The 57,671-nt window shown below is 61.4% G+C and carries 45 protein-coding genes (2 of these 45 only partly in view); 26 read left to right on the plus strand and 19 right to left on the minus strand.

Annotated elements, in window-relative coordinates; all coding sequences use genetic code 11:
- From SJY08_RS19875 to SJY08_RS19905, 7 genes are all read right to left on the minus strand, one after another.
- Nucleotides 1-230: the 5' end (the start) of a zinc-binding alcohol dehydrogenase family protein gene (locus tag SJY08_RS19875; RefSeq protein ID WP_377277776.1), read on the minus strand. Its footprint begins 787 nt before the window's first position; 230 of the gene's 1,017 nt are visible here — the first part of the coding sequence; its start codon is at nt 228-230; its stop codon lies beyond the left edge, outside the window.
- Nucleotides 231-310: 80 nt separating this feature from the next.
- Nucleotides 311-1,282, minus strand: coding sequence for an ABC transporter permease (locus tag SJY08_RS19880; protein ID WP_054150306.1), 972 nt, complete (start codon nt 1,280-1,282; stop codon nt 311-313).
- Between the two features lie 50 nt (nt 1,283-1,332).
- Nucleotides 1,333-2,886, minus strand: coding sequence for a sugar ABC transporter ATP-binding protein (locus tag SJY08_RS19885; protein ID WP_377277779.1), 1,554 nt, complete (start codon nt 2,884-2,886; stop codon nt 1,333-1,335).
- 100 nt (nt 2,887-2,986) lie between these two features.
- On the minus strand, nt 2,987-3,973 hold the full coding sequence (locus SJY08_RS19890; protein ID WP_054150308.1) for an ABC transporter substrate-binding protein: 987 nt from the start codon (nt 3,971-3,973) through the stop codon (nt 2,987-2,989).
- Nucleotides 3,974-4,164: 191 nt separating this feature from the next.
- Complete coding sequence (locus SJY08_RS19895) at nt 4,165-4,611, minus strand: RbsD/FucU family protein (RefSeq protein WP_069042828.1); 447 nt, start codon at nt 4,609-4,611, stop codon at nt 4,165-4,167.
- A 10-nt stretch (nt 4,612-4,621) separates the two neighbouring features.
- Nucleotides 4,622-5,641 carry an aldo/keto reductase gene (locus SJY08_RS19900; RefSeq protein ID WP_377277782.1) on the minus strand — a complete coding sequence of 340 codons (1,020 nt, stop codon included), beginning with the start codon at nt 5,639-5,641 and terminating at the stop codon, nt 4,622-4,624.
- Nucleotides 5,642-5,669: 28 nt separating this feature from the next.
- A complete protein-coding gene (locus SJY08_RS19905; RefSeq protein ID WP_069042829.1) occupies nt 5,670-7,175 on the minus strand; it encodes a UxaA family hydrolase in 1,506 nt (501 codons plus the stop codon).
- Nucleotides 7,176-7,425: 250 nt separating this feature from the next.
- Here SJY08_RS19905 and SJY08_RS19910 point away from each other — a divergent pair, with 250 nt between their 5' ends.
- Together SJY08_RS19910 and SJY08_RS19915 are read left to right on the plus strand one after the other, a co-directional pair.
- A complete protein-coding gene (locus SJY08_RS19910) occupies nt 7,426-8,313 on the plus strand; it encodes a GntR family transcriptional regulator (RefSeq protein WP_153763238.1) in 888 nt (295 codons plus the stop codon).
- Nucleotides 8,314-8,316: 3 nt separating this feature from the next.
- The gene (locus tag SJY08_RS19915; protein WP_377277784.1) at nt 8,317-9,405 is read left to right on the plus strand and encodes a mannitol dehydrogenase family protein; all 1,089 of its coding nucleotides are present in this window, start codon (nt 8,317-8,319) and stop codon (nt 9,403-9,405) included.
- Between the two features lie 12 nt (nt 9,406-9,417).
- On the opposite strand, the gene SJY08_RS19920 is transcribed toward SJY08_RS19915, so the two are convergent.
- Nucleotides 9,418-10,341: a helix-turn-helix domain-containing protein gene (locus tag SJY08_RS19920; protein ID WP_054150314.1), complete on the minus strand. Its 924-nt coding sequence runs from the start codon at nt 10,339-10,341 to the stop codon at nt 9,418-9,420.
- Nucleotides 10,342-10,491: 150 nt separating this feature from the next.
- Here SJY08_RS19920 and SJY08_RS19925 point away from each other — a divergent pair, with 150 nt between their 5' ends.
- The 10 genes from SJY08_RS19925 to SJY08_RS19970 all read left to right on the plus strand — a co-directional run bounded on the left by SJY08_RS19925 (nt 10,492) and on the right by SJY08_RS19970 (nt 22,830).
- Complete coding sequence (locus SJY08_RS19925) at nt 10,492-11,724, plus strand: ABC transporter substrate-binding protein (RefSeq protein WP_377277787.1); 1,233 nt, start codon at nt 10,492-10,494, stop codon at nt 11,722-11,724.
- A gap of 86 nt (nt 11,725-11,810) precedes the next feature.
- Nucleotides 11,811-12,719: a carbohydrate ABC transporter permease gene (locus SJY08_RS19930; RefSeq protein ID WP_054150316.1), complete on the plus strand. Its 909-nt coding sequence runs from the start codon at nt 11,811-11,813 to the stop codon at nt 12,717-12,719.
- Nucleotides 12,719-13,570, plus strand: coding sequence for a carbohydrate ABC transporter permease (locus SJY08_RS19935; RefSeq protein WP_054150317.1), 852 nt, complete (start codon nt 12,719-12,721; stop codon nt 13,568-13,570). Before SJY08_RS19930 ends, SJY08_RS19935 begins: the two co-directional genes overlap by 1 nt.
- A complete protein-coding gene (locus SJY08_RS19940) occupies nt 13,567-15,672 on the plus strand; it encodes an alpha-galactosidase (RefSeq protein ID WP_377277790.1) in 2,106 nt (701 codons plus the stop codon). Before SJY08_RS19935 ends, SJY08_RS19940 begins: the two co-directional genes overlap by 4 nt.
- Nucleotides 15,665-16,756 (plus strand): ABC transporter ATP-binding protein, encoded by a 1,092-nt coding sequence (locus tag SJY08_RS19945; RefSeq protein ID WP_054150319.1) that lies wholly within the window; start codon nt 15,665-15,667, stop codon nt 16,754-16,756. The genes SJY08_RS19940 and SJY08_RS19945 overlap by 8 nt, the downstream gene beginning before the upstream one ends.
- A complete protein-coding gene (locus tag SJY08_RS19950; protein WP_377277792.1) occupies nt 16,756-18,687 on the plus strand; it encodes a beta-galactosidase in 1,932 nt (643 codons plus the stop codon). Before SJY08_RS19945 ends, SJY08_RS19950 begins: the two co-directional genes overlap by 1 nt.
- A gap of 118 nt (nt 18,688-18,805) precedes the next feature.
- Complete coding sequence (locus SJY08_RS19955; RefSeq protein ID WP_377277794.1) at nt 18,806-19,663, plus strand: SDR family oxidoreductase; 858 nt, start codon at nt 18,806-18,808, stop codon at nt 19,661-19,663.
- A gap of 42 nt (nt 19,664-19,705) precedes the next feature.
- Nucleotides 19,706-20,512, plus strand: coding sequence for an alkaline phosphatase family protein (locus SJY08_RS19960; protein WP_377277796.1), 807 nt, complete (start codon nt 19,706-19,708; stop codon nt 20,510-20,512).
- 69 nt (nt 20,513-20,581) lie between these two features.
- Nucleotides 20,582-21,298, plus strand: coding sequence for an SDR family oxidoreductase (locus tag SJY08_RS19965; RefSeq protein ID WP_377277798.1), 717 nt, complete (start codon nt 20,582-20,584; stop codon nt 21,296-21,298).
- Nucleotides 21,292-22,830, plus strand: a complete 1,539-nt coding sequence (locus SJY08_RS19970) for a cryptochrome/photolyase family protein (protein WP_377277800.1) — start codon at nt 21,292-21,294, stop codon at nt 22,828-22,830. Before SJY08_RS19965 ends, SJY08_RS19970 begins: the two co-directional genes overlap by 7 nt.
- A 15-nt stretch (nt 22,831-22,845) precedes the next feature.
- On the opposite strand, the gene SJY08_RS19975 is transcribed toward SJY08_RS19970, so the two are convergent.
- Nucleotides 22,846-24,591 carry a glucan ABC transporter ATP-binding protein/ permease gene (locus tag SJY08_RS19975; RefSeq protein WP_377277802.1) on the minus strand — a complete coding sequence of 582 codons (1,746 nt, stop codon included), beginning with the start codon at nt 24,589-24,591 and terminating at the stop codon, nt 22,846-22,848.
- Nucleotides 24,592-24,871: 280 nt separating this feature from the next.
- On the opposite strand from SJY08_RS19975, the gene SJY08_RS19980 reads away from it, so the two are divergent.
- A complete protein-coding gene (locus SJY08_RS19980; RefSeq protein WP_054150325.1) occupies nt 24,872-25,609 on the plus strand; it encodes a LuxR family transcriptional regulator in 738 nt (245 codons plus the stop codon).
- A 117-nt stretch (nt 25,610-25,726) separates the two neighbouring features.
- A complete protein-coding gene (pyc, locus tag SJY08_RS19985; protein ID WP_377277805.1) occupies nt 25,727-29,188 on the plus strand; it encodes a pyruvate carboxylase in 3,462 nt (1,153 codons plus the stop codon).
- Between the two features lie 77 nt (nt 29,189-29,265).
- Here pyc and SJY08_RS19990 read toward each other — a convergent pair whose 3' ends face one another.
- Together SJY08_RS19990 and SJY08_RS19995 are read right to left on the minus strand one after the other, a co-directional pair.
- Nucleotides 29,266-37,773 (minus strand): GH36-type glycosyl hydrolase domain-containing protein, encoded by an 8,508-nt coding sequence (locus tag SJY08_RS19990; RefSeq protein ID WP_377277807.1) that lies wholly within the window; start codon nt 37,771-37,773, stop codon nt 29,266-29,268.
- Nucleotides 37,774-38,131: 358 nt separating this feature from the next.
- Nucleotides 38,132-38,767 (minus strand): TetR family transcriptional regulator C-terminal domain-containing protein, encoded by a 636-nt coding sequence (locus tag SJY08_RS19995; RefSeq protein ID WP_054150328.1) that lies wholly within the window; start codon nt 38,765-38,767, stop codon nt 38,132-38,134.
- A 137-nt stretch (nt 38,768-38,904) separates the two neighbouring features.
- Here SJY08_RS19995 and SJY08_RS20000 point away from each other — a divergent pair, with 137 nt between their 5' ends.
- Nucleotides 38,905-40,068 carry a M20 aminoacylase family protein gene (locus SJY08_RS20000; protein WP_377277810.1) on the plus strand — a complete coding sequence of 388 codons (1,164 nt, stop codon included), beginning with the start codon at nt 38,905-38,907 and terminating at the stop codon, nt 40,066-40,068.
- Here the strand turns inward: SJY08_RS20000 and SJY08_RS20005 are convergent.
- Entirely contained in the window at nt 40,050-40,928 is an 879-nt protein-coding gene (locus SJY08_RS20005; RefSeq protein WP_377277812.1) for a DMT family transporter, read from the minus strand. The genes SJY08_RS20000 and SJY08_RS20005 overlap by 19 nt on opposite strands.
- Before the next feature lie 202 nt (nt 40,929-41,130).
- On the opposite strand from SJY08_RS20005, the gene SJY08_RS20010 reads away from it, so the two are divergent.
- The 3 genes from SJY08_RS20010 (at nt 41,131) to SJY08_RS20020 (ending at nt 44,462) form a co-directional block, all read left to right on the plus strand.
- Nucleotides 41,131-42,324: an MFS transporter gene (locus SJY08_RS20010; RefSeq protein WP_069042842.1), complete on the plus strand. Its 1,194-nt coding sequence runs from the start codon at nt 41,131-41,133 to the stop codon at nt 42,322-42,324.
- Nucleotides 42,325-42,454: 130 nt separating this feature from the next.
- Entirely contained in the window at nt 42,455-43,720 is a 1,266-nt protein-coding gene (gene ispG / locus SJY08_RS20015) for a flavodoxin-dependent (E)-4-hydroxy-3-methylbut-2-enyl-diphosphate synthase (protein ID WP_377277814.1), read from the plus strand.
- Nucleotides 43,721-43,796: 76 nt separating this feature from the next.
- On the plus strand, nt 43,797-44,462 hold the full coding sequence (locus SJY08_RS20020) for an OmpA family protein (protein ID WP_377277816.1): 666 nt from the start codon (nt 43,797-43,799) through the stop codon (nt 44,460-44,462).
- Nucleotides 44,463-44,516: 54 nt separating this feature from the next.
- Here SJY08_RS20020 and SJY08_RS20025 read toward each other — a convergent pair whose 3' ends face one another.
- The 3 genes from SJY08_RS20025 to SJY08_RS20035 form a co-directional block, all read right to left on the minus strand.
- Nucleotides 44,517-45,149 carry a LysE family translocator gene (locus tag SJY08_RS20025; RefSeq protein WP_377277818.1) on the minus strand — a complete coding sequence of 211 codons (633 nt, stop codon included), beginning with the start codon at nt 45,147-45,149 and terminating at the stop codon, nt 44,517-44,519.
- A gap of 62 nt (nt 45,150-45,211) precedes the next feature.
- Nucleotides 45,212-46,267 (minus strand): histidinol-phosphate transaminase, encoded by a 1,056-nt coding sequence (gene hisC / locus SJY08_RS20030; RefSeq protein ID WP_377277820.1) that lies wholly within the window; start codon nt 46,265-46,267, stop codon nt 45,212-45,214.
- Between the two features lies 1 nt (nt 46,268).
- Nucleotides 46,269-47,183: a polyprenyl synthetase family protein gene (locus tag SJY08_RS20035; RefSeq protein ID WP_069042846.1), complete on the minus strand. Its 915-nt coding sequence runs from the start codon at nt 47,181-47,183 to the stop codon at nt 46,269-46,271.
- A 213-nt stretch (nt 47,184-47,396) separates the two neighbouring features.
- Here SJY08_RS20035 and mtgA point away from each other — a divergent pair, with 213 nt between their 5' ends.
- The 4 genes from mtgA (at nt 47,397) to SJY08_RS20055 (ending at nt 49,653) form a co-directional block, all read left to right on the plus strand.
- Nucleotides 47,397-48,062 carry a monofunctional biosynthetic peptidoglycan transglycosylase gene (gene mtgA / locus SJY08_RS20040; RefSeq protein WP_236759381.1) on the plus strand — a complete coding sequence of 222 codons (666 nt, stop codon included), beginning with the start codon at nt 47,397-47,399 and terminating at the stop codon, nt 48,060-48,062.
- Between the two features lie 72 nt (nt 48,063-48,134).
- A complete protein-coding gene (locus SJY08_RS20045) occupies nt 48,135-48,782 on the plus strand; it encodes a glutathione S-transferase family protein (protein ID WP_377277822.1) in 648 nt (215 codons plus the stop codon).
- Between the two features lie 156 nt (nt 48,783-48,938).
- On the plus strand, nt 48,939-49,124 hold the full coding sequence (gene rpmF / locus SJY08_RS20050; RefSeq protein WP_006724402.1) for a 50S ribosomal protein L32: 186 nt from the start codon (nt 48,939-48,941) through the stop codon (nt 49,122-49,124).
- A 133-nt stretch (nt 49,125-49,257) separates the two neighbouring features.
- The gene (locus tag SJY08_RS20055; protein ID WP_054150337.1) at nt 49,258-49,653 is read left to right on the plus strand and encodes a hypothetical protein; all 396 of its coding nucleotides are present in this window, start codon (nt 49,258-49,260) and stop codon (nt 49,651-49,653) included.
- Between the two features lie 39 nt (nt 49,654-49,692).
- Here the strand turns inward: SJY08_RS20055 and phaR are convergent, their stop codons facing one another.
- Nucleotides 49,693-50,271 (minus strand): polyhydroxyalkanoate synthesis repressor PhaR, encoded by a 579-nt coding sequence (gene phaR / locus SJY08_RS20060; RefSeq protein ID WP_377277826.1) that lies wholly within the window; start codon nt 50,269-50,271, stop codon nt 49,693-49,695.
- A gap of 224 nt (nt 50,272-50,495) precedes the next feature.
- Here phaR and SJY08_RS20065 point away from each other — a divergent pair, with 224 nt between their 5' ends.
- From SJY08_RS20065 to SJY08_RS20075, 3 genes are all read left to right on the plus strand, one after another.
- The gene (locus SJY08_RS20065) at nt 50,496-51,677 is read left to right on the plus strand and encodes an acetyl-CoA C-acetyltransferase (RefSeq protein WP_377277828.1); all 1,182 of its coding nucleotides are present in this window, start codon (nt 50,496-50,498) and stop codon (nt 51,675-51,677) included.
- Between the two features lie 148 nt (nt 51,678-51,825).
- Nucleotides 51,826-52,551: a beta-ketoacyl-ACP reductase gene (locus SJY08_RS20070; protein WP_054150340.1), complete on the plus strand. Its 726-nt coding sequence runs from the start codon at nt 51,826-51,828 to the stop codon at nt 52,549-52,551.
- 65 nt (nt 52,552-52,616) lie between these two features.
- Nucleotides 52,617-52,970, plus strand: a complete 354-nt coding sequence (locus SJY08_RS20075) for a hypothetical protein (protein WP_377277830.1) — start codon at nt 52,617-52,619, stop codon at nt 52,968-52,970.
- A 210-nt stretch (nt 52,971-53,180) separates the two neighbouring features.
- Here SJY08_RS20075 and SJY08_RS20080 read toward each other — a convergent pair whose 3' ends face one another.
- The 3 genes from SJY08_RS20080 to SJY08_RS20090 are packed head-to-tail and all read right to left on the minus strand — an operon-like array spanning nt 53,181 to nt 54,638.
- On the minus strand, nt 53,181-53,435 hold the full coding sequence (locus SJY08_RS20080) for a glycine zipper domain-containing protein (RefSeq protein WP_054150342.1): 255 nt from the start codon (nt 53,433-53,435) through the stop codon (nt 53,181-53,183).
- Nucleotides 53,436-53,476: 41 nt separating this feature from the next.
- Nucleotides 53,477-53,629, minus strand: a complete 153-nt coding sequence (locus tag SJY08_RS20085; RefSeq protein ID WP_076396891.1) for a DUF3309 family protein — start codon at nt 53,627-53,629, stop codon at nt 53,477-53,479.
- Nucleotides 53,562-54,638, minus strand: coding sequence for an alpha/beta fold hydrolase (locus SJY08_RS20090; RefSeq protein WP_377277832.1), 1,077 nt, complete (start codon nt 54,636-54,638; stop codon nt 53,562-53,564). The genes SJY08_RS20085 and SJY08_RS20090 overlap by 68 nt, the downstream gene beginning before the upstream one ends.
- 354 nt (nt 54,639-54,992) lie before the next feature.
- On the opposite strand from SJY08_RS20090, the gene SJY08_RS20095 reads away from it, so the two are divergent.
- Nucleotides 54,993-57,671: the 5' portion of a helicase-related protein gene (locus SJY08_RS20095; protein ID WP_377278692.1), read on the plus strand. 360 nt of this gene lie beyond the right edge of the window; the window shows 2,679 of its 3,039 coding nt (coding positions 1-2,679); it begins with the start codon at nt 54,993-54,995; its stop codon lies off the right edge, out of view.

Genomic DNA, 57,671 nt, shown 5'->3' on the forward strand with positions numbered 1-57,671 from the left:
GTCGGCAGATCGACCCCCTCTCCAGCCTCCACGACGGTTGCCGAGATCTCGTGGCCCATGACGCGAGGGTATTCGAGGAACGGGTGCTTGCCTTCAAAGATGTGGTAGTCGGTCCCGCAGATGCCGACATGGCTGATGGCAATGCGGGCTTCGCCTGCTTTAGGACGTGGCGCCGGATCGTGATCGACGATTTCGAGACGGCCCGGTTCGACACATAATGCGGCCTTCATGCTTGTTCCTCTTGGCTGCCCGGCAAGGTTTGACGAAAAAAAGGGGATGCCATTCGCGGCACCCCCACCTTGGGAAATTCTCAGCGGCTGCCGCGGCGGCGCAGCTGGTCGAAATAGACGATCAGGATGATCAGGGCGCCGGTGATGATGCGCTGCCAGAAGGAGTTCACGTTCATCAGGTTGGCGCCGTTGTTGATCGTCGCCAGAATGAAGGCGCCGAGCAGCGGGCCCTGGACTGAGCCGACGGCGCCGAAGAGGCTGGTGCCGCCGATGACCGAGGAGGCGATTGCCTGCAGTTCCCAGCCTTCGGCCTGCGTGGCGTTGCCGATCCCGATGCGCGAGGCAAGCAGGATGCCGACGAAGGCAGCGCAGGTCGAGGACAGGATGTAGGCCATGTAGATCGTGCGGTTGACGTTGACGCCAGACAGGCGGGCCGCCTCGCTGTTGGAGCCGACCGCGAAAAGATAGCGGCCCCAGCGGCTCAGGTGCAGGAAGATATAGGCCGGCACGGCGACGACTATGACCATCCAGAACAGGCTCGGTACCCCGAGAAAGTCGGCACGGGCGAAGTTGGTGAACGCCTCGTTCGAGATCGAGATCGTCGAGCCGTTGGTGATCAATAGGCCGATACCGCGCAGCGAGGTGAGGGTTGCGAGCGTGATGATGAAGGCGGGAAGACCCATGCGTACGATGCCGAAGGCGTGGAAGCTTCCGATCGCCACACCCATCAGGAGGGTGAGGATGATCGCCAGCCAGACCGGCAGGCCGGCGGCCAGCAGCCAGGCGAGGATGACGCTGGCAAAACCGACGACTGCGCCGACCGAAAGGTCGATGCCGGCGGTGATGATGACGAAGGTCTGACCGACGGCGAGGATTGCTGTCATCGAGCCCTGACGCAGCAGGTTGCTGATGTTGTTCGGCGTCCAGAAGCTGTTGGTGGCAAAGCCAAGGAGCAGCCAGAGGAAGAGCAAGAGGCCGAGCAGCGTGAGGCTGAAGAGGATGCTCATGCCCCTCTTCGGTGCGACCTTGGTCTCGGTGGTGTCGGTGCTCATCTTTGTCCTCCCAGTCGTCTTTTCATATCGGTGTTTTCGGGGATCTCGTCTCAGACGCCGATCGCCTCGGTCAGCACGTCTTCATGCGATGCGGTTCGATAGTCATGGCTCGCCACCAGTTTCCCCTGACGAAAGACATGCAGTCGGTCGGCCAGTTCGTAGACCTCGGGCAGATAGGACGAGATCAGGATGATGCCTGCACCCTGCTTCAGGAGTTCTGCGAAGAGGCGATAGATCTCCGCCTTGGTGCCGACGTCGACGCCGACGGTCGGCTCATCAAAGATGAAGAGGCGCGCGCCATGGCTCAGCCACTTGCCGATTACGATCTTCTGCTGGTTACCGCCGGACATGGCAGAGGCCAGCACGGCACGGGTCGGCGTCTTGATCTTCAGATCGTTGATCTGCTTGTCGGCGTTTCCGGCTTCGAGCTTCGGGCTGATGGTGAGGCCTCTGCTCAAGCGTCCGAAAACCGGCAGGTTGATGTTGAGGCCGATCGGCAGGTTGAGGCAAAGGCCCTGGTCGCGGCGGCTTTCGGGGGCGAGCGCAATGCCGAGATCCATCGCCTTGCGTTCGGTGTCGATGATCACCTTCTTGCCGTCCCAGAAGACTTCGCCTGCTGTCAGTTTGTGACGGCCGTAGAGGCCGAGCGCAAATTCGCTCCGACCGGCACCGATCAGGCCATAGAGGCCGACGATTTCGCCCGAGCGGACCGAGAGCGAGACATCCGAGAAGCCCGGGCCTGAGAGCCCCTTCGCTTCGAGGATGGTGGCGCCGATCGGCAGCTTTTCCTTGTGGTAGATCTGCTCGATCGAACGGTTGATCATCAGTGAGATAAGTTCGGCGTCGTTGGTCTCGCCGATCAGGCGGGTGCCGACATGGGTGCCGTCGCGCAGGACCGAGACGCGGTCGGCGAGCTCGAAGACCTCTTCCATGCGGTGGCTGATATAGACGATGGTCACGCCTTCCGATTGCAGGCGGCGGATGAGGCGGAAGAGCTGGGCGGATTCCTGACGGGTCAGGTAGGCCGTCGGCTCATCGAAGATCAGGAAGCGGATGCCGCGCATCGCGGCGCGGGCGGTGGCGACCAGCTGCTGCTGGCCGATCGTCAGGTTGCCGAGGATTTCGCCGGCGGGCAGGTTGAAGCCGAGGTCGTCGAGCACGTTCTGCGCGGCTGTTGTCATGGCGCGCTGGCGCATGATGCCGCCCGAGGACATCTCGTCACCGAGGAACATGTTGGCCGCGACTGTCAGATGCGCGCAAAGGACGACTTCCTGGTGCACCGCATTGATGCCGCGCTGGATTGCCTCGTTCGGGGTAGCGAGCGCCACGGGCTTTCCGCACCAGCGGATCTCGCCCGAAGTGCGCGGAATGACGCCGGTCAGGAGCTTGATGAGGGTAGATTTGCCGGCGCCGTTTTCGCCGACGATGGCGTAAATCTCTCCGGCGAGGAAACTCACGGTCGCGGGCTTAAGGGCCTCGACGGCACCATACTTCTTCTGCAGGCCGATGAGCTCGAGGATCGGCGTTCCCGGCGGGATGCGATCGGTCTCCAGCAGTTCCGGCGCGTCATCGTGCCGGTGGCTCACATCGTGCAGCGAAGTCATATCATTCCTCCCGTAAATCAGTGGAAGCGGCCGACGCCTCCCGCGTCTGCTGTTTCCGGTTCGGCACGCGCGACGAGCGCCGCGCGTGCCGAAGTCTCGATCAGTTGACCTTCGGGTTCAGAAGGGCGTCGATCTTCGGGTCGGCCATATTGGCCTGGGTGACGAGGTTGGCACCGGTATCGACGAAGGTTTCGACCTTCTCGCCCTTGGAGACGGCGAGTGCCGTCTTCACGCCGTCATAGCCCATGCGATAGGGATCCTGGACGACGAGGCCGGCGAGCACGCCTTCTTTCAGGAAGCCGACGGTCTTTTCATCCGAGTCGAAGCCGATGACCTTGATCTTGTCGCCGAGCTTGTTTTCGGCGATCGCCTGGCCGACGCCCTGCGCCATGATCAGGTTCGAGGCGAAGACGCCAACGATGTTCGGGTTGGCGGTGATCAGGTCGGTCATCATGTTGAGGCCGGTCGTGGCCTGACCATCAGCAAACCGGTCAACCACCACGGTGATGCCCGGATACTTGGTCTTCATCTGGTCGAGGAAGCCTTCACGGCGCTGGTCGAGCGAACCGACGCCCGGCAGGCTGGTGATGATGGCGACTTCGCCTTCTTCCTTGCCGGTCGCGGCCTTGATGGCGGCTGCCAGGCCGTCAGCTGCAATGCGGCCACCCTGGACGTTGTCGGTGGTCAAGAACGATGTGAAGGCCTGGGAATCCGCACCAGAGTCGATGCCGATGATCGGAACCGCCTTGGCGGCTTCATCGATCGGCTTGCCGAGGGCCTTGAACTCGGTCGGCGAGATGACGACTGCGGCCGGGCTTCCAGCGACCGCGTTTTCCAGGATGCTAATCTGACCGTTGATGTCGGATTCCGACTGAGCGCCGAGTTCAGGCACGTTGACGCCGAGGTCCTTGCCGGCCTGACGGGCGCCGGCGAGCACGATCTGCCAGTAGAAGGACGTGGTGTCCTTGACGATGATCGGAATGGTCACGTCCTGTGCAAAGGAAGCGGCCGGCATCATTGAGGTCATCATTGCAGCGCCTGCAATACCCATCAGGGCGCGGCGAGTCATGCTCTTCAGAATGGTCATTTGGGTTCTCCTCTCAACGCGTCCTGTTCCTCCGGTGAGATCGATCCGCAGAACGCAACCAGATCGATCTTTTATCGATAAAAAACATTTTATCGAGCACGCTACTCCAGCATTCTGGAGAATGCAAGCGGGCAAAAATGAGCTCCTCCAAACTCGATTTTGCCTTGAAATCCAGGGCTTCCGGGGTCTCCTCAGACCCGATGAACCTCTTCCGGATATACGACACCCTTCTTCAGGATGACGTTGCCGTAGATCCGCAATTCCGTCGTCGCGACGATGTACGCTGCTGTCTGTGCGCGCTGATAGAAGGCGAAGCGCTCAAGGCTTTCCAGCTGGACGTCGCCGGCCAGTCTCGTGATCACCGACTGGAATTCGGCGCAGATTTCCGGAACCGCATGCGGATCGCCGACGACCTGCATGCGCCAGGCCGAATCGTCCACGAACTGATCGAGCGGCATATGGGCGAGGATCGCTTCGAGGATCTCGACGGCACCGACGCCGTCTGCCCGGATCACCGGTGGACCCATGGTCGAGGCCGGGAAATTGCCATCGGCGATGACGATCTCGTCGCCATGACCCATAGTCGCAATGGCGTGCAGCAGGTCAGGTCCCAGCAGAGGATGGATGCCCTTCAGCATAGTGCGCTCCCTATTCCCGCACCGGCGCGTCGCCGAGCGGCGGTGCGACCAGCGTATGCGCTTCAAAGGGAGCAAAGGCGGAAGCCGGCAGTTCCTCTGATGTCAGCGCCATGTTGCGATGAAGGCTTTCCGGCTTTGCCGTGCCGATGATGACAGAGGCAACGGCCGGATGGTGCAGCGGGAACTGCATTGCAAACTGGGCGAGCGGCTTGCCGGCCTGTTTCGCCAGGTCTTCCATCGCGCGCACCTTGCCAAGTACCCCATCCGTCGCGGGGGTGTAGTCGAAATGCGCGCCCGGAACGGCGCCTGTCGCCAGAATGCCCGAATTGAACACGCCGCCGGCGGTGATCGAGGTGCCACGCTTTTCGCAGAGCGGCAGCAGTTCCTCGACGGCGGAGCGATCGAGCAGCGAATAGCGCCCGGCCATCAGGATGACGTCGATATCGATGTCCGCCATCATCTCCAGGCAGGCGGGTACCTCGTTGACGCCGAGACCGAAGGCCTTGATGGCGCCAGAGGATTTGAGTTCGTCGAGCGCCTTGTAACCGCCATCACGGAGCTGCTTCACATAGCGATCGTTGGCCTCGCGGCCATGTGTGTAAACGCCGATATCGTGGACATAGAGAATGTCGATGCGGTTGAGGCCGAGGCGGGCATAGCTGAAATCGACCGAACGCATGATGCCGTCATAGCTGTAGTCGTAGACCAGCTTGAAGGGGAGCGGATCGACGAAGCCGACATTCGGGATCTGATCCTTTGGTACTGGTGCTAGCAGACGTCCAACCTTGGTCGAGAGCACATAGCTGTCTTCCGGCTTGTCGCGCAGGAAGTCGCCGACATAACGCTCGGCCTGGCCAAAGCCGTAATGCGGCGCCGTATCGAAATAGCGGATGCCGTGATCCCAGGCCGCCTGCAGCGTGGCGATGCCGACATCACGCGGGCAGGGGCGGTAGAGGCCACCAAGCGGGGCCGTGCCGAAGGAGTATTCGGTCACTTCGAGGGCGGTCTTGCCGATGCGTCTCGTCTTCATGCTGATATCCGGATCCCAGTTGTCGAGGTCAGAGCGTGGCACCGAGGTGCCACGGCACGAATTCGTTGTCGCCGTAGCCGAAGAGCTCGCTCTTGGTCTTCTGGCCCGAGGCGGTCTCGATGATCAGGTCGAAGATGTCGCGACCCAGACCCGAGACGCTGGCGTCTCCCGTGGCAATCACCCCGCAGTCGATATCCATGTCCTCTTCCATCGACTTGTAGAGTGCGGTGTTGCTCGTCAGCTTGATGGAGGGCACGGGCCGTGAGCCGAAGCAGGAGCCGCGGCCCGTCGTGAAGGCAATGACGTTGGCGCCGCCTGCCACCTGGCCGGTCGCCGAGACAGGATCGTAGCCGGGCGTGTCCATGAAAACGAGGCCGTGCTCGGTGACGCGTTCCGCGTAATTGTAAACGGCGGTCAGCGGCGAGCGTCCGCCCTTGGCGACCGCACCGAGCGACTTTTCGAGAATGGTGGTGAGGCCGCCCTTCTTGTTGCCGGGCGAGGGATTGTTGTCGAGGGAGGCGCCGTGCTGGGCGACATAAGCCTCCCACCAGGAGATCAGCCCGTCGAGCTTGACTGCGACCTCTTCGTTCACGGCGCGGCTGCGCAGCAGGTGTTCGGCGCCATAAATCTCCGAGGTTTCGGAGAGGATCGCCGTGCCGCCGGCGCCGGCCAGAATGTCGACAGCGACGCCGAGTGCCGGATTTGCGGTAATGCCGGAAAGGCCATCCGAGCCGCCGCATTGCAGGCCGACGATGATCTCGCTGACGGAGATCGGTTCGCGGCGCATTATGCCGACTTCAGCTGCGATCTCTTTCAGAATCGAAAGGGCGTTCTCGACCGCGCGGCGCGAGCCGCCAGCGTCCTGGATGTTGAAGTGACGCTTGGAGGCGCCGGCGCCGCTCTGGCCATAGAGGGTGAGCTGGTTCACCTCGCAGCCGAGACCAACCATCAGCACGCCGCCGAAATTCACATGCCTCGTGTAGCCGGCTATTGTTCTGTGCAGCGTGCGCATGCCGTCGCCGGTCGAGCTCATGCCGCAGCCCTGATCATGGACGATCGGCACGAAGCCGTCGATGCCCTCGTAATGCGGCAGGATAGTGCGGTTCGCGGCATCCGCGATCGCCCGACAGACGGTGGTGGAACAGTTCACGCTGGCGATGATGCCGATATAGTTGCGGGTGGCAGCGCGTCCGTCGGCGCGGCGATAGCCCATGAAGGTGCGGCCCTTGTCGGCAGCCGTCGCCGTTTCGGGCTGGGCGAGGCCGCTGACCGAGAGGCGATCTTCATCGAAGGCGAGATTGTGGGAATGGACGTGGTCGCCGGCTGCAATGTCCGTGGTCGCGCGGCCGATCGCCTGGGCATATTTGACGACAGGCTCGCCTTTGTGGATGGCACGGACCGCCACCTTGTGGCCAGGATCAATTTTCGCCGCTGCCGGCGCGCCGCCCGGCAGGACATGCCCGGCGTCGATTGCAACAGTGGTCACGGCAACATTGTCGTCCTGCGACAGCAGGATACAGGCTGGTTTCGACACCCGATGTTTCTCCCATGCGTCCGGCGATACCGGATCCTGTGTTTTGTCTTTTATCGGCAATAGACAGTTTCTCGTCAATGGGTATGATATCGATAAAGAACAATTTGCTCCAGCTCGGAGCGGGAGGAACACAAACCCTTGTCGAAGGAGAGGAAGGCCGCCGCAATCGGTGGTTTTCATTGCGCGGGTTCGCATCTTGCGCCAAGAGGCAAAAGACCGAAGCGCCAGATAACATCAACCAGGCAGATCCATGGCCAAGCAGAACACCGTCTTCAAGGATGCTTACAACCGCACGCTGAAGCTGATCGAGGAAACGGATACGTTGCCCTCGGAGCCGGAGCTCGGCGGTCTGTTAAGCGTCAGCCGGACCACAGTGCGGGCCGTTCTGACGCGTCTCGGCGAGGTCGGGCTGGTGGCCTGGGACAAGCGGTCGAAGACGGTGTTGCGGCGGCCGGTCGAGAACGACTATTTCCCCGACGAGGAAACCAACTCGCTCTCGGAGATCATCGAGCGAAGCTTCATGCGCCGGATCCTGGCAGGGGGCGCACAGCCGGGCATGCAGATCAACGAGCTGGAACTGGCCCGCGAGATCGGCATTGGAACGACCAGCGTGCGGGAATTTCTAATCCGCTTCAGCCGGTTCGGGCTGATCGAGAAACGACCGAACAGCCATTGGGTGCTAAAGGGCTTTACCCGTGAGTTTGCGCTCGAACTCACCGAAGTCCGCGAGATGTTCGAACTGCGCTCTGCGGCTGCTTTCGTCCATCTGGCGGCGGATCATCCGGCCTGGGCGGAGTTGAAGGCCGTCGAGGCACAGCATCATGCGTTGTTGGCCGATATCGACAACCGCTACATGGAGTTTTCGGAGCTGGACGAGCGTTTCCACCTGCTCGTCCAGAAGGCCTCGAGCAACCGCTTCATCATCGATTTCTACGACATCATCGCGATCGTCTTCCACTACCACTACCAGTGGAACAAGACGAATGCGCGGGCGCGCAACCAGCGAGCGCTGGAAGAGCATCTCGACTACATCAGCGCGCTCTTTTCCCGCGATCCGGCGGCGATCCAGAAGGCCTGCCGGCAGCACCTGAAATCGGCGCGCGAAACATTGCTGCAATCCATCCAGGAGCCTGCCTGAGCCATGACGACGCCCATCCTGCAATTCGGCACGAGCCGATTTCTCCAGGCGCATGCCGATCTCTTCGTCAGCGAAGCCATGGAGGCGGATAAGGCGCTTGGGCCGATCACCGTGGTGCAGACGTCGGGTGATCCCACCCGAGCCGGACGGATCGGGGCGCTGTCTGCGCCGGATGGCTTTCCGGTGATCATCCGGGGGCTGGAGGAGGGGCAGCCTGTCGAGCGAGAGCTCAGGGTACGATCCGTGACGCGGTCGCTCTCGACGTCCAGTGACTGGGCCGAGGTGAGGCGTGTGTTCATGGAGGAGGCGAGGGTCGTGCTGAGCAATACCGGAGACAAGGGGTACGCCCTCGTCGAGGGGGACAGTGTCGACGGGGTTCCGCGCTCCTTTCCGATGAAGCTACTGGCGCTCCTTCACGCGCGCTTTCGCGGCGGCGCGATGCCGTTGACGATATTGCCCTGCGAGTTGATCTCGCGAAATGGCGAGGTGCTGCGGGACCTGATCGTCGATCTTGCGAGCCGCCATGTTCCCGACGCGACCTTCGTGTCCTGGCTTTCGGAGCGGGTCATCTGGGGCAACACGCTGGTCGATCGCATCGTGTCCGAACCGATCGAGCCGGCGGGGGCGATCGCGGAGCCGTATGCGATCTGGGCGATCGAACGCCAGGCAGGGCTGACGCTGCCCTGCGAGCATCCCTGCATCAGGCTCGTTGACGACCTGACGCCTTATGAGCGGCTGAAGCTGCATATCCTCAACCTTGGCCATACTGTGTTGGCCGATCGCTGGCTGAAGGACGGTCGCCCCGGCGGGGAATGCGTGAAAGATATGCTTGCCGACGCCGCGATCCGGTCGGAACTCGAGTTGATCTACCGGGAAGAGGTTGTCCCTGGTTTTCGCCGGCATGGTCTTGGCGACGAGGCCGATGCCTATGTCGCGACCACGCTCGAGCGTTTTCTCAATCCCTATCTGGACCACAGATTGTGCGATATCGCTGGCAACCACGCAGAAAAGATCGTCCGCCGCATCATCGGTTTCAAGGACTGGTGCCCTGACGTCGCCATGCCGAAGCTTTCGGCGATTGCCGCTCGATAACGGGATGGCTGCTCAGGTCGGCGGCGCCCCTTTCGAGCGCATGCGACGACGGAAGGCGGTCGGCTTTTCGACAAAACGCTGGCTGAAGGCCTCGTAGAAGCGAGAGACCGATCCGAAGCCGCTTTCGAAGGCGACGTCGGTGATCGAGAGGTCGGTCGAGATCAGCAGGGACTGTGCGGTGTCGAGGCGGTGGCGCACGATCGCCTGGTTGATCGTGTGGCCCACGGCGCGCTTGAAGATCGACATTGCGTAGTTCGGGTGAAGGCCCACCGCATTGCCCACGTCATCTGCGGAGATGTTTTCGAGCGCATGTTCGGCGATGAAGCGCAGCATGCGCTCGATGTGTTCGACGCGCTCGCTGTCATTGGCGCTGAAGCTGGCAATCGCCGAGCCTTCTTCGCGCAGATCCCGCCAGCCGTCGCGCTCGATCCTGAGAACGCGTGCCGTCAATTCGTTTCGCACGATTTCGGTCAGGTTCTCGTCGCCGGCCAGAAGTTCCTCGCGCCAGCGCTGAAAGATATCACGGTCCCAGGAACGGATCTCGAGCGCTTCAATCATCGCGCCGCGAAACACGGCATCGCGGAAACGGCTCAGATTGGCGAGGCCGAGGAAGACGGACATCGGCACGTAAAGGCAGACGAAGCGTGTGCCTTCCTGTCTGTCGATCACTTGATGCGGGATCATGCCCCAGAAGAGGCAAAGGCGACCCTCGTCCACCGTCAATTCACGGCCATCGAACCAGTAGGTCATGTGGCCCGATAGAACGAAGTTGAGCTCGATCTGGCTGTGCATGTGCGGGCCTGCCATCCGCTGGACCGTCAGATTTTCGCCAGCACAAAACCGGTGATCGCCGAAGATGACGAGCGGGTGTCGCGGGTCATGATCCGGATGGACCGGGACGGACTCGTCCTCCAGAAGCGGCTTCACATGTTCCAAATCTTAGGATCCCGGAAAAGTTCGGTGAAAACTCGGTAGATTATTACGGGTTTGAATCGGATGATCAAGCAGAGCTGAGAAATCCGCTCCGGTGGGATCCGGGGCTAGAGCTCCGGAAATGCCAAGCATAACGGTCATAGGGAGGAAAACATGACCTTTTTCAAAAGCCTGAGCGCGATCGCTCTGGGTGCAGTCCTGCTGTCGTCCACCGCGTTTGCCGGTGAAATCACCCTCAACTCGAACCATTCCGACCCGGCGCCGAAAAAGGCGATCGAGGATCTGATCGCGGATTTCCAGGCGGCCAATCCCGACATCACGGTCAAGTGGAACAATTTCGACCACGAGGGCTACAAGTCCGCGATCCGCAACTTCCTGACCGCCGACGCGCCTGACGTCGTTTCCTGGTTCGCCGGCAACCGCATGGAGCCCTTCGTCAAGGCGGGTCTCTTCGAAGACGTGACCGACGTATGGGAAGCCAATGGCCTCAACGACCAGCTGAAGTCCGCTGCACCTTCGATGACCATCGACGGCAAGAAGTGGGGCGTTCCCTATACCTATTACCAGTGGGGTATCTATTACCGTAAGGATATCTTCGCCGAGCAGGGTATCGAGCCGCCGAAGACCTGGGCCGAGTTCCTGGCGGCCAGCGAAAAGCTGAAGTCGGCCGGCATCACCCCGATCACCATCGGCACCAAGGCACTCTGGCCGACGGGCGGCTGGTTCGACTATCTGAACCTGCGCGTCAATGGCTACGAATTCCACATGGAGCTGACCTCGGGCAAGGTTCCCTACACCGACCCGCGTGTGAAGGCCGTGTTCGAAAAGTGGGGCGAACTGGTCAAGGCCGGCTACTTCAATGAAAACCATGCCGCGATCGACTGGCAGGATGCAATCCCGCAGATGGTCCAGGGCAAGGCTGCAATGTATCTGATGGGCAACTTCGCCGTTGCCACGATGAAGGACGGTGGTCTGACCGAAGACCAGATCGGCTTCATGCAGTTCCCGGAAATTACGGCTGGAATTCCGATGTCGGAAGAGGCGCCGACCGACACCTTCCACATCCCGTCGGGTGCGAAGAACAAGGAAGATGCGAAGAAGTTCCTCGCCTTCGTTGCTTCGCCGGCTGCGCAGTCGAAGATGAATGCCACGCTTGGCCAGCTGCCGGTGAACAACCAGTCGGAAAAGCCGGCTGATCCGTTCCTGCAGGCCGGTTTCGAGATGCTGTCCAACGCCTATGCGCTGGCGCAGTTCTACGATCGTGACGCCGATGCCGAAATGGCAAAGGCCGGCATGGAAGGCTTCCAGGAATTCATGGTCAAGCCTGAGCGTCTGGACGCCATACTGGAGCGCCTCGAAAAGGTTCGCGCCCGCGTCTACAAGTAAGCCATAGAGCTCCCTGCGCCGGGTGCTGTGGGTCTCCCTGGGCCCATGGCATCCGGTTGCCGTTCCCATTCCTCAGAGGTGCCGCCATGAGCAACACCGTTTCCCCGGCTTCCGGTTTCTGGAAGCGCAATCAGCAGACGCTCGCGCCGCTTCTTTTCCTCGCGCCCGGCATGCTGATGTTCGTGATCTATGTTCTGGTCCCGATCTTTCAGTCGATCTGGATCAGCTTCCACGACTGGGACGGCCTGGGCGCAATGACATGGATCGGCGTGGGCAATTACGTCGAATTGCTCGATGATGATTCCTTCTACGTCTCGCTCGAAAACAATCTCATCTGGCTGGTTCTCTATCTTCTTGCGATCCCGGCGGGTCTGGCGGTCGCGCTGTTCCTCAACCAGACGGTCACCGGCATTCGGCTCTACAAGTCGCTCTTCTTCTTCCCCTTCGTGATCAGCCAGGTGGTTGTCGGCCTGATGTTCACCTGGTTCTACGCGCCCGACTTCGGTCTGTTCTCCAAGCTCTTGGAAATGGTCACCGGCGAACAATTCGCCGTGCTCGCCGACGAGCGCTTCGTGACCTATGGTATCATCGTCGCCGGTCTCTGGCCGCAGACGGCCTACTGCATGATCCTCTACCTGACGGGTCTCAACAACATCAATCCAGAGCAGGTCGAAGCTGCCCGCATGGATGGCGCCAAGGGCCTGAAACTGCTGTGGTACGTCATCCTGCCGCAACTCGCACCGGCAACCTTCATCGCCATGGTTGTGACCGTCATCGGCTCGCTGCGCTCCTTCGACCTCGTCTCCATCATGACCGCTGGCGGTCCCTACGGATCGAGCCAGGTGCTGTCCTACTTCATGTATGAGCAGGCTCTGTCCGAATACGGCTTCCGCATGGGTTACGGGGCTTCGATCGCGGTCGTGCTGTTCCTTATCATGATGGTCTTCATCTCGCTCTTCATCGTCCGCATGCTCGCCCAGGAAAGGAACGCCTGATGTTCCCCACTCCGATCCAGAAGGCCTCGCCCTTCGCGCAGACGGCCTATAAGATCCTGCTGCCGGTGGCGCTCGTCCTCTGGCTGTTGCCCTTGATCGGCGTTGCGATCACCTCGGTTCGTCCGGCCGGCGACTTGGCTGCCGGCAACTACTTTGGCATTCCTTCCGGCTTTGCCGGTTTCGAGAACTATTCGGCCGTCTTCAACAACTCGCCGATCGGCTACTACATCCTGAATTCGTTCAAGGTGACGATCCCGACGGTGATCGGCGCGGTGGCGCTCTCCTGCCTCACCGGCTTTGCGCTGGCGGTCTATAAGTTCAAGGGCAATCTCGTCCTGTTCTTCATGTTCGTCGCCGGCAACTTCATCCCGTTCCAGATCCTGATGGTTCCGGTCCGCGACATGACGCTCAGGGCCGGTCTCTACGACACGACCATGGGTCTCGTGCTCTTCCATGTCGCCTTCCAGACCGGCTTCTGCACGCTGTTCATGCGCAATTTCATCAAGGGCTTGCCCTTTGCGCTGATCGAATCGGCGCGGGTCGAGGGTGTCTCCGAATGGCGGATTTTCCGCTACATCGTGCTGCCACTGATGCGTCCGGCGATCGCTGCCTTGTCCGTTCTGATCTTCACCTTCGTCTGGAACGACTACTTCTGGGCAACCGTGCTCGTGCAGGGCCAGCATGCCATGCCGGTGACAGCAGGTCTCTATTCGCTGAACGGCCAGTGGGTTGCCGCCTGGCATCTCGTCTCTGCCGGTTCGATCGTGGCAGCGCTGCCGCCGGTCGCCATGTTCTTCCTCATGCAGCGCCACTTCATCGCCGGCCTCACACTCGGAGCGACCAAGGGATGAGTGAAATCGTCATCATCGATTCAGGCCAGCTGGCGCTGAGCCTCCGCCTGCCGGCGCTTGGCATGCCGGAGATCCTGTCCTTCGGCTCGGAACCTGTCGAAGCCGATCCCTTGTTCGACATCGAGCGCTCCAGCCGGGTCAATGGCATGGATGTGGCGGTGCCCTCGAACGTGCTCCTGCCGACGGGCGGCATGGGCTTCTTCGGCTGGCCGGCGATTGCAGGTCACCGCGGCGGGCGTGATTTCGTGGCCCAATTCGGCCAGTGGGAATTCTTCCGCGACGGGCATCACACCATCCTCGCAGGCATCGACTCTGTAGCGAAGCTCGCACTGTCGATCACCCTGACAGCCCATCCTTCCGGCCTCATTTCGATGGCGACGAAGCTGACCAATCGCGGCGAGACGGACTATCAGCTCGACCGCTGCATGGCCGGCACCTTCCTGGCGCCTGCGGGTGATGTGCAGGTGATGAGCTTCACCGGCATCTGGGGGCGCGAGTTCCAGACGCGGCGGGAGCTTCTCGGTAATGGCGCCTGGATCCAGGAAAACCGTCGCGGTCGCACCTCGCATGATCGCTTCCCGATGCTGTTCATCGAAAGCGAGGCCCAAATCTTCGGCGTGACACTCGGTTTCAGTGGCAACCACCAGATGGTGATCGACCGGACTGATGACGGACGGCGCCTCGTGCATCTCGGTGAGCTGTTCGAGTCGGGCGAAATCATCCTCGGACCGGGCGAGAGCTATGAAAGCCCGATTGCCTATGCAGGCGCCGACACGGAAGACTTCCATGCCTTCGTGCGCGAAGAACTTACCACCTGGCCAGGCGGTAAGATGACTCCGCGCCCGGTGACGCTGAACACCTGGGAAGGCAACTACTTCGACCACCGGATGGACAGCCTGAAGGCGCAAGCGACCGCGGCAGCCGAACTTGGCATCGAGCGATTCGTGCTCGACGACGGCTGGTTCGGCAAGCGCGACAACGACACCACGAGCCTCGGCGACTGGGATATAGATGCGCGCAAATATCCCGATGGCCTGAAGCCGCTGGTCGATCATGTCACCGGGCTCGGCATGCAGTTCGGCATCTGGTTCGAGCCTGAGATGGTGAACCCGGTTTCGGAGCTCTACAAGGCGCATCCCGACTGGGCGCTGACGATCGAGGGCCGTCCGGTCCTCGAATCGCGCACCCAGCTGGTGCTGGATCTGACGCGTCCCGAAGTCTCCGACTATCTCTTCGGCAAGATCGACGCGGTGCTGTCCAACCATGCCGTCTCCTACATCAAGTGGGACATGAACCGAGATCTGACGCATGCGGCCGGTCGCGACGGCAAGGCGAAGACTGCCGCCCAGACGCGTGCCGTCTATGCGCTGATGGACCGCATCCGTGCCGCTCATCCCAATGTCGAAATCGAAAGCTGCGCTTCCGGTGGCGGACGTATCGATTACGGCGCCTTGAAGCGCACCCATCGCGTCTGGACGTCCGATTGCACGGATGCGCTGGAACGGCTGGAAATCCAGCGCGGCGCTTCGGTCTTCGTGCCGCCGGAAATTCTCGGCAGCCATATCTCGGCCTCGCCGAACCATCAGACAGGTCGTCGCCACACGCTTGCCTTCCGGGCGCTCGTGGCCATCGCCTATCATCTCGGGGTGGAGCTCAACCCGCTCGAACTCACCGATGAGGAGCGCGACGAACTCAAGGTCTATATCGAGACCTACAAGCGGCTGCGCGATCTCTTCCATGCACCGGGCGCCAGCTTCCGCATGGAGCCGCTCGACGGTCGCTATGTCTGGGGTGCCGCTTCCGCCGAGAAGATCGTGCTCATCGTTGCCCAGGGTCCGCAGATGGTGGGCGAACAGCCAGCACCTCTGCGTCTGCCCGATGAGGTCACCCAGTTCGGTGGCCAGTGGCGGATCAAGACCGTGCTGCCGGCAGAACCGCAATTCATCCGTATCTCCGAGGGCCAGAAAGCGCTGCTTTCCGGTGCCGTCACCTTCGCGCTTTCCAGTGCCGGACTTGCCGGCCTGCCGCTGCCGATGCTGACGCCCGAAAGCGCGCTTCTCCTCGAACTCGAACCGATCAAGGGAGGCAAGACCCATGGCTGATGTAAGCCTGCGTGGCGTCAAGAAACAGTTCGGCGCGCTCAGCGTCATCAAGGGTGTGGATCTCGACGTCAAGGACGGTGAGTTCTGCGTCTTCGTCGGCCCCTCCGGCTGCGGCAAGTCCACGCTTCTGCGCATGATTGCGGGCCTGGAAGACATTACCGCAGGTGCTCTGTCGATCGCTGGCCAGGACATGACCAGCATCGGCCCGTCCGAGCGCGGTGTTGCCATGGTTTTCCAGTCCTATGCGCTTTACCCGCACATGACGGTCGAGGAAAACATTGGTTTCGGCCTGAAGATGACAGGACATCCGAAGACCGAAATCGCGGAACGCACCGCCGTTGCCGCGAAGATGCTGCAGCTCGAGCCGCTTTTGCAGCGCAAGCCTGGCCAGCTTTCGGGCGGTCAGCGCCAGCGCGTGGCGATCGGCCGCGCCATCGTCCGCAATCCGGAAGTCTTCCTGTTCGACGAACCGCTGTCGAACCTCGATGCGGCGCTGCGCGTCCAGATGCGCACGGAGCTTTCCAAGCTGCATCAGGACCTCAAGGCGACGATGATCTACGTGACGCATGACCAGGTCGAGGCCATGACCATGGCCGACAAGATCGTCGTGCTCTCGGCCGGCCAGATCGAGCAGGTTGGTTCGCCGCTCGAGCTTTACCATCGCCCGAACAATCTCTTCGTTGCCGGCTTCATCGGCTCGCCGAAGATGAATTTCCTCAAGGTTCAGGCTTCGACCGCCGATGGTGCTGCCGTGGTGCGTCTGCCTGGCGCCGACATCTCGATCCCGACGCATGGTGCGAGCGTTCCGGCCGGAGAGCTGACCTTCGGCCTGCGTCCCGAGCATATCGACGCGACCGGCAAGGGCGATGTCGTGATCGAAGCGACCGTTAAGCTCGCCGAATATCTGGGTTCGGAGACGCTGTTCTTCGTCACACTCGCCGATGGTTCGGAGCTTTCAGTGAAGGCCGACGGCCTGGCCAGCGAGAAGCCCGGCCAGACGCTGCGCCTCGGCATCAATGCCAAGGCCTGCCATCTGTTCGACAAGGACGGCAAGGCCGTCATCAATGGGGATCTGACACGATAATGCTGGGCGTCTGCTACTATCCGGAACACTGGGACGAAAGCCGGTGGCGAACCGACGCGCGCCGGATGCGCGAACTCGGCATTTCCTTCGTGCGTATCGGTGAATTCGCCTGGTCTCGTCTTGAGCCCTCGCGCGGCAATTTCACCTTCGAATGGCTCGACCGGGCGATCGATGTGCTGCATGAAGCGGGCCTCAAGGTCGTTCTCGGCACGCCGACCGCGACCCCGCCCAAGTGGCTTGTGGACGAATGCCCTGACATCATCCCCTATGACGAACAGGGCCGCCCGCGCGGTTTCGGGTCGCGTCGCCATTACACCTTCTCGTCGGAGACCTGGTGGAAGGAAAGCGCCCGGATCGTCGAGATCGTCGCCAAGCGCTACGGGACCCATCCCGGCATCGTCGGCTGGCAGACCGATAACGAATATGGCTGTCACGATACGACGGTTTCCTGGGGTCCTGAAGATCTGAAGAGCTTCAAGCGCTGGCTGCGCCTGCGCTACCAGTCGACCGATCAGCTCAACGAAGCCTGGGGTTCGGTCTTCTGGTCGATGGAGCTGACCAGTTTCGACGACGTCGCCCTGCCGAACCTGACGGTGACCGAGCCGAACCCGGCGACGCGTCTCGATTTCTGGCGCTTCCATTCGGACCAGGTCGCGGCTTACGACAAGATGCAGTGCGAGATCATCCGCAAGCATTCGCCGGATCGCTGGATCACGCATAACTTCATGGGTTTCGTTTCCGATTTCGACCACTTCAAGGTCGGCGACAATCTCGATCTTGCCTCCTGGGACAGTTATCCGATCGGCTTCGTCGAGAAGTTCCCCTTTACCGAAGAAGAGCGCAATCGCTGGGCCGAAACCTCGCATCCCGATATCGCGCCCTATCACCACGATCTCTACCGCGCCGTCGGCAAAGGGCGCTTCTGGGTGATGGAGCAGCAGCCGGGGCCGGTGAACTGGGCGCCGTGGAACCCCGTGCCGAAGCCCGGCATGGTGCGTCTGTGGACCTGGGAGGCGCTCGCGCATGGCGCTGATGTCGTCAGCTATTTCCGTTGGCGCCAGGCACCGTTTGCGCAGGAACAGATGCATGCGGGCCTGAACCTGCCTGGCCTCGACGAATGGTCGCCGGGCGGCCGCGAAGCCATGCAGGTCTCGGAGGAGCTGGCCGCCCTCGGCGCGCTTCCCGAGACCAGCCAGGCACCCGTCGCGCTCGTCTTCGACTATCAGAGCTACTGGTCGACGATGATCCAGCCGCAGGGCAAGGATTTCCGCTACGAGGAACTCTGCTTCCGCTGGTATGAGGCCCTTCGCCATCTCGGTCTCAACGTCGATTTCGTCCGTCCGGGTGCCTCGCTTGAGGGCTATCCGCTGGTCGTGGTGCCCTGCATGACGGAAGTGACCGAAGCGGCACGGGCCGAGCTCGAAAAGGCTGGGGGTGTCGTCGTGATCGGCGCCCGCACGGGTTCGCGCGACCGCAATTTCCGCATTCCGGAAAACCTGCCGCCGGGTCCGCTCGGGAGCCTGACGGGCAATCGCGTCACTCAGGTTTCCTCCATGCGGCCGGGGCTCTCGGATGGCGTTTCCGGTGCGGTTACGGGTCATGCGATCCGTTGGCGCGAATATGTGGAGACCTCGACCTCGGTGCTGGCGACCTTCGACAATGGCGATCCGGCTCTCACCGAGAAGGGCAATGTGCTCTATCTCGCCTGCTGGGCTGATGCCGGCCTGCTGGCCGAGGTGCTGGAACTGGCAAGCAAGAAGGCCGGTGTTGCGACGCTGCGCGTGCCGGACTTCATCCGTATCCGTCGCCGTGGTGATCTGGTCTTTGCCTTTAACTACGGAACGGAAGACTGGACGCTGCCTGCAGGTGCCGAGCCGGTGCTCGGCGAGCGCGTGCTGAAACCGCAGGCGGTCGCCGCCTGGCGGTCTTGATCTCAGAGTTCTAAAGGGCCGGCATCATGTCGGCCCTTCGTTTTCGACAAGGCCATTCTCCGGAACCCATCTACGGATCGCCGGTTTGAACCCTCGAACCTATACGAGGAGACAGACGATGGCTGATTATCCGACACCCCCATTTTCGCAAAAGAAAGTCCCTATGCCGGGCCGTACCTCGGATATGGACCCGAGGCCGGACCACGGCGAGGAAAGCTACAAGGGGTCGGGCAAGCTCGAAGGGCTGAAGGCGATCATCACCGGCGGCGACAGCGGCATCGGTCGGGCGGTGGCAATCGCCTATGCGCGCGAAGGCGCCGATGTGCTGATCTCCTATATCGAGGAGGACGAGGACGCACAGGATACCGCCCGTTGGGTGGAAAAGGCGGGGCGCAAGGCCGTGCTGGTCCGAGGGGATATCCAAAACGCTGATCATTGCAGAGAGATTGTCGACACAGCGGTTCGTGAACTCGGCGGCGTCGATATTCTTGTCAACAATGCCGCCCATCAGGCCAGCTTCGATGACATCACGGAGATCCCGGACGAGGAGTGGGAACTCACCTTTCGGGTCAACATCCATGCGATGTTCTACCTGACCAAGGCGGCCGTGCCGCATATGAAAAATGGCGGTTCGATCATCAACACGGCGTCGATCAACTCGGATAGCCCCAGCCCGCACCTTCTCGCCTATGCGACCACTAAGGGCGCGATCCAGAATTTTACGGCCGGTCTTGCGCAGATGCTGGCGGAAAAGAACATCCGGGCCAATGCCGTGGCACCCGGCCCGATCTGGACGCCGCTCATCCCCTCGACCATGCCGGAAGAGAAGTTCAAGAACTTCGGCAAACAGGTGCCGATGAAGCGGCCTGGGCAACCGGCGGAATTGCAAACGGCCTATGTGATGCTGGCAGACCCGCTGTCGAGTTACGTGTCCGGCGCGACGATCGCTGTCACAGGTGGGAAGCCTATAATCTAAGTCGGCCTTGCCTTTGGCGCGCGGCGTGGCAAGTTGCGCGCCATGAACAAAGTGATCCTGATCGTTCTCGACGGGCTGCGTTACGATGCGGCCCGTACCTGTCTCGGCTACATGGAAGGTCTCGTGGCTGTGGGCCGCGCCGATGTGCGCAAGCTGACCTGCGAGCTGCCGGCCATGTCACGTCCCCTCTATGAGACGCTGATGACTGGGCGGAAGCCCGTGGACCACGGTGTCGTCAGCAATGGCGTCGTGCGCCGCTCGATAGGGGATAATCTCTTCGCGCGAGTTCGCGCACAGGGTGGAGTGACGGCTGCGGCGGCCTATCACTGGGTGTCGGAGCTCTATGTCTCCTGCCCGTTCGACCGGTATCGCGATCGCATTCTGGTCGATGGCACTGGAGATATTACACACGGCCTGTTCTACTGGGACGACGCTTATCCAGACAGCCATCTCTTCGCCGATGCCGAATGGCTGATCCGCGCCAAGGCACCGGACTTTCTCCTGCTCCATCCGATGAATGTCGACGATGCCGGCCACAAGCATGGGGGTGACAGCGTCGGGTACCGAAATGCAGCGCGCCTGCAGGGGGATTTGCTTGCACGGCATCTGCCTGATTGGGTTGAGGCCGGTTACTCGGTGATCGTCACCGCCGATCACGGCATGGGTGACGACGGCAATCATGCAGGTCCGACCCCAGAGGAGACCGAAGTGCCCTTCTACACGGTCGGATTCCGGATTGGTCCCGATGCCCCGATAAAGCAGACCGAGATTGCCGGCCTTGTCTGCCGGCTTATGGACATCGATCCTGGCGCGATGCCGTCTTTCGACGGCGCCATCGAACGCCCCTGAGACAATCTGTGCCTGATCCGGTCTGGCTGCCTGCCGTATTGGGTAGCACAGACCTGCAGGAGTTTTCAGATGACCGACTTTTCCGGAATGACGTCCCTCAATCCCGGCTACCGCGCGCTCGTGCTTGGGGCAAGTGGCGGTATCGGTGGCGCCTTTGCCGCTGCGATCAAGGCCGATCCGAATTGTGGCAGTGTGATCGAACTGTCGCGCAGCGTTGACGGGTTCGACATCACGGATGATGCGGCCGTCGGCGCTGCGGCCGCGCGGCTTTCGGAAGCGGGCTTCAAGTTCGACCTGATTCTCTGCGCAACGGGTGCGCTCGTGATCAACGGCAATGGTCCGGAGAAGACGATCAAGGCGATCCAGGGTGACGTCATGGCTGCGCAATTCGCGCTCAACGCGATCGGCCCGGCCCTGGCGCTCAAACACTTCGCGCCGCTTCTCTCCAATGAAGGCAAGAGCGTTTTTGCGACGCTTTCGGCACGGGTCGGCTCGATCGGCGACAACAAGCTTGGCGGCTGGATCTCCTACCGCTCCGCAAAATCGGCGCTGAACCAGATCACCCGGACCTCGGCGATTGAAATCGCTCGTCTTCGACCGAAGAGCGTTGTGGTGGCGCTGCATCCGGGTTCCGTCGATACCGGCTTTTCCGGCGGTTTCTCCAAGACGCATGACAAGATCCTGCCGGCAGACAGTGTCGCCATGATGCTCTCGGTCCTTGATGGGCTGGAGCCGGCACAGACCGGTGGCTTCTTCGCCTATGACGGCCAGCCGATCGAATGGTGAAAGCATCGCGCATCCATCTCGTTCTCGGCGATCAGCTCAGTCACTCGCTGTCAGCGCTTGCCGATGCCGATCCTGAAACCTCGCTCGTGTTGATGGCGGAAGTCATGAGCGAGGCGACTTATGTGAAGCATCACAAGAAGAAGATTGCCTTTCTGTTTTCCGCCATGCGGCACTTTGCCGAGGAGTTGAGAGAAAAGGGTCTCGCCGTCCGTTATGTCACTCTGGACGATCCTCAGAACACGCAGAGCCTGAAAGGCGAACTTGCCCGCACTCTTGCCGACACCGGCGCAGCCTCCGTCGTCGTGACGGAATGCGGGGAGTGGCGTCTGGCGGACGAGATGCGCGGATGGGAAGCCGCCCTCGGCGTGCCGGTCGAGATCCGTCAGGATGACCGCTTCCTTTGTTCGATCGAGAATTTTCGGGAATGGCGCAAAGGCCGCAAGCAGCTGCGCATGGAGTATTTCTATCGCGACATGCGCAGGCGTCACCGGGTGCTGCTGGAGGGCGAGGAGCCTGTCGGCGGCAAGTGGAATTTCGATGCCGAGAACCGCAAGCCACCGGCGGAGGGGTTGAAGGGACCAAAGCGGATCAGCCACCGAAAGGATACGATCACGAAGTCCGTTCTGGACTTGGTCGAAGAGCGCTTCACCGGCCACATGGGCTCGCTCGCCAGCTTTCATTTTGCATTGACTGCTGCCCAGGCGGAGATGGAGCTTCAGCAGTTCATCGACGAGATCCTGCCCACTTTCGGCGACTATCAGGACGCGATGGTGAAGGGCGAGCCTTATCTCTACCACTCGCTGATCTCATCCTACGTCAATGCCGGCCTTCTCATGCCGATTGACGTCATCCGGCGAGCGGAAGCGGCGTGGTTCGAGGGGCGGGCGCCGCTCAATGCCGTCGAGGGCTTTATCCGGCAGATCCTCGGTTGGCGCGAATATGTGCGCGGTATCTACTGGACCGAGATGCCCGACTATGCCGGCCTCAATCATCTTGTTGCGTCGCGTCCCCTGCCGCAGATGTACTGGACGGCGAAGACCGACATGGCCTGCATGCGGGGTGCGGTCGGCGACACGATCGAACACGCCTATTCGCATCATATCCAGCGGCTGATGGTGACTGGCAACTTTGCCATGCTGGCCGGGATCGATCCGGTGCAAGTCTGCGACTGGTATCTTGCCGTCTATTCCGATGCCTATGAGTGGGTTGAACTGCCGAACACACTCGGCATGGCGCTTTATGGCGATGGCGGGATCATGGCGAGCAAGCCCTATGCGGCGAGCGGCAAATACATCGACCGGATGAGCAATTTCTGCGGCGGCTGTCGCTACGATCCAAAGCTGACGACGGGATCGAAGGCCTGTCCGTTCAATGCGCTTTACTGGGATTTCCTCGACCGCAACACAGAGAAGCTCGCGCGCAATCCGCGGCTTTCCAACATGTATGCGACCTGGCGGCGCATGGATCCCTTCAAGCAGGACGCCATCCGCAAGCACGCCACTGAGGTGCTGGACAGACTCGATAGCCTCTGAACGGCTTCGAGAGCCTCAGATTGCCGGGCTTGGCTCTTCCTTCAGAAGGCCACTGGTGCGCAGGAGTGAGGTGAAGCGGCCACCGAGCGCGCTCAGCTGGTCGTAATTGCCCATCTCGATCACCTGGCCATGGTCGAGGAAGACGACAAGGTCGGCTTCGCGAATGGTCGAGAGGCGGTGGGCGATGATGAAGGTGGTGCGGTTCTTTCTGAGCCGGTCGATTGCCTGTTTGACGCGGGCTTCCGTTTCGACGTCAAGCGCGCTGGTGGCTTCGTCGAGCACGAGGATCGGCGCGTTCTTGAGGATCGCACGAGCGATGGCAATGCGCTGGCGTTCGCCGCCGGACAGGCGGTTGCCGCGCTCGCCGACATGCGTGTCGTAGCCGATCATGCGGCTTTCAATGAAGTCTGTAGCGGCGGCTGCTTCGGCCGCCTGGATGATTTCCTCCTCGGTCGCGTCCTCGCGACCAAGGCGGATATTCTCCTTGATCGAACGGTTCAGCAGGCCTGCATCCTGGAAAACAGTCGCGATCGAGTGGCGCAGCGACTTCCTGGTCACCTTGGCGATGTCCTGGCCGTCGATCAGGATCTGACCCGACTGGGGATCATAGACGCGCTGCAGGAGGTTTATGAGCGTGGTCTTGCCGGCGCCCGTTGGACCGACGATGGCAACCGTCTGGCCTGCGCGGGCATGGAAGGAAATATCGCGCACGCCCTGGGTGGTGGAGGCGAAATCGAAGGAAACGTTGCGGAACTCCACATCGCCGTGAACCGGCTCGAGGTCGGCCGAACCTGCGCGCTCCTCGCGTTCCTGCACGGCGTCCTCAAGCTTGTAAAAGTCTTCGAGTTTAGATCGCGCTTCGAAGATCTGGTTCACGAAGGCGATCATCTGATCGAGACGGGAGATCAAGAGGGTGGCAAAGCCTGTGAAGGCGATGATGTCGCCGACCGTCAATTCGCCTCGCTGAACCAGCAGTGTGCCGATTACGAGGATGACGAGCATGGAGAGTGTCGAAGCGATGCGGTTCAGGGCGCCTGCCAGCGCCCACCAGTCGAGGACCGGATACTGAGCGGAGAGCAGCTTGGTCGTGTATTCTTTCAGCGCGCGCGTCTCCGCCTCGATGCGGTTGTAGCTGTGCAGGACCGAGACGTTGCTGATCGAGTCGCTCACATGGGAAAAGACCGTGTGATAGTGGCTCTCCACCGAGGCCTGGCCTTCCTTGGTCCTGTTCATCACTGTCTTGCCGATGATGACATAGAGGACAGCGAGGATGATCAGGACCGATGTGAGCCGCACGTCCATCGAAAAGGCGGTCGGGATCAACAAGGCCAATGCAACGGCTGTCGCCAGGTGGGTTCGCATGAATTCCAGCCATAGCCCGAACAGCGTCTCACCCGCGCGCAACAGCGTATGCAGGGCATTCGAGGTGCCGCGCGTGTGGTGCCAGCTGAGCGGCATGGAAATGATCTTGCCGAATGATTCGGTCAGCAGATCCGCGCGGCGGCCATGGGCCAGTCGATCGGCCTGGCGCGCGACAAGCACATAGGCGACCGTGTTGAATACGCCGAAGCAGCCCCAGGCGATCAGGATTCCCGTGGCGTCCCGCTTTTCCGAGATCGCATCAATGATGCGACCGAAAAGAATGGGCTCGAGGATCGTAATGACAGCGAGAACGACGTTCGCAGCGACGACGAGTGAAACTCGTAACTTGTAACTTGCAAGGTATTTCAGGGCCTGGAAATAAACTTGTAGCAGGGACAACTGGGTTCACCTTTGCCTGATGTCGCGAAACTCGCCGAATTTTCCGCTCGCGCAGTCCGCCAGCCAGAAAGGATGCCTAATGCGACAGCCATGCCGCCGCAAGATCCCACCCATGCCAGACAGCGCTTCGTGGTCGGGCGAAGCTAGAATTCCGCACGCCGCCATAGGTTTCCAATAACCCATTTTGACGGTAAACGTTCAAATTGCTTCGCGTGGCCGAAAAAGCCGTCGCTCGTGGCTTTTTAATGGTAATTTTAGTAGCGCATTTTGGAGAGACTTTGTGAATATCAACCAATTGCTGCATTTCCTTGTCATCGTCGATGAATGCCGATCGGCAGCCGAGGTTGTTTCGGAGCTGGAGAAACTGGTTCGAGGCTATGGCTTCGAGTATTACGGGGTTGTTCGCCAGCCGAAGCCGGACGAGAACCCGATGAACCTCGTCCTGACCGGCCACTGGCCCGAGGGTTGGCCGCAGCTCTATATCGCTAAGAAATACGTTCTGATCGATCCGACGATCCGCTATCTCGGACAGGCCCATGCCGGGTTCCGCTGGCGCGACGCGCTGCACGCTTTCCGTGCCGATCCGCATCGCAAGCGGATGGAGCGCATGCTTGGAGACAGCCTGCGTTTCGGCCTGGCAGATGGCTACATCTTCCCCGTTCATGGGCGAACAGGTCTGTTGGGCAATATGACGGTCGGGGGACGTCCGGTCGATCTTTCGCCAACTGAGATCGCGCTTTTCGATGCGGTGGCGAAGAAGGCCTACTGGCGTCTGCTCGAGTTCAAGCATGCGAACGAGACAGAGGCTGCCAAGCCGATTGATACGCGGATGACGCGCCGCGAAATGGAAGTGTTGAACTATCTGGCAGATGGGTTGACGTCCAACGAGATCAGCAAGATCCTGAAGATCTCCAACCATACGGTCGACTGGTACATGAACGGTATTCAGGACAAACTGAATGCGAAAAATCGCCAGCATGTCGTGGCTTTGTCGTTCCGTCTCGGCCTGGTGACCTGAGAAGGGACGGAATCTTCTCGAGGTCGGCCAAGGCAAATTGAACTTCCTAAAACAACGCGCTATGACTTTTCTTCGCAGGTGCACAATGCCCTGGCATATCGTTTTGGGGAGATCGAATTGCCAATATCCAAGATCCTTGTCGCCAACCGTTCGGAAATCGCGATCCGCGTCTTTCGCGCCGCCAACGAGCTCGGTCTGAAAACGGTCGCCATCTGGGCCGAGGAAGACAAACTCGCGCTGCACCGCTTCAAGGCGGATGAAAGTTACCAGGTTGGCCGCGGTCCGCATCTGGAGAGGGATCTTGGCCCGATCGAAAGCTATCTGTCGATCGATGAGATCATCCGCGTTGCCAAGCTGTCGGGCGCCGATGCCATTCACCCGGGCTACGGCCTCCTGTCGGAAAGTCCCGAGTTCGTGGACGCCTGCAACGATGCCGGTCTGATTTTCATCGGCCCGAAAAGCGATACGATGCGCCAGCTCGGCAACAAGGTTGCCGCCCGCAATCTCGCCATCAGCGTCGGCGTGCCGGTCGTACCCGCCACCAATCCGTTGCCGGACGACGAGGCCGAGATCCATCGGCTTGCCGCGGAGATCGGTTATCCCGTCATGCTCAAGGCCTCCTGGGGCGGTGGCGGTCGTGGCATGCGCGCCATTCGCGATCCGAAGGACCTGCTGCGTGAGGTAACGGAAGGCAAGCGCGAGGCCATGGCCGCGTTCGGCAAGGACGAGGTCTATCTCGAGAAGCTCGTCGAGCGTGCGCGCCACGTCGAGAGCCAGGTGCTCGGCGACACGCATGGCAATGTCGTGCATCTCTTCGAACGTGACTGCTCGATCCAGCGCCGCAACCAGAAGGTCGTCGAGCGAGCGCCAGCGCCCTATCTCAACGAAGCGCAGCGCCAGGAGCTGGCCGACTACTCGCTGCGTATCGCCAAGGCGACCAATTATATCGGCGCCGGCACCGTCGAGTATCTGATGGATGCCGATACCGGAAAATTCTACTTCATCGAGGTCAACCCGCGCATCCAGGTCGAGCACACCGTCACAGAAGTCGTGACCGGCATCGATATCGTCAAGGCACAGATCCACATCCTCGATGGCCACGCGATCGGGACGCCTGAATTGGGCGTGCCCAAGCAGGCTGACATCCGCCTGAACGGCCACGCGCTGCAGTGCCGCATCACCACCGAGGATCCGGAACAGAACTTCATTCCCGACTATGGCCGCATCACCGCCTATCGTTCGGCTGCCGGTTTCGGCATTCGTCTCGATGGTGGTACTGCCTATTCGGGTGCGATCATCACCCGCTACTATGATCCGCTGCTGGTCAAGGTAACGGCGTCGGGCAGCACGCCGCAGGAAGCGATCAGCCGCATGGACCGCGCGCTGCGCGAGTTCCGCATCCGTGGTGTTGCCACCAACTTGACCTTCCTCGAAGCGATCATCGGTCACCCGAGCTTCCGTGATAACTCCTATACGACCCGCTTCATCGACACGACGCCGGAGCTCTTCCAGCAGGTCAAGCGCCAGGACCGTGCGACGAAGCTTCTCACCTATCTCGCTGATGTGACTGTCAACGGCCATCCGGAAGTAAAGGGTCGTCCCAAGCCGCCGGCCGATGCCGCCGAGCCGGTCGTTCCCTATATCGACGCCGATATCAAGCCGGGCACAAAGCAGTTGCTCGACGAGCTCGGACCGAAGAAATTCGGCGACTGGATGCGCAACGAAAAGCGCATCCTGATGACCGACACGACCATGCGTGACGGCCACCAGTCGCTGCTGGCGACGCGTGTCCGCACACATGATATCGCGAGGATCGCGGATACCTATGCGCGGGCGCTGCCGAACCTGTTCTCGCTCGAGTGCTGGGGTGGCGCGACCTTCGACGTCTCGATGCGCTTCCTGACCGAAGATCCGTGGGAGCGTCTCGCTCTCGTGCGTGAAGGCGCGCCGAACCTGCTCCTGCAGATGCTGCTGCGCGGCGCGAACGGCGTCGGCTACAAGAACTATCCCGACAACGTGGTGAAGTATTTCGTCCGCCAGGCGGCCCAGGGTGGGATCGACCTCTTCCGCGTCTTCGACTGCCTGAACTGGGTCGACAACATGCGGGTGTCGATGGATGCCGTCATCGAAGAGAACAAGCTCTGCGAGGCGGTGATCTGCTACACCGGCGATCTCCTCAACTCGGCCCGTCCGAAGTATGACCTCAAGTACTATACCGCGCTTGCCGCGGAGCTGGAAAAGGCCGGGGCGCATATCATCGCGGTCAAGGACATGGCGGGCCTGTTGAAGCCTGCCGCCGCCAAGGTGCTGTTCAAGGCCCTGCGTGAAGAGACGGGTCTGCCGATCCATTTCCACACCCATGACACCTCCGGCATTGCGGCTGCGACTGTGCTCGCCGCTGTTGAGGCCGGCGTCGATGCGGTCGATGCCGCCATGGACGCCTTCTCGGGCAATACCTCGCAGCCGTGCCTTGGCTCGATCGTCGAGGCCCTGCGCGGCTCCGAACGCGATCCAGGTCTCGATCCGCACTGGATCCGTCGTCTGTCCTTCTACTGGGAAGCCGTGCGCACGCAGTATGCGGCCTTCGAGAGCGACCTCAAGGGGCCGGCTTCGGAAGTCTATCTGCACGAAATGCCGGGTGGCCAGTTCACCAACCTCAAGGAACAGGCCCGTTCGCTCGGTCTTGAGACCCGCTGGCATGAAGTCGCCCAGGCCTATGCCGACGCCAACCAGATGTTCGGCGACATCGTCAAGGTAACGCCGTCGTCCAAGGTCGTCGGTGACATGGCGCTGATGATGGTGAGCCAGGATCTTTCTGTGGCCGAGGTCGAAAACCCCGCCAAGGACATCGCTTTCCCTGATTCGGTTGTCTCGATGCTGAAGGGCGATCTCGGTCAGCCTCCAGGCGGTTGGCCGGAAGCGCTGCAGAAGAAGGTGCTGAAGGGCGAGGAGCCCTATACGGCCGTGCCGGGCTCGCTTCTGCCGCCGGCTGATCTGGACGCCGAGCGCAAGGTGATCGAGGAGAAGCTTGGTCGTGAGGTCAGCGACTTCGAATTTGCCTCGTATCTTATGTATCCGAAGGTCTTCACCGATTACGCGCTTGCGGCCGACATGTATGGTCCGGTCTCGGTCATTCCGACGCCGCAGTATTTCTATGGCCTGCCTGCCGGCGAGGAACTGTTCCTCGACCTCGAAAAGGGCAAGACGCTTGTCATCGTCAATCAGGCGCTTGGCCATACCGACGACAAGGGTATGGTGACCGTGTTCTTCGAACTGAACGGGCAGCCACGCCGTATCAAGGTGCCGGATCGGGCCCATGGAGCTTCAGGCAGCGCCGTCCGCCGCAAGGCGGAAACCGGTAATGCCGCGCAGCTCGGTGCGCCGATGCCGGGCGTCATTTCGCAGGTTTCCGTCTCTGCCGGCCAGACGGTCAAGTCTGGCGACGTCTTGCTTTCGATCGAAGCGATGAAGATGGAAACGGCGCTGCATGCCGACCGCGACGGGACGATTGCGGAAGTGCTGGTGCGGATTGGTGACCAGATCGACGCCAAGGATTTGCTGATCGTGTACTCGGCCTGACGGCCGGCACCATTGCGAAACAGCAAAGAGGCCCCGCCAGCGCTGGCGGGGCCTCTTTCGTTTGCTGCATTGGCTGCCTATTCGGCTGCCTTGATCTTCGGCTTGCGCGCCGGTTTCTTGGCCGGCGGCGGTGCAGGCGGTAGATCCTCACTGGTTGCCTGCAGCTTGCCATCGAGGGTCACATCGTAGCCTTCTGCGGTCCGTGTGACGGCGACAGCGACCTTTCGACCATCAACGTCGACCTTGGCCTTGAAGCCTTCCCAATGTTCGGGCAGGGCAGGGTTCACGACAAGCTCGCCGTCCTTGCGACGGATGCCGAGGAAGCCTTCGACCGCGAAACGATAGAGCCAGCCTGCAGATCCCGTGTACCAGGTCCAACCACCGCGTCCGGCATAGCCGTCGCCGCCATAGATATCGGCCGCAACGACGTAAGGCTCGACGCGATAACGCTCTGCCTCGTCTGCCGTTTTCGCGTGATTGATCGGGTTCAACATTTCGAAGACGCGCCAGGCATCGGCGAGACGACCGGCTTGGACCAGGGACAGGCCGAGCCAGATCGCCGCATGGGTATACTGGCCGCCGTTTTCACGCACGCCAGGCGGATAGGCGCCAATGTAGCCCGGATCGATTTCGGGTTTTTCGAAAGCCGGCGTGAAGAGGCGGACGATGCCATTCTCTGCGTCTACAAGCTTCGAGACGGCGGAATCGAGTGCCTTTCCGGTATGGGCGGGATCTCCCATTCCGGACAGAACGCTCCAGGACTGGGCGATGGAGTCGATCTGGCACTGGCGTGAGTCATTCGAACCGAGCGGCGAGCCGTCGTCGAAATAGCCACGACGATAATGCTCTCCGTCCCAGCCTGCCGTTTCCAGGGCAGCCTTGAGCTTTGCCACATGCTCGCTCCAGCGGGCACTGCGGTCTCGATCGCCACGCTTGTCCGCCTGCAGCCTGAAACGTTCCAATGTGGCGGCAAGCAACCAGCCAAGCCAGACACTTTCGCCATGGCCTTCGATTCCGACGCGGTTCATGCCGTCGTTCCAATCGCCACCGAGGATCAAGGGCAGGCCGTGTTCGCCGGTGCGGGCAATGGCGAGGTCGAGCGCGCGAGCCGCGTGCTCATAGAGATCTGCCGTTTCAGCGGCGGTATTGGGCAGGAAGAAGCTGTCATGCTGACCCTGCGTAAGCTGCGGTCCGTCGAGGAACGGGATCTGTTCCGACAGGATCGCCTGGTCACCTGTCGCCGAGACATACTGGTCGACTGCATAGGCGAGCCAGACGACGTCGTCGGAGATCATGGTGCGGACACCCGCGCCTGTCTGCGGCAGCCACCAATGTTGAACGTCCCCTTCTACGAACTGACGCGCAGCGGCATTCAGGATCTGGCGGCGGGCGAGCTTAGGTTCGACGGTCAGGAATGCCAGCGTGTCCTGCAACTGGTCACGGAAGCCGTAAGCGCCGCTTGCCTGGTAGAAGCCGGCCCGCCCGAAAATCCGGCAGGCAAGCGCTTGGTAGGGCAGCCAGCGATTGACGAGGTTGTCGAATGCCTTGTCGCCGGTTTCCACGGAGAGCTTGCCGGTGAAGCCTGTCCAGAAGTCGCGGTTGGCCTTGAGGACCGTCTCGAACCCTGAGCCGCGAACCGTCTTCACAACATCGACTGCGTCTTCCGCTGTCTCGGTTTCACCGAGCAGGAAGGTCATGTCGCGCGACTGACCGGGAGCAAGCTCGACATCGAAGGCAATTGCCGCACAAGGGTCGCTTTCGCTCTCGATCGAGCCCGTAAGTCCCGAGGCACGGGCGACGGCCTGTGGCAGCTTGATCGTGCCGTTGCGACCGATGAATTCGCGCCGGCTGGCCGTATAGCCATCCGGCTGTTCCGGTCCAGCCAGGAAGGCGAAGCGGCCCGGATAGTTGATGTCATACGGATTGGAGGCAAGCAGTGCCCCGGTCTCCTCATCGAAGCTCGACAGAATGAAGGGGGCGGTGCGGGCCGGATTGTTGCCGAGGACCCATTCTGCGTAGCCATAGATGCGGAACTTGCGTGGCTCCGGGCTCGCGTTCTTCAGCCGGATCTTCGTGAGCTTCACCGGGCGCTCGCGATCCACAGTCTGGGTCAGTTCGATCTCGAGATCGCCATGCTGGCTGACGAAGGTTGAGTAACCCATGCCATGGCGTGTCTCGAAGGTGGCCGCAGGATCGGTGTTCAGCGCGCTGACGGTCGCATAGGCGCGTCCGCTGCCAAGATCGGTGACGTAGAAGGCCTCGCCCGGACGGTTTACCACGGGATCGTTGGTCCAGGGCGTTACCTGGTAGTCGCGCGAGTTCTGGCTCCAGGTGAAGCCGGCCCCTTCTGCCGAGACGTGGAAGCCGAAGTTCTCGTTTGCGATGACGTTGATCCACGGCTGCGGCGTTGCCGCAGATCCGTCGAGACGCACGACATACTCCGAACCGTCTTTCGAGAAACCGCCGAAGCCGTTCCAGAAGTCGAGGTCGGAACCGTCGGTCACGCGGCCCGTTTTGGCGGGAGTCGACTGTACGGGCGGCAAGCCTGCCCATTCGAGCTCACCATCGATCGTGCGCGGAGTGGCGAAGAGCGAGACGGCGCGGTTCACCTGGTCGACGATCTTGCCGTTGCGGGTGTGGAGTACAACGCGGGCGGCTGCCAGGACTGCAAGTGTCGAGCCCTCGTCCTGCAGGTCGTCGCGGACCGTGAACACATGCTGGCGACCGCCGGGCAGGCGGTGGCGCAGATTGTCCGCCATCTGGTCGAGCGCATGCTGCATGTCCTGCGCATAGGAGGTCGCGCGCTCGTTAATAATCGCGAGATCGGCCACGACGCCGCGGCGACGCAGATATTCCAGTGCACTCATCGCCTCGCGGGCGATGTCCATGTCCATGTCGTCGTTGATGCGCAGCGCAAAGATCGGGAAGTCGCCCGAAATCGCCATGGGCCACAGCGCCGACTGCGACCTCAGCCCCTTGCGGACCGTTTCGGGATCCGCACGCAGGTGATTGTCGGGATAGGTCAGGTAACGGCCCAGATGCTGGAAGGCAGCCGCCTGCTGTGAGGTGATGCCGATGTGGCGAAGCTCGACCTGGGCACGCGTCCAGGCATGGATGAGCTCGTGGCTGAAGGCATCCGGATGACGGTAGCGTTCGATCGCCTGATCGATTTCCTCGCGGTTCGGGGCGGCCATGGTCCAGAAGATCACCTGGACCTTCTTGCCAGCCGGCACGCGCACCACGCGGCGGAGGCTGAGGATCGGATCGAGCGTAAATCCTTCCGAGCCGGAGAGGTTGGCGCCGGGGTCAAAGGCGGCTGCCTCGCCGAGGCTGCGGCCACGGCCGAGGAACTTGCGGCGGTCGGTTTCGAATTCCGTCGGGCGACCCTGGCCCGCACTGTCGACCACCAGATGGGCAACGCAGATATCCGGATCGGACGGGCTGCGCTTGTTGCGCTCGGCGCGGATCACGTCCCGGCGACGACCGAATTCGGTCTTGACGAACATGCGCGAGAAGAGCGGATGGGCGTTGTCGCTATCCTCGTAGGCCAGCACCGGCTCGGTGTAGGACGTGACCTCGATGTAGCGGTCTTCCGTGCCGGTGTTCAGGATCGTTAGTCTGCGGCCTTCGGCATCATGCTCGGTGCCGACGATGCATTCGACCGAGGTCGAGATGTCGCCGACGGTCTTGAAGAATTCCGCCTTGTCGTCGCCGAAGATGACCTTGGTCTTTTCGTCTTCTGCGCGGCGCGGCGCCGATGTCGCCGACCACCACTCATTGGTGGCGGTATCGCGCAGGAAGAGGAACGTGCCCCAGCGGTCTTCGGTCGTGTCGGGTTTCCAGCGGGTGACGGACTGACCGTTCCAGCGCGAGAATCCGGAGCCGGTGGCCGTCATCATCACAGAATAGTGGCCATTCGAAAGGAAGACGACTTCGCGGTCCTTGGTCGCGGGATCCTCGATCGTGCGGACTTCGGCGCGCAGAAGGTCCGCCTGGCCCTTGCCCGGGGTCTGTGGCTCGTATTTCGCGCTCATGACCGGGATTTCTCGGGGCGTCTTCTCCTGCAGGAGAAGTTCTGCCGCTTCGATCACCGGATCGGCGTGGAAGAGCGCGCGCAGGCGGCCGTTGAAGGCGACATTGGCGATGGCTGCGATCGACATGCCATGATGGTGGGCATAGTAGTTGTAGACGACAGCGCATTTCTTGCCGTCCGGCAGGCGCGTCGGGGTGAAGTCGACGGCGTCGTGGAAACCGTAAGCCCCCAGCGCGCCGAGCTTGCGCAGGCGTTTGAGGTTCTCAAGCGCTGCCTCGGGGTAATACTGGCTTGCGAGGATCGAGGCATAAGGCGCCACAACGGCGTTTTGGCCGAGGCCGCGTTTCAGGCCGAGTGTCGGCACACCGAAGTTGGTGTACTGATAGTTCATCTCGTGGTCGCGGGCATTGAAGGCTGCTTCCGAAATGCCCCAGGGGATGTTCAGCCGGCGGCCGTGGTTCATCTGTTCGATGACCACGAGATTGTTCGTCTGGTTGAGAATGCCACCCTGTCGCTCCTGCATGACGAGCGGCGGCATCAGATACTCGAACATCGAGCCCGACCAGGAGATCAGCGCAGCGCGGGCACCGATCGGCACGACCTGGCGACCGAGGCGGTACCAGTGTTCCGTCGGCAGATCACCCTTGGCAATCGCAAACAGGCTGGTCAGACGGCATTCCGAAGCGAGCAGGTCGTAGCAGGCCTCGTCCAGTTCGCGGGCGTCGACGCGATAGCCGATCGACAGCAGGCGACGCTCCGGACGGAAGAGGAAGGTGAAGTCCATCGAAAAGGCGAGGTTGCGGGCGCGCTCGGAGAGCTGGCTCAGGCGCTGGCGCAGCGGATCGATGTTCGAGAGGTCGAATGCGGTGTCGGCAATGTGGGCTTCGCAAACCGACACCAGCGATTCCGTCCAGCGAACGACTTCCGCACTCGCCTCCGAGCGAATTTCGTGGTGGAGATTTGCCGCCAGTTTTTGTGCGTCACGCGCGAGCACTGCAAGATTGATGATGCGGATCGAGGCGAATTCATGCTCGCGCTTGACGGCGGCAAGCGCCGTGTTGAAGCCGATGATGCGTTCCTCAAGACGACGACGGAGCGGACGCACCGTCTTTCGGTCATCCGGCAGCTCGCCGAGGACTTCGAGCAGGATGCCGCCGACATCGCCGATGCCGTCGAAATTGCCCTGAAGGTGTGCGGACGGCGCCTCCGCCCATTCACGGCAGGCCGAGGAGATCGCGATCAGATGGCCGGCGAGATTGCCGCTGTCGACCGCCGAAATATACTTCGGGCCAAGCGTGTTGAGCGTGTCCGTGTAGTACCAGTTGTAGAGATGGCCACGATACTTTTCCATCCGTTCGACGGTGGAGATCGTCTGCTCCATGCGCTCGATCGTCTGTTCGAAGCTCAGCCAGCCGAAATGGCGAGCGGAGACGACGGAGAGCAGATAGACGCCGATATTGGTCGGCGAGGTGCGATGGGCGATCAGCGGTTCCGGCGTTTCCTGGAAATTGTCCGGGGGCAGATAGTTGTCGCCGGCGGTCGTGAAGGTCTCGTAGTAGCGCCAGGTGCGGCGAGCGATCTTGCGCAGTTCGTACGAGACGTTTTCTGGAACCTCGAGGCTGTCTTCCGTTTCGGCAGACTGGCTGACATACCAGGCGAGCAGAGGCGACAGGACCCAGAGGAAGGCGAACGGAAGGCCGATCAGATAGCCATAGCCGCCGGGTATGGCCGCGACGCCGACCGAGAGGATGGCGAGGATCGGCGCATGGCGCATGTTCTCGTAATATGAGGCGATCGAGCCCTGGGCTGCCGACTGGACGCTGGCGGCCGTGCGCCATTCGAGCAGCAGCTTGCGGCTCACCAGCATGCGGTAAAGCGAGCGGGCGATGGCATCGGCCATCATGCAGGCATTGTCGGCGATGAAGACGATGCGGAGCGCGACCTGGGCGTTGATCGAGCGGACTTCCGACCACAGCGTCTGGAAATGCGCGGCCGGCACGATATCGGTCTGACGCGGGACGATGCCCGACAAAAGCGATAGGGTCGGGGCGACGAAGAGGCTGAAGATCAGAAGCAGCTGCCAGATGGTGGCGCCCACCGGCTCCATGGTGGCCCAGCCGAGAACCGAGGCGGCATACCAGGCAATCGGGGTCAGCGAGCGGCGCAGGTTGTCGACCATCTTCCAGCGGCCGAGGCTGGTGATGCCGCGGCTGGTATCGCCGATATAGGGGATGAGCTGCCAATCGCCGCGGGCCCAGCGATGCTGGCGCGAGATCTCGACCTCGTATCGGGTCGGAAAGTCTTCGACCAGCTCGACGTCGGTGACAAGCGCGCAGCGGGCGAAGGAACCTTCGAGCAAGTCGTGGCTGAGCACGCTGTTCTCGTCGATGCGGCCCTTGATCGCCGTCTCGAAGGCGTCGACGTCGTAAAGGCCCTTGCCAGTGAAGGTGCCTTCGGCGGTGATGTCCTGATAGACGTCGGAGACCGTGAAGACATAAGGGTCGAGGCCGCGGTTCATCGAGAAGATGCGCTGGAAGACCGAGGCATCCTTGCCAGTGGTCAGAGAGGGCGTGACGCGCGGCTGCAGGACGCCGTAGCCGCTGATCACGCGGCCGGTCTTCTCGTCATGCACCGGACGATTGATCGGATGGTGCATCTTGCCGACGAGCTTGGTGACGGCGTCGCGCATCAGGCGGGTGTCGGCATCGAGCGTCATCACGTAACGCACGTTTTCCGGCACCATATTGGCGCCCGGGAGATAGGAGGTGTCGCGATCGCCGCGCAGCAGCAGGTTCAGCTCGTGCAGCTTGCCACGCTTGCGCTCCCAGCCCATCCAGCAGCCTTCGGCCTCGTTGTAAAGGCGACGACGATGCAAGAGGTAGAAGCGGTTCCTGCCGCCGAAATCGTAGCGACCATTGAGCTGGGCGAGTTCGCGTTTGGCGTAATCGAGGACCTCCAGATCGGCAGGGGTCTCTTCCGTCTGGCTGTCCTTCCAGTCGCTCAAGAGCGCGAAATAAATCTCGCCATGCGGGTTGGTCAGGTAGTGGACTTCGAGATTGCGGATGAGTTCGTCGACGTCGTCACGCTTGGTGATCATGCAGGGCACGACGACGAGGGTGCGTGCTTCCTCGGGAATGCCCTGCTTGAACTCGTAGCCGGTCAGGCGGAACGGTTTGACGAAGAAGGTGACAAGCGTGTTGAACAGTCCCGTCGCGCCTTCGGAAACCGGCAGCGAGACCAGGACCAGCAGGACCATGATGAGCGAGGTCGGCAGGCCGGCCTGATTAAGGAAGTAACCGATAACCGCTAGGGCTGCGACGGTGAGCGCAATGACGGGGATTGCGATGGAGAGCCAGTTCAGGCGCTTTATGCCGTCGGTCAGGATCCGGGAGAGAGGCTGGCTGTAGCCGATGGCGTTTTCCAGCTCGGTCCGTCTGTTGCCGACGAGATAGCTTCCAACATCGAGCTGTCCATCGGGTCCCGCCGATTGTGTCGCCAGATCGATCGCCGTCTGGGCAATCTCGATCTCGCTCTGGTCGCAGCGACGCGCCAGCCTTTCGATCGTGTTGCGATAGGCGTTGCGCGAGCCGAAATCGAGTTCGCGGTAATCGGTGTGCTGGCCGAGGACCCGGTCGACATGGCTGACCTCTTCGACCCAGACCGACCATTCCTTGTCGTCGATCTCGCGCAGGCCCCGCACGATGTTGCCCATCGTAACGTTGCCGGAGGAGAGACGGTTGTGTTCGGCGTCCATCGCCTCCTGGGCGGTGCGGCCGGCCGCTTCCAGTCGGCTTTCCAGCCATTCGACGGCAAAGCTCGTGTTCTGCGAGCCATTGCGCAGGCGGTACAGGAACTGTGTCGCGAAGGTGTTGTCGTCAGCCAGCTGCTCGATCTGGCTGAGATAGGTCGCGGCTGCCACAGGATCGTTGAGACGGATGATCTCGTCGGCGACCTCGTTGGCCCGGCGACGCATCCGGCGGGAGCGATCGACGCGGGTTGCGATGCGTCGGAGATTTTCGATGAGCACGAAGCGCGCGATCGACGGCATTGCCCAGAGTTCACCGATCTCCAGCGTCCGGTGCTGCTGGTAGCCCTCGACAAGGGCCGTCATGCTTTCCTGGCTGACGGTCGAGTGGGTATGCGCGACGTAGAGCCATGCCATCGCCATGGTCCGCGGGATTTCGCGGCTTCCCACCTTCATCGTCGGCAGCTGGCGATAGAACTTCTTCGGGAAGTCGCGGCGAACTTCCTGGATCGCTTCTTCGATGATGTAGTGGTTGTCGAGCAGCCACTCGGCCGCAGGCGTGATCGTGGCCCCGGCTTCGACGTCAGCCGCCGTCGCGCGATAGACGCGCAGGATCTCGCGCTCGTTTTCCTTGTGCCTAGCGAAGAAGTCGAAGTCCAGCAGGCCGGGTAGTTCATCGACGCCGTTCAGCGCCAGAGAAGCGGCGCTTTCCCGCAATTCCTCGATCGTAAAATAGGCAGATCGTATGGAATCGTTATGGTCGATCTGCTTGGTTTCGAGGTCGCGCGATGGGACATGCAGCGTCATGAAAAATAGGTTCTCGGTTCGATGGTTCAATAGAAAGCCGTTGTGGTCCGACCGTCCGGTCTTCGCCGCCGCGCCTCATTGCACAAAATTGGGTTGTTGACCAACAATCGAGGCAGAAAGAGGCCGTAATACGACGGCTAACAGAGGCGGTTGAACTCTCTTTGCGACTTTCGCATCCTGGCAGGTGAGTTGGCGTTTTTATGCCTTATTTCAAGCGGCTGGCCAAGGGGCTTGATCGCAGCCGCCGAGCATCGATCAAGCAGGTCGAAACTTCGCAGGTCAGCGATCTGTCGGTGCGGTTACCAGATCGCGAACGCGACGCGTACCGGATGCTTGTTTGCGATGCGGGTCTCATCGCTCAGTCCGCACCTCTCAAGGACAATCCGCCCAGCAGAGCCTCGACGGCATCCAGTGCGATCTGCGGCAAACGTCCCTCGTCGAAGAGGTCACTTGCGAGCGAATTCTCAAGCCACAAACCGTCGATGAGGCCGTTGATCGCGACCGCGAGATGCCGGACTTCGGAGAAGGGCGGGTTGTGTCGTCGCGCCGCCAAGACGGCTCCGACAAGGTCTTCGAGTATGCCGATGAAGACCAGATAGTTTTCTCGATGGATGCGGGCGAGTTCCTCGTCCGATCGCACCCGACCGATGAACGCTGCCCAGAGGGACAGTGCTTTCGGATCGGCAATCGGTGGGCTGACATTGGCAACGATGAAGTCGTGCAGGCGCCGCTGCGGGTTCGCCCCGGCTTCCGCCATGGCATCGACGGCGGAGCCGGTCATTCCTGCCAGCATTTCGCGATAGGCCGCCTGGACCATTTCGTCCTTGCCGGAGAAATAATGACGGATCAAACCGCCGGTCACGCCGGCTCTGGCGGCGATGTCGCGGACGGTCGCGCCTTCCAGGCCATGTTCCGAAACGCTGTCCAAGGTCGCCGCGATCAGATCCTTCCGGCGCTCGGCTTCACCGGCACGCTGGAACGTGCGTCGTGTCATGGTGGTCTCTCCGGCACGGATAGGGCAGCAGATTTTCGTCAGCGATGGACGTCTTTTTATACGGTTGAACAACTGGCCGGCAAGTGCCACAGTCTGCGCTTTCATGCTCATGCCCAGACGACCGAAAGGTAATTTCCATGACGATCCACGCGCCCAATGTGATGGCTGAAGTGCTTGCGACGCGGCATCATCTGCATCGGTTTCCGGAGATCGGCCTGTCGGAGTTCAAGACGTCGGATTATGTCGCCGAACAACTGACCGCTTTCGGCTATGAGGTGACGCGCGGGCTTGCCAAGACCGGTATTGTCGCCACCCTCAGAAACGGGTCGAGCGAGCGAAGCATCGGCATTCGAGCCGACTTCGACGCTCTGCCGATCCTCGAAGAGACCGGTCTTCCCTATGCCAGCGAGATACCGGGCGTGATGCATGCCTGTGGCCATGATGGTCATACCGCAATGCTGCTCGGTGCGGCGAAGATCCTCGCCGAACGGCGGAATTTCGATGGTGTCATTCACCTGATTTTCCAGCCAGCCGAAGAGAATTTCGGCGGAGCCCGGATCATGATCGAGGATGGCCTCTTCGATCGCTTCCCCTGCGATGCAGTTTTCGCGCTGCATAACGATCCGGAGATCCCGTTCGGCCATATCGCGCTCCGGGAAGGGCCGATCATGGCTGCCGTCGACGAGTGCAAGATCACCGTCAACGGCCGTGGTGGTCACGGGGCCGAACCGCAATCGACGGCCGATCCCATTGTGTGTGGCGCGTCCATCGTCATGGCGCTGCAGACGATCGTGTCGCGCAACATTCACCCGCTCGATCCGACCGTCATCACCGTCGGCGGATTCCATGCGGGTGCGGCGAGCAATGTCATTCCGGAGCGGGCGGAGATGGTGCTTTCGATCCGCTCCTTCGATCCCAAGGTCCGCGACCAGCTCGAGCAGCGCATTCGGGCGGTGGCCGAAGGTCAGGCGGCGAGTTACGGCATGGGCGTGACCATCGACTATGAGCGGGGATACGACCCGACCATCAACCACAAGGCCGAAACGGATTTCGTCCGCGATCTCGCGGTGGGCTTTGCTGGACAGGACAAGGTCTATGACCTGCCGCGCCCGATGATGGGGAGCGAGGATTTCGCCTACATGCTCGCCAAGCGCCCGGGCAGCTACTTCTTCCTCGGCACGCAACGGACACCCAACGATCCGCCGCTGCACCACCCACGCTATGACTTCAACGACGATATCCTGCCCGTCGGGACCACTCTCTGGGTGGAGCTTGCAGAGCGCTATCTCTCGAGGTCCTGAGCGGGCATTTTGCGCCGCTGGGCAAAGAGAATGATGAGGCCCGCGCCGGCGATCAATACGGCGCCGGCCCAGACATTCGGTCCCGGGATGTCTCCCCATATCGCGTAGCCGAGCGCGAAGGCCCAGACGAGCGCCGTATATTCCAGTGGCGCAATCACCGAGATCGGCGCGCGGCGCAGCGCCTCGAAAAAGCTCATCTGACCAAGACCGCCGATGAAGCCGACGGCCAGCAACAGGATCTGCGTCGGACCGCTTGGCGTGGTCCAGGAGAGGATGGCCATGGGTGTCGTCAGGGCCAGGAAGAAGACATTCGTCATCGTCATCTGAACCATGCTGCTGGCGCTCTTGCTGGTGGTTCTGAGCAGCGTCGTGGCGATCGCCCAGCAGACGGCGGCGATGAGGGCGAGGTAGACGGGCCAGCCGGTCGCAAGGCCTGTCGGATTGCTGGCGACGACCACACCGACGAAGCCGGTGATGACGGCAATCCAGCTGCTCATGGGAACCCGTTCGCCCAGAATGGGGATGGCGAGCAGGATCGCTGCGATCGGTGCGGCGAAGTAGAGTGTCGTGAGATCGGCGAGCGGCAGATGCTTGGCCGCGTTGAAATAACAGAGCCAGGCGGCGAGCAGGAAAAGACTGCGCAGCATCATCGGGCGAAGCGCCGGCGACGTCACCGTCTCCCGCGTGAGTGAGCGGCCACCGAGGATGTAACAGCCAAGCAGGATCGCAATGCTGCGGCAAAACAGGATCTGCCAGACGGTTGTCGTTTCCACGAGCAACTTGATCATGGCGTCGTGCATGGCAAAGAAGAGATAGGCGAGACTGGAGAGCAGGATGCCAGCGCCAACGGCGGTTTTCACGGAAGCGTCTTTCGGGGTCGGGCGGCGCAAGCAGATGGCCGCAATGACTATCTGTGTCAGACGCCGGCTCGTCCCTGTCAATCCCCGTTCAGAACTCCCGACAATGTTGTCATGCGAAACAAAAATTTACAGTCGGGACGCGCGGGACATGTTGTCGTTTAAATCGATTTAATTACAGTGCGCCCGACTATGGGAGCAGGACATGAATGACATAGCCCACACCATCACTTCCCCGGCCGAACCAGCGCCGATCGTCACCAGGGAGAGGGCCGCTGTCGCCCTGCTCTTCTTCCTGAATGGCCTCGTCATCGGAGCCTGGGCACCGAAAATTCCGTTCTTCTCAGAGGCGCTCGGATTGTCGGAGTTGATGCTGGGCGTGATGATCTTCGTCTTCGGCGTGGGTTCGCTGGTGCTGATGCCGATCGCCGGCATGCAGATTGCCCGTTACGGCTCGCGGCGCGTCGTGGAAGTGACCACGCTCTTGTTCATCCCGACCATCGTGCTCGTCACGCTGGTCGACAATATCTGGACGGGAGCCATCGCCATCTTCCTGTTCGGTGGCCTGACCGGGGCGATGGACGTGGCGATGAATGCCAATGCGGTCGAGGTCGAGCGCAACATGCGCCGTTCGATCATGTCCTCCTGTCACGCCTTCTGGAGCCTTGGTGGGCTCTGCGGTGCGGCGACCGGCGGTTTTCTGATTGCCGCGCTCGGTGTCACTGGTCACGTGCTGCTTCTGGCCGCCGTCTGCGTCGTTCTCTTTCTTGTCGCCCGCCCGATGATCCTCTCGGACGCGCCGCATCCAAGTGACGAGCCGGCCAAGGCCAAGCTGCCGATGACGCCGCTGCCCTGGCTGATCGGCACGATCGCGCTGTTCTGCATGATCCCTGAGGGCACCGTGCTTGACTGGAGCGCGCTCTACCTGCGCAACGAGCTGAATGCCTCGACCGAGATGTCGGGCTTCGCCTTCGCGGCCTTCTCCCTCACCATGGCGGTCTGCCGCTTTGCGGGCGATTTCATCCGTGACCGCTTCGGTGCCGTGAATACACTGCGCTTCTGCGGTGTGGCTGCGATCATCGGGCTTGTCATGGCGGGCCAGTCTTCCAGCGTGACCTTTGCGCTGATCGGCTTTGCCATCACCGGAATCGGGATCTCGAACATGGTGCCGATCGCGTTTTCGGCGGGCGGCAACATTCCGGGGCTTGCACCCGGTGTTGGCCTCTCGGTCGTCACCACCATGGGCTATTCCGGCATCCTCTTTGCGCCATCGCTGATCGGGTTTGTGGCCGAGCACACGTCGCTGTCGAGTGTCTACACAGCGATCCCAGCGCTGCTGATCGTGGTTCTGGCTCTCTCCAGGCTCGCGCGTCATGCGGACCGGGCGACAGGTCACTGAAAGATGTGGGGACGTCGCTTTGGACAGACTTGCGCACGCGGGCATGTGAACGCGTAAAGGCGTCTTTCAGTTGACAAGCGATCGGCTTTGATCCACCTCCATGGCGATTGAGGCTTGCAGAGAAACAGCCATGAACGCACCCCTGATCCCGCCCGCCGATGCCTTTGACCCCAAGCCGCGCCGTTCGTCGGTCGCGGTGGAAGTGGGTGGCGTCATCATCGGTGGTGGAGCTCCTGTCGTCGTTCAGTCGATGACCAATACCGATACCGCAGATGTCGATGCGACCGTTGCCCAGGTTGCTGCCCTCTACAAGGCAGGCTCCGAGGTCGTCCGCATCACCGTCGACCGTGACGAGAGTGCCGCTGCCGTTCCAAAAATCCGCGAGCGCCTGCTCCGCCTCGGTATGGACGTGCCGCTGATCGGCGATTTTCATTACATCGGCCACAAGCTGCTCGCCGATCACCCGGCCTGCGCCGAGGCGCTCGCCAAGTATCGCATCAATCCCGGCAATGTCGGCTTCAAGGACAAGAAGGACAAGCAGTTCGCCGAGATCGTCGAGATGGCGATCCGCTACGACAAACCTGTCCGCATTGGGGTCAACTGGGGTTCGCTCGATCAGGAGCTCTTGACCCGGCTTATGGACGAGAACGCGGCCAATGGTTCGCCGCTTTCGGCGCGTCAGGTGACGCGTGAGGCGATCGTGCAATCCGCGCTCCTGTCGGCCGAGCTTGCCGAAGAGATTGGCTTGCCCCGTAACCGCATCATTCTCTCGGCCAAGGTCAGCCAGGTGCAGGACCTGATCGCCGTCTATTCGATGCTCGCCGAGCGCTCGAACCATGCTCTGCATTTGGGGCTTACCGAGGCCGGCATGGGCTCGAAGGGCATCGTCGCCTCGTCCGCGGCCATGGGCTACGTGCTGCAGCATGGTATCGGTGATACGGTTCGCGTGTCGCTCACCCCGGAACCGAATGGTGATCGGACCCGTGAAGTCCAGGTTGCCCAGGAACTGCTGCAAGTCATGGGCTTCCGCCAGTTCGTGCCTGTTGTCGCGGCCTGTCCGGGTTGCGGTCGCACGACATCGACGGTCTTCCAGGAACTCGCCCAGAAGATCCAGGACGACCTGCGCAAGAACATGCCGGTCTGGCGTGAAAAGTATCCGGGTGTCGAGGGCCTGAACGTTGCGGTCATGGGCTGCATCGTCAATGGTCCTGGCGAAAGCAAGCATGCCGATATCGGCATCTCGCTTCCGGGCACCGGGGAAAACCCGGCGGCTCCCGTGTTCATCGACGGCGAGAAGGCGATGACTCTGCGCGGCCGGAACATCGCAGCCGATTTCGAGGCGCTGGTGGCAGACTATATCGAGAAGCGTTACGGCCAGAAGTCGGCGGCTGAGTGAGCTTGCTGGCCAACTTTTTGTTGCCGCAATTTCACGGTTGACGGATTATCAGCCGAATCCTGGAGGGACACCGAGCATGATCAAGAAGTTCGCCATTCTCGCGCTGAGCGCGACCTATCTGAGTGCCTGCACCACGACCGACCCCTATACGGGGCAGCAGAAGGTGTCCAACACGGCGGGCGGCGCGGCGCTGGGCGCTGCCGTTGGCGCGCTTGGTGGCCTCGCTGTCGGCGGTTCGCCGGAAGGCCGCCGCAACGCAGCCCTCATCGGTGCCGGTATCGGTGCGCTGGCGGGCGGCGCGATCGGCAATTACATGGACCAGCAGGAAGCCGAACTGCGCGCCCAGCTGCAGGGAACCGGGATCTCGGTCACCCGCGTCGGCGATCGCATCATCCTGAACATGCCGTCGAACATCACGTTCAACACCGATCAGGATGCGGTCATGCCGCAGTTCTACCCGACCCTGAACTCGGTTGCGATCGTGCTGCGCAAGTTCGACCGGACGCTGATCGATATCAACGGTCACACCGATTCGACCGGCAGCCAGGCCTATAACCAGGGGCTGTCCGAGCGCCGCGCCATGTCGGTTGCCGGCTATCTCAACAGCCAGGGCGTCGACCCGCGTCGTGTTTCGGCTGTCGGCTTCGGCCCGAACCAGCCGATTGCATCCAACGCGACACCGGACGGCCGTGCGCAGAACCGTCGCGTGGAAATCCAGATCTCGCCGCTGACCCAGGGCTGATCGGCGATCTGAACACATGCAAGGCGCCGCAACCCATGCGGCGCCTTTTTCGTTTCAGCGGAAGGTCAGCATTTTCACGCCTGCGGTCGCGAACAGGACCGCGAGCGTTCCATCGATGTAACGCCGGGCCGCGCGGTAGATGCGCAGTGCCCCGGGCGTCGAGAACAGCAATGCGTAGCCCATGAAGACAATGAAGCCGGTCACAAGGCAGCCGCAGACGATGATAGCAACGGCAACCGGTGTGGCGCTCGCCGGCAGGCCGAGGGAGATGATGGCAAGCCAGGCAAAGATCGCCTTGGGGTTCGTCAGGTGGATCGCATAGCCCATCAGAAAAGTGCGTTTCAGTCTCGAAGCGGCTTTGGTCAGGGAAAGCGGGTCAATGCTGCTCGCGGCGGAGCGGAATGCGCGCCAGGCGAGATAGAGCAGATAGAGCCCTCCGAGGATACGCATCAGGATCAGCGCCTGCGCATATTGCGACAGGACCGCGGCCAGCCCTAGGGAGGCGGCAATCGCCCAGGTCATCGATCCGCAAAAGATGCCCGCCGCAATCGTCAGGCCGTGCCTCCGTCCCTGGCCAAGCGAGGCGGAAGCGATCGCCATGGTGGCCGGGCCGGGGCTCAAGACCGCCACGAGGTAGACGAGATAGGCGGTCACGACCTGAGGCCAGTGTTGCAGGATTTCAGTCACAGGCACGCTCCGGTTCTCACTAAAGTTGCAGGAGCGTAGCGCTTTCCGACGCGGACGACACGTCAGATGATTTGATCGATCGCGTCCATAAACTGATGGCATTCCTCTGTCGTGCCGATGGTCACGCGGAGGAAGTCCGAAATGCGCGGCTTGTTGAAGTGGCGAACGAGGACCGCTCGCTCACGCAGACCCTTCTGCAGAACGGCACCCTGATGCGCCGGATGGCGGGCGAAGACGAAGTTCGTCGATGACGGCAGGACCTCGAAGCCACGGGTCTCTAGCGCCTTTGTCACCATGTTGCGGTTGGCGATGATCTTGCTGCGTGCCTCATCGAACCAGGCATCGTCCTCGATCGCGGCCTTGGCGGCGGCCTGGGCCAGCATGTCGACGGGATAGGAGTTGAAGCTGTCCTTCATGCGCTCCAGCGCTTCGATCAGCGGCCGCTGGCCGAGCGCAAAGCCGACCCGCAGGCCTGCGAGCGAGCGGGATTTCGAGAAGGTCTGGACAACGAGCAGGTTGTCGTAGCGCGGAATCAGCGAAGCTGCCGTCTCTGCGCCGAAATCGACATAGGCCTCGTCGATCACCACCACCTGATCCGGGTGCGAGGCGACCAGCTTTTCGATCTCAGACAGCGGGAGAGCGATGCCGGTCGGTGCGTTCGGATTGGCAAGAATGATTGCACCGCAAGGACGGTCGTAATCGCCGATACGCACGCGCAGGCCCTCGTCCAGCGGGATCTCCTCGACCTTGACCTCGAAGAGACGGGCATAGGTCTTGTAGAAGCTGTAGGTGATGTCGGGATGGAGGAGCGGCGCGTCGTGCTTCAGCAGACCTGCGAAGGTGAAGGCCAGCACTTCGTCCGAGCCGTTGCCGACGAAGACCTCGTCCATGGTCAGGTCGAAGCGCTTCGCAATGGCCTCGCGCAGGGCCGTGGACGCCGGATCGGGATAAAGGCGCAGACGCTCACCGGACGTGGCTGCGATCGCGTCCAGCACCTTTTGCGAGGGCCCGTAGGGGCTCTCATTGGTGTTGAGCTTGACCAGACCCGGGATCTTCGGCTGTTCGCCGGCGACATAGGGTTCCAGTGCGTGGACGGCGGACGACCAGAAACGGCTCATGCTATTTCTTCCTGTAGGCGATGAAATGGGCGGCTTCCTTGAGCGGCTCGGCCTGTTCGCCGTAGGGCTCAAGGAGTGCGTTGGCTTCTGCGACCAGCCGGTCGAGTTCGGCGCGGGCCCAGTCGGTGCCCTTGAGGCCGACCAGCGTCGCCTTGCCCTTGGCCGCGTCCTTGCCGGTTGCCTTGCCAAGGGTGGCGGCATCCGAGGTAATGTCGAGCAGATCGTCGGCCAGCTGGAAGGCGCGGCCGATGATTTCGCCAAAGCGGCGCAGGCGATCGCGGTCTTCCGCCAGGCGACCGGCGATGATGGCGCCTGCCTCACAGGCAAACCGCAGTAGCGCGCCCGTCTTCATGGCCTGCAGCGTCACGATGCCTGCTTCGTCGGGCTGATCCGTCTCGGCAGCGAGATCAAGCATCTGGCCACCAGCCATGCCGCCGATTCCGGCTGCGCGTGAGAGCTCGAGGACAAGGGCGAGTTTGGCTGTGTCGGGCAGGGGTGTTTCCGGTGAAGCGATGATGTCGAAGGCGTAGGTCAGCAGACCATCGCCGGCGAGGATCGCGGTTGCTTCGTCATACTGTCTGTGAACCGTCGGCTTGCCGCGGCGCAGGTCGTCGTCGTCCATGGCGGGCAGATCGTCATGGACGAGCGAATAGCTATGCAGGCATTCGAGCGCACAGCCGACCTGAAGGGCTGCCTCTTCGCTTCCGCCGAAAAGGCGTGCCGCCTGCATCACCAGATAAGGCCGAAGGCGCTTGCCGCCGTTCAGGGCGCCGTAATGCATGGCCTCGATCAGCCGCCGGGGGCGAGCGACTTCCGCCGGACGCGGCGTCGCGTCCAGCAGGATGTCCAGCCTCGCCTCGACGAGTGTGGCGTGGGCGTTCAGGCTTTTTTCAAAGGCATCGGCGCTCTTGGTCATTCCGGCTATTTGGCACGCTACCCCTGGTCAGGCAACGGGAAATTGAGCCGGGGAAAGAGGCGGAAGCGCGCACCCAGACTGGTCATTTGCCAAGAGGGCGGCTATGAGGGGCCATCATCGATCACGGACCCCACTTCATTGACACTGGAAGTCGAGGCATTGGAGCAAGACGAGAAGTTTGCGCCCGAGAAGAAGCGGCGGCGTCGGCCCCGGATCGTCCGGGCCGTGCTCATTGCACTCTTCATCTTCCTCGCCGCGCCTTACCTTCTCATTCTGCTCTATCGTCTGGAGTTTGTCCGGCCGGTCTCGACGCTGATGCTGGCGGATCTCGCCACCTTGCAAGGCTACGATCGTCGCTGGGTGGAGTTCGAGGATATCTCGCCGAATGTCGTGCGGGCCGTCATGATGTCGGAGGACGGCCAGTACTGCAATCACGGCGGGGTGGACTGGACCCAGCTGCAGTCCGTGATCGACGACGCAATGGCGGGTGAGGCGACGCGCGGCGCCAGCACGATCCCGATGCAGACAGCGAAGAACCTGTTCCTGTGGAACGGTCGCTCTTTCATTCGCAAAGGCCTCGAACTGCCCCTGGCGCTGGCGCTGGATGCTGCCTGGCCGAAGGAGCGGACGATGGAGATTTATCTCAATGTCGCCGAATGGGGTCCGGGTATCTACGGCATCGAAGCGGCTGCGCAGCATCACTTCAAGACGTCGGCCGCGAAGCTCAGTCGCCAGCAGGCGGCCCTTCTCGCCGTCTCCCTCCCAAATCCGATCGATCGTGTCGCGAGCAAGCCGGGGCCGGGTCTGAGGCGTCTGGCCGGGGTCGTCGATCGTCGTGCGCGCGCCTCGGGTGATTACATCACCTGTCTTTATGGCTGAGATCAGAAGCTTTCGTTGGTCGGAACCACTCCGACGCGTCTAGGATCGGTTCTCGACAACGCGGAGCGCGCCATGGACGACCTGATCCTCTATATCGCCAACAAGAACTATTCCTCCTGGTCTTTTCGGCCCTGGATCGCGATGACGGCCGCCGGCATACCGTTTCGCGAAGAACTGATCCTCTTCGGACCGGGTGCCACGCATCCTCAGTTCCGTGAGCTTTCGCCGACGGGCAAGGTGCCTGTGCTGCATCACGGCTCTGTCCGGGTCTGGGAATCGCTCGCCATCATCGAATATGTCGCCGAGCTCTATCCCGATGCCGGGCTCTGGCCTGCGGATCGCGAGAGCCGGTCGCTCGCGCGATCCATCTCGATGGAAATGCTATCCGGGTTCCGAGCCTTGCGCAGCGCTTGCCCGATGAACCTGCGGCGGCCCGTGAGGGCGATCCCGTCGCCCGAGGGGGTGGCGGCCGATGTCGCCCGCATCGAGGCGATCTGGCGGGAGATGCGGAAACGGTCGGGCGGGCTCTTCCTGTTCGGCGCCTTTTCCGCGGCGGATGCCATGTTCGCGCCTGTCGGGAATCGCTTTGCAGCCTACGATCTGGTAGGAGATGCAGACACGGCCGCCTATATGGATGCCATGCGAGCGCATCCGGCCTGGCGTAGCTGGGAGACGGCGGCACTTGCTGAACCCTGGATCGTGCCCGAAGACGAGGCCTGAGCGGGCCTCGGTTAGATTCGAAAAAAGTGGCCCGGGGTCTGGTCAAACCGACTTCGGGCATGTATAAGCCCGCCAAATTCCGAGTTCGAGACGTGTTCTGTCCGGTCTCATCGAGGCCGAATAAACCCGTCTTGCCCGTCACGTGGAGTAACGAAAATGGCTGTACCAAAAAGAAAAACAAGCCCGTCCAAGCGCGGTATGCGCCGCTCTGCTGACGCGCTGAAGGCATCGACTTATGTCGAAGACAAGAACTCCGGCGAACTGCGCCGCCCGCACCATATCGATCTGAAGACCGGTATGTATCGCGGCCGTCAGGTTCTGACGCCGAAGGAAAGCGCATAATTCCTGCGCTTTGACTGACTAGTTTGAAGGGCCGGCGCTTGCGCCGGCCTTTTCATTTGTCATTTGGCATAGTTAAATTGCGCCGCGCCCGCCGCGGAGCCGGACGGGATCGCAGTGCAAGGAAGGATTCCGCATGCTGATTGCCGTGCCGCTGATGATCGTTCCCTTCATCTTCTACAACGCCGTGATGCTCGGAAGCGGGATTGCCGCCTTCTCGACAGTGATCATGACCGTGCCGATGCTGTCGGGTGCCGTCTGGACGATGACGCTCGGCGATCTTGTCATCCTGTCGGCGCTGATCGCCCTGTTTTTCGAGGTGTTGAAAGCGACGCTGAGTACCCGGGGGTCGCTGATGAACCACATGTTTTCCATGGTGGTCTTTATCGGCTTTCTCGTCGAATTCCTGCTCGTGCGCGACGCAGCAACGCAGCTGTTCTTCAGCCTGATGGTCATCGCCTTCATCGATGTCGTTGCAGGCTTCACGATCTCCAATCGGGCCGCCGGACGGGACGTCTCGATCGGGCTCTGATCCCCAATATGAAAAAGGCCCCTTCCGGGGCCTCGCTCTTCAAAGATTGTCGAGTTTGTTCTGCAGGGAGCGCAACTGCTCCTTCAACTCGTCGATATCCTTGGCTTCCGCCTTCTTGGTTTCCTTGGCTGGCTGCTGGCCACCGAGGAAGGGCGAGAACATCTGCATGGCCTGCTGGAACATATCGGTGTTGCGTTTGACCTGCTCCTCCATCAGCTGGATCGGCATCTGCAGGTTCTTGGACAGTGGATGGTCACCGAAGGCCTTGGTCATCTGCTCGCGCATCTGGGTCTGCTGTTCGGTGAAGGCTTTCATCGAATGCTCGAGGAAGCTCGGGACGACCATCTGCATCTGATCGCCATAGTAGCTGATGAGCTGGCGCAGGAAGGAGATCGGCAGCAAGGTATTGCCGGTCTTGGATTCCTGTTCGAAGATGATCTGGGTCAGGACGGAATGCGTGATGTCGTCACCGGACTTGGCATCCTGCACAATGAAATCCTCGCCCTTCTTGACCATCTTGGCGAGGTCCTCAAGGGTGACGTAGGTGCTGGTCCCGGTATTGTAGAGGCGTCGATTGGCGTACTTCTTGATAACGATTTCGCCATCGGCTTTGGCCATTTCTGTCTCCTAACCCGTCGTTTTTCGATTGTTTTTGCTCTTCCCGAAGTCAAGTGTAAGCGCAAATTCAGTCCGGTGACAATCTCTTTGTGCGATGCAGGATCGGCATTTGACGAAAGACAGGAAAGCGCAACCAAAGAACGAGAATGTCGGGCTTATCTTGTTTGACACCGGCGGCAGTCTTTGTCAGTTTCTCCTCAATCACAAAACCCGAGGAGACCTCCATGAGCACCCCGTCCATCGTTATCGCGAGCGCTGCCAGAACCCCGGTCGGATCTTTCAACGGGGCGTTGTCATCCGTCGCAGCGCATGATCTCGGCGCCATCGCCATCAAGGCCGTGCTGGAGCGCGCCGGCGTGGAGGCGGGTGAAGTCGACGAAGTCATTCTCGGGCAGATCCTTACCGCAGGGCAGGGCCAGAACCCGGCTCGCCAGGCAGCGATGAAGGCCGGTATTCCGCAGGAGGCGACAGCCTGGGGTCTTAATCAGCTCTGCGGTTCCGGCTTGCGTGCCGTCGCCATCGGCATGCAGCAGATCGCGACAGGCGACGCGAGGATCATCATTGCCGGCGGGCAGGAATCGATGTCGATGGCGCCGCACTGCGCGCACCTGCGCAACGGCACAAAAATGGGCGACCTGAAGATGGTCGACACCATGATCAAGGACGGCCTTACCGATGCCTTCTACGGATATCACATGGGCACGACCGCGGAAAATGTTGCCCGGCAGTGGCAGCTGACCCGTGACGAACAGGACGCCTTTGCGGTCGCTTCGCAGAACAAGGCGGAGGCCGCCCAGGTTGCCGGCCGTTTCAAGGACGAAATCGTTTCTGTCATCGTGCCCGGCCGCAAGGGCGACGTCACTGTCGATCAGGATGAGTACATCCGCATCGGTGCGACGCTCGAAAGCATGCAGAAGCTGAAACCCGCCTTCGACAAGGAAGGCACGGTCACCGCCGGCAACGCATCCGGTATCAATGATGGTGCGGCGGTCGCCCTGCTGATGACCGAGGCCGAGGCTTCGCGTCGTGGTATCGCGCCGCTCGCCCGTGTCGTCTCTTGGGCAACCGCAGGTGTCGATCCGAAGATCATGGGCACTGGCCCAATCCCGGCTTCGCGCAAGGCGCTTGAGAAGGCCGGCTGGAAGATTTCCGATCTCGACCTCGTTGAAGCCAACGAAGCCTTTGCCGCACAGGCCTGCGCCGTGAACAAGGATCTCGGCTGGGATACCTCGATCGTGAACGTCAATGGTGGCGCAATCGCGATCGGCCATCCGGTCGGCGCGTCCGGCGCCCGCATTCTCAACACGCTGCTGTTCGAGATGAAGCGTCGCGGCGCCAAGAAGGGCCTCGCCACGCTGTGCATCGGCGGTGGCATGGGTGTTGCCATGTGCCTCGAGGCATTCTGATCCGGCCTCTTCGAATGGCGGCCGTTCGCCCTTGACCCGACGAATTTCCATCCCGGCTCTTGGCCGGGATGGGCAAGTCATGCCGTTGCGACGGGAACGCGACGGTGATCCAGATGGGAACCCATAGAAGAAGAACGGGGAGGACAGCATGAGCAGAGTGGCTTTGGTAACCGGTGGCACGCGCGGCATTGGTGCTGCGATTTCGGTCGCCTTGAAGAATGCAGGCTACAAGGTCGCGGCGAACTTCGCCGGCAATGAAGAGAAGGCCAAGGCCTTCGAAGCCGAGACCGGCATTCCCGTGTTTAAATGGGATGTCTCCAATTACCAGGCCTGCGTCGACGGTATCGCTGCGGTTGAGGCTGCACTCGGTCCGGTGGAGGTGCTCGTCAACAATGCTGGCATCACCCGCGACGCGATGTTCCACAAGATGACGCCCGAGCAGTGGGGCGAGGTGATCAACACCAATCTCACCGGTCTCTTCAACATGACCCACCCGGTCTGGACCGGCATGCGTGACCGCAGCTTCGGTCGCGTCATCAACATCTCCTCGATCAACGGCCAGAAGGGCCAGATGGGGCAGGCCAACTATTCTGCGGCGAAGGCCGGCGATCTCGGTTTCACCAAGGCGCTCGCCCAGGAAGGAGCCGCCAAGGGCATCACCGTCAATGCCATCTGCCCGGGCTATATCGGGACTGAGATGGTGCGCGCCATCCCGGAAAAGGTGTTGAACGAGCGGATCATTCCACAGATCCCGGTCGGTCGTCTTGGCGAGCCCGAAGAAATCGCCCGTTGTGTCGTGTTCCTTGCCTCCGACGATGCAGGCTTCATCACCGGATCGACGATTTCCGCGAATGGTGGGCAGTTTTTCGTCTGAATTACGATGAGGTTTCGACTTCGAGGCCGGCCTTGTGCCGGCCTTGTTCGTTCCTGGGAAGCGCCATGATCCAATCGGCCGTCGATATCGCGCAATTTGCCGAGCGCCTGACAAAAGCTTGGTCGCGTGAGACCTCCAGCCTTTGGTCATCGGACAATCCGGCAAGGGGCCAGTGTGGTGTCACCAGCCTTGTTGTTCAGGACCTGTTTGGCGGCCAGATCTTAAAGACGCCCCTTCAGCAGGGGGCGCACTTCTACAACCTGATTGCCGGTCGCCGCTTCGACTTCACGTCAGTCCAGTTCGCTGAGCCGATCGACTACGATGATCTGCCCTCGGACCGGGAAGAAGCGAGGTCCGATACTAATGCGGTACAGTATCGCGCCTTGCGCGGAAGGCTCGGACTTCCTGTTAATGATTGAGCTCAACAGCTGCGTGCGAGATTCTTAATATCCACCGCTGCATATGGTTAACTGATTGTTATTACACCATATATAGCAGTGAACAAACCGGGAAGACCAATGAGTCCGCGATTCGTCGTCGATTCGTTCCGGCTTTGGTCGACCGGTTAATGCAGGGCACGAAAAAGCCGCCGAACCCTGGGGATCGGCGGCTTTTGTGCGATATGCCTGTTAGCGGCAGCGTGCTTCGTAGGTCTCGCCGTAGCGGTTGCGGTAGACGCAGTAGCCGCGGCGTTCCTGCGAATTGCCGATAAGGGCGCCAGCAACGCCACCTACGCCTGCACCGATGGCTGCGCCACGAACATTGCCGGTCGCCACACCACCGATGACGGCGCCGGAAGCTGCGCCGATGCCGGCACCACGTTCGGTCGCCGTGCAGCCGGCGAGAGGTGCGATCAATGCGAGTGCCAGAAGGGTCTTTTTCATCGTCCTATACCTTTTCTCGTCGAGTTGGAGTTCAGTTCAGGTCAAATGCGACCCATCAACATCAGGATGATGAGGATGAGCAGTACGAGCCCCAGTCCCCCCGACGGACCGTAGCCCCAGCCGCGGCTATAGCCCCAGCTTGGCAGAGCGCCGACAAGAAGCAGAATTAGAATGACGATAAGGATGGTACTCATTTGGACCCTCTCCTGAGCCTGGATGAAAAACAGTTTGTTGTGCCGTCTGAACGCGAGCCGAGACGGTTTGTTCCGTTCGGCGAAGACGGAGACCCATCAGACGGAACAGATCAGCTGCGGGCTTCCCGGCTTGCGAGGTCATGTGGCGCGGCCGCTTCTCCGCGATCGTGGCCATGCCATCAACGAAAGCGCTGATGACCCCTGCCGTCAGGGTCTGGTGCTCGACCATCGGCAGATGACCGCAATTTCTCAGAAGAACCGTCTGCACCTGGGGCAGGAGCTTCGATACCCGCAACTGATGCGCCGAAGGAACGATGGCGTCCTCGGCTCCGACGATATTGAGCACCGGCCGCCGGATCTCGGATAGATCGCTGACCAGGCTTGTTGCCGACATGAAGCGAATGCAGGCTGCGATGTCCTCGGGCCGGGCTTGCTGCAACTGCAGCCGCACTTCTTCCATGGCCGCCACGGCGCGTTCGTTTTGCCAGGGACAACCTTTGTCGAAGACGCATTCTATCGATCCCCAGCGGAATTGCTCGCTGGTGGAGATCCAGCGCTGGAAGAACTGGCGAAACAGGAGAGGGCCAATGCGTGGTACTCGCAACAACTTGGCTGGAAGTCGTTCCTGGCCTTCGAAACGACCGCAGGCAAAGGCGCCGATCAGAACGATGGACTTCACGAGTTCCGGGTAATGCCGGGCGATCAGGAGAGACACGAAGCCGCCGGTCGAATGGCCGATCAGCGTCACCGGCCTGCCGCCGAAGTCTCGCTGGATCGCTTCGGCGTAGGCGGAAGCGACGGCTTCGGGCGTGATCGCCTGGCCTGGCTCCGTTAGTTTCCAGGGATGATGTCCTGGCAGGGCGTAAGCGGCACTGCGCGCCCTTCGCACGACGTCTGGGGAATAGGTGCGCCAGAAGGACGGGGCCATGACCATGCCGTGAATCAGGACAAAGTCCTGCGGCAGGTCGTTAGCTCCAATCCATTCGGCAGGCGGCGGGGACAGTGTCATCAGGTTTCACCTCGGCGGCGCAACGTGAAGCTGTTCGCAATTGTTCCATCTCCGTGTCGTCGTCTCTCGGTGCAGCTCCTTGAGGTCCAGCGTTAACGTAATCCCGCTGCGCTCCTGATTGCGGCTCAAGAACAAAGCCTGAATCTGCCGGAGTCATCGATTCGTCGCTGATTCGTTCCCAGCCTGTTCCGGGTGTGCAAGGCTCTGATCGGACTCAGCTTTCTGCCGAATTCTGGGATGAATGCATCAAGCGCCTTGCCTTTGCCCTCCTTCGTCGCCATGTGTTGGCCGAGGGTGCCGGTGTGCGGAAAAGCGCGGTCCCGACTAGCGGAGCGGTCTTTGAATACGCAACCCATGATCCTGAGTGGCCGCGGCGTCAGTGCTGTGCTGGGGCCAACCAATACCGGCAAGACCCATTTCGCCATCGAACGCATGGTCGCGCACGGGTCGGGCATCATTGGTCTGCCGCTGAGATTGCTTGCCCGAGAGGTCTATACGCGCGTGGTCGAGCGTGTCGGCGCACAAAACGTGGCACTCGTGACCGGTGAGGAGAAAATCAGCCCGCCGAAAGCGCGCTTCTCCGTTTGCACGGTCGAGGCGATGCCGCGCGAAACCAAGGCTGCCTTCGTTGCCATCGACGAGATCCAGCTCGCGGGCGATCTGGAGCGCGGGCATATCTTCACCGATCGTCTGCTGCATCTGAGGGGGCGCGAGGAAACCCTGCTTCTCGGTTCGGCGACGATGAAGTCGATCCTCATTCAGCTCTTGCCCGGGATCACCATCGTCGAACGACCCCGCCTGTCGCAGCTTTTCTATGCAGGCCAGAAGAAGATCACGCGTCTGCCGCAGCGGACAGCCATCGTCGCGTTTTCCGCGGAAGAAGTGTATGCGATTGCCGAGCTGATCCGCCGCCAGAGGGGCGGGGCGGCTGTCGTGTTGGGTGCGCTCAGCCCACGGACGCGCAATGCCCAGGTCGGTCTCTACCAGGAAGGCGATGTCGAATACCTGGTGGCGACCGATGCCATCGGCATGGGTCTCAACCTCGACGTCGACCATGTCGCCTTTGCGCAGGATCGAAAGTTCGACGGCTATCAGTTTCGCAACCTCAATCCGGGCGAGCTTGGCCAGATCGCGGGTCGTGCCGGGCGTCACATCAAGGATGGCACGTTCGGTGTGACCGGACGGGTGGCTCCCTTCGATGAAGAGCTGGTCGAACGGCTGCAAACGCATCAATTCGATTCCGTCAAAGTTTTGCAATGGCGGACTGAAAAATTCGATTTCTCGTCGATTGCTGGCCTGCAGAGAAGCCTCGATGCGGTGCCGCGTGTCGAAGGATTGACGCGCGCGCTGCCGGCGACGGATCAGCAGGCGCTGGAGTATCTTTCGCGCTATCCCGAGATCGCCGACATCACCAATCGACCCGAGCGGGTGGAAAAACTCTGGGAAGCCTGCGCGCTGCCCGACTATCGGCGCATTACGCCTGCACAGCATGCTGATCTGATTCAGAGTCTGTATTTTGATTTGGTCAGGCGGGGCACCGTCAACGAGGACTTTCTCGCCGAGCAGGTGCGCCGAGCCGATCGCACCGACGGCGAAATCGATACGCTGTCGGCGCGGATCGCGCAGATCAGAACGTGGACTTATGTGTCGAACCGGCCCGGCTGGCTTGCCGATCCGACACACTGGCAAGAAAAGACGCGGGAAATCGAAGACCGATTGTCCGATGCGTTACATGAACGGTTGACGAAACGCTTTGTTGATCGCAGGACATCTGTGCTCATGAAGCGCTTGAGAGAGAATGCGATGTTGGAAGCTGAAATCAGTGTGAACGGCGATGTCTTCGTGGAAGGCCATGCCATGGGACAACTTGCGGGGTTCCGGTTCACGCCGATCTCCGGCATGGAGGGCCCGGACGCGAAGGCCGTTCAGGCGGCCGCCTACAAGGCGCTGGCGCTGGAATTCGAGGCGCGCGCCGCGCGCCTGCACGCTTCCGGCAATAATGATCTTGCCATCGGCTCGGACGGTCTCGTTCGCTGGCTGGGCGATCCTGTCGCGCGTCTGATCGGGACGGACCACATCCTGCATCCCCGTGTCATCCTGCTGGCCGATGAACAGCTGACCGGCATGGCCCGGGATCACGTTGCCGCCCGCATCGAACGTTTCGTCAATCACCATATCTCGACGGTCCTGAAGCCGCTCGACGATCTGTCGCGCGCCGAAGACCTGCAGGGCCTTGCCAAGGGTCTGGCCTTCCAGCTGGTCGAAAACCTGGGCGTTCTGTTCCGCCGTGATGTCGCAGATGACGTCAAGACCCTAGATCAGGATGGCCGCGCATCGATGCGCCGTTATGGTGTGCGCTTCGGTGCCTACCACATCTTCATGCCGGCCCTTCTCAAGCCGGCGCCGGCAGAACTTATCACGCTCCTTTGGGCGCTGAAACATGACGGTCTGGACAAGCCGGGTTACGGCGATCTGATCCCGGTATTGGCTGCCGGCCGCACCTCCGTCGTCACCGATCCGAGCTATGAGCGCATGTTCTACAAGCTCGCCGGCTTCCGGTTCCTCGGCAAGCGTGCAGTGCGTATCGACATCCTCGAGCGTCTCGCCGATCTCATTCGTCCGCTCCTGCAGTGGAAGCCGGGTTCGCCGGCGCGTCCGGACGGTGCATATGATGGTCGTCGCTTCACCACGACGACTGCCATGCTGTCGATCCTCGGTGCGACCCCTGATGATATGGAAGAGATCCTCAAGGGTCTCGGCTACCGTGCGGATAGCGTTTCTGCCGAAGAAGCGGCCGCGTTCCTTGCGGCGCATAGTGGCTCGGCCCCCACGGAGGCCGCAGCTGCCGAAAAGAGCGAAGACGACAGCGTCGACGATGCCGATCAGGCTGGTGAAACGGCAAGCGAAGGCGAAGCCCCTGCGGCCGTTGCCGAAGAGCAGCCCGCGGCAGCAGCGGAAGATGTCGCCTCGGCGGAGCAATCTGCTGAAGCCACCGAGCCGAAGCCGGTACTCCTCTGGCGTCCAGGTGGCCGC

Source organism: Rhizobium sp. R86522, assembly GCF_042466255.1.
In the GTDB taxonomy this organism is placed as follows: Bacteria; Pseudomonadota; Alphaproteobacteria; order Rhizobiales; family Rhizobiaceae; genus Allorhizobium.

What these genes read in the sequence shown, in the direction of transcription:
- hisC (WP_377277820.1), bottom strand. Translation starts at nt 46,267, where the DNA reads ATGAGCCGTTTCTGGTCGTCCGCCGTCCACGCACTGGAACCCTATGTC.
- SJY08_RS20000 (WP_377277810.1), top strand. Translation starts at nt 38,905, where the DNA reads ATGACGATCCACGCGCCCAATGTGATGGCTGAAGTGCTTGCGACGCGG.
- SJY08_RS19990 (WP_377277807.1), bottom strand. Translation starts at nt 37,773, where the DNA reads ATGACGCTGCATGTCCCATCGCGCGACCTCGAAACCAAGCAGATCGAC.
- SJY08_RS20055 (WP_054150337.1), top strand. Translation starts at nt 49,258, where the DNA reads ATGCTGATTGCCGTGCCGCTGATGATCGTTCCCTTCATCTTCTACAAC.
- SJY08_RS20010 (WP_069042842.1), top strand. Translation starts at nt 41,131, where the DNA reads ATGAATGACATAGCCCACACCATCACTTCCCCGGCCGAACCAGCGCCG.
- SJY08_RS20045 (WP_377277822.1), top strand. Translation starts at nt 48,135, where the DNA reads ATGGACGACCTGATCCTCTATATCGCCAACAAGAACTATTCCTCCTGG.
- rpmF (WP_006724402.1), top strand. Translation starts at nt 48,939, where the DNA reads ATGGCTGTACCAAAAAGAAAAACAAGCCCGTCCAAGCGCGGTATGCGC.
- SJY08_RS19955 (WP_377277794.1), top strand. Translation starts at nt 18,806, where the DNA reads ATGGCTGATTATCCGACACCCCCATTTTCGCAAAAGAAAGTCCCTATG.
- SJY08_RS20080 (WP_054150342.1), bottom strand. Translation starts at nt 53,435, where the DNA reads ATGAAAAAGACCCTTCTGGCACTCGCATTGATCGCACCTCTCGCCGGC.
- SJY08_RS19910 (WP_153763238.1), top strand. Translation starts at nt 7,426, where the DNA reads ATGGCCAAGCAGAACACCGTCTTCAAGGATGCTTACAACCGCACGCTG.
- SJY08_RS19945 (WP_054150319.1), top strand. Translation starts at nt 15,665, where the DNA reads ATGGCTGATGTAAGCCTGCGTGGCGTCAAGAAACAGTTCGGCGCGCTC.
- SJY08_RS19930 (WP_054150316.1), top strand. Translation starts at nt 11,811, where the DNA reads ATGAGCAACACCGTTTCCCCGGCTTCCGGTTTCTGGAAGCGCAATCAG.
- SJY08_RS20035 (WP_069042846.1), bottom strand. Translation starts at nt 47,183, where the DNA reads ATGACCAAGAGCGCCGATGCCTTTGAAAAAAGCCTGAACGCCCACGCC.
- SJY08_RS19890 (WP_054150308.1), bottom strand. Translation starts at nt 3,973, where the DNA reads ATGACCATTCTGAAGAGCATGACTCGCCGCGCCCTGATGGGTATTGCA.
- SJY08_RS19960 (WP_377277796.1), top strand. Translation starts at nt 19,706, where the DNA reads ATGAACAAAGTGATCCTGATCGTTCTCGACGGGCTGCGTTACGATGCG.
- SJY08_RS19940 (WP_377277790.1), top strand. Translation starts at nt 13,567, where the DNA reads ATGAGTGAAATCGTCATCATCGATTCAGGCCAGCTGGCGCTGAGCCTC.
- SJY08_RS20090 (WP_377277832.1), bottom strand. Translation starts at nt 54,638, where the DNA reads ATGACACTGTCCCCGCCGCCTGCCGAATGGATTGGAGCTAACGACCTG.
- SJY08_RS19900 (WP_377277782.1), bottom strand. Translation starts at nt 5,641, where the DNA reads ATGAAGACGAGACGCATCGGCAAGACCGCCCTCGAAGTGACCGAATAC.
- SJY08_RS19950 (WP_377277792.1), top strand. Translation starts at nt 16,756, where the DNA reads ATGCTGGGCGTCTGCTACTATCCGGAACACTGGGACGAAAGCCGGTGG.
- SJY08_RS19885 (WP_377277779.1), bottom strand. Translation starts at nt 2,886, where the DNA reads ATGACTTCGCTGCACGATGTGAGCCACCGGCACGATGACGCGCCGGAA.
- SJY08_RS20020 (WP_377277816.1), top strand. Translation starts at nt 43,797, where the DNA reads ATGATCAAGAAGTTCGCCATTCTCGCGCTGAGCGCGACCTATCTGAGT.
- SJY08_RS20070 (WP_054150340.1), top strand. Translation starts at nt 51,826, where the DNA reads ATGAGCAGAGTGGCTTTGGTAACCGGTGGCACGCGCGGCATTGGTGCT.
- SJY08_RS19935 (WP_054150317.1), top strand. Translation starts at nt 12,719, where the DNA reads ATGTTCCCCACTCCGATCCAGAAGGCCTCGCCCTTCGCGCAGACGGCC.
- ispG (WP_377277814.1), top strand. Translation starts at nt 42,455, where the DNA reads ATGAACGCACCCCTGATCCCGCCCGCCGATGCCTTTGACCCCAAGCCG.
- SJY08_RS19995 (WP_054150328.1), bottom strand. Translation starts at nt 38,767, where the DNA reads ATGACACGACGCACGTTCCAGCGTGCCGGTGAAGCCGAGCGCCGGAAG.
- SJY08_RS19970 (WP_377277800.1), top strand. Translation starts at nt 21,292, where the DNA reads ATGGTGAAAGCATCGCGCATCCATCTCGTTCTCGGCGATCAGCTCAGT.
- SJY08_RS19915 (WP_377277784.1), top strand. Translation starts at nt 8,317, where the DNA reads ATGACGACGCCCATCCTGCAATTCGGCACGAGCCGATTTCTCCAGGCG.
- SJY08_RS19880 (WP_054150306.1), bottom strand. Translation starts at nt 1,282, where the DNA reads ATGAGCACCGACACCACCGAGACCAAGGTCGCACCGAAGAGGGGCATG.
- phaR (WP_377277826.1), bottom strand. Translation starts at nt 50,271, where the DNA reads ATGGCCAAAGCCGATGGCGAAATCGTTATCAAGAAGTACGCCAATCGA.
- SJY08_RS20075 (WP_377277830.1), top strand. Translation starts at nt 52,617, where the DNA reads ATGATCCAATCGGCCGTCGATATCGCGCAATTTGCCGAGCGCCTGACA.
- SJY08_RS20085 (WP_076396891.1), bottom strand. Translation starts at nt 53,629, where the DNA reads ATGAGTACCATCCTTATCGTCATTCTAATTCTGCTTCTTGTCGGCGCT.
- SJY08_RS19925 (WP_377277787.1), top strand. Translation starts at nt 10,492, where the DNA reads ATGACCTTTTTCAAAAGCCTGAGCGCGATCGCTCTGGGTGCAGTCCTG.
- SJY08_RS19895 (WP_069042828.1), bottom strand. Translation starts at nt 4,611, where the DNA reads ATGCTGAAGGGCATCCATCCTCTGCTGGGACCTGACCTGCTGCACGCC.
- SJY08_RS19965 (WP_377277798.1), top strand. Translation starts at nt 20,582, where the DNA reads ATGACCGACTTTTCCGGAATGACGTCCCTCAATCCCGGCTACCGCGCG.
- SJY08_RS20065 (WP_377277828.1), top strand. Translation starts at nt 50,496, where the DNA reads ATGAGCACCCCGTCCATCGTTATCGCGAGCGCTGCCAGAACCCCGGTC.